The 56,330-nt window shown below is 61.9% G+C and carries 56 protein-coding genes and 1 tRNA gene (1 of these 57 cut by a window edge); 20 read left to right on the top strand and 37 right to left on the bottom strand.

Translation table 11 applies throughout. The features are described 5' to 3' along the window. Window positions 1-534: 534 nt before the first annotated feature. Window positions 535-611, bottom strand: a tRNA-His gene (locus GC127_RS02130). A gap of 41 nt (window positions 612-652) precedes the next feature. Continuing rightward, entirely contained in the window at window positions 653-1,138 is a 486-nt protein-coding gene (locus GC127_RS02125; protein WP_151976141.1) for a GNAT family N-acetyltransferase, read from the bottom strand. 77 nt (window positions 1,139-1,215) lie between these two features. Here GC127_RS02125 and GC127_RS02120 point away from each other — a divergent pair, with 77 nt between their 5' ends. Continuing rightward, a complete protein-coding gene (locus GC127_RS02120; RefSeq protein WP_008280662.1) occupies window positions 1,216-1,404 on the top strand; it encodes a DUF6324 family protein in 189 nt (62 codons plus the stop codon). Here GC127_RS02120 and GC127_RS02115 read toward each other — a convergent pair. From GC127_RS02115 to GC127_RS02090, 6 genes are all read right to left on the bottom strand, one after another. Continuing rightward, the gene (locus GC127_RS02115) at window positions 1,399-1,842 is read right to left on the bottom strand and encodes an MmcB family DNA repair protein (RefSeq protein ID WP_151976142.1); all 444 of its coding nucleotides are present in this window, start codon (window positions 1,840-1,842) and stop codon (window positions 1,399-1,401) included. The genes GC127_RS02120 and GC127_RS02115 overlap by 6 nt on opposite strands. A gap of 266 nt (window positions 1,843-2,108) precedes the next feature. Next, window positions 2,109-2,438: a hypothetical protein gene (locus tag GC127_RS02110; RefSeq protein ID WP_008280664.1), complete on the bottom strand. Its 330-nt coding sequence runs from the start codon at window positions 2,436-2,438 to the stop codon at window positions 2,109-2,111. 182 nt (window positions 2,439-2,620) lie between these two features. After that, window positions 2,621-3,103 (bottom strand): transcription antitermination factor NusB, encoded by a 483-nt coding sequence (gene nusB, locus GC127_RS02105; RefSeq protein ID WP_008280665.1) that lies wholly within the window; start codon window positions 3,101-3,103, stop codon window positions 2,621-2,623. Next, the gene (locus GC127_RS02100; RefSeq protein ID WP_151976143.1) at window positions 3,100-3,645 is read right to left on the bottom strand and encodes a 6,7-dimethyl-8-ribityllumazine synthase; all 546 of its coding nucleotides are present in this window, start codon (window positions 3,643-3,645) and stop codon (window positions 3,100-3,102) included. Before GC127_RS02100 ends, nusB begins: the two co-directional genes overlap by 4 nt. Window positions 3,646-3,650: 5 nt before the next feature. Further along, window positions 3,651-4,802, bottom strand: coding sequence for a 3,4-dihydroxy-2-butanone-4-phosphate synthase (gene ribB, locus GC127_RS02095; RefSeq protein ID WP_008280667.1), 1,152 nt, complete (start codon window positions 4,800-4,802; stop codon window positions 3,651-3,653). 68 nt (window positions 4,803-4,870) lie between these two features. After that, a complete protein-coding gene (locus tag GC127_RS02090) occupies window positions 4,871-5,761 on the bottom strand; it encodes a LysR family transcriptional regulator (RefSeq protein WP_151976144.1) in 891 nt (296 codons plus the stop codon). Between the two features lie 101 nt (window positions 5,762-5,862). On the opposite strand from GC127_RS02090, the gene GC127_RS02085 reads away from it, so the two are divergent. Beyond that, a complete protein-coding gene (locus GC127_RS02085; protein WP_151976145.1) occupies window positions 5,863-7,179 on the top strand; it encodes a serine hydroxymethyltransferase in 1,317 nt (438 codons plus the stop codon). Between the two features lie 132 nt (window positions 7,180-7,311). On the opposite strand, the gene GC127_RS02080 is transcribed toward GC127_RS02085, so the two are convergent. Next, window positions 7,312-8,592, bottom strand: a complete 1,281-nt coding sequence (locus GC127_RS02080) for a DUF3422 family protein (RefSeq protein ID WP_008280670.1) — start codon at window positions 8,590-8,592, stop codon at window positions 7,312-7,314. A gap of 250 nt (window positions 8,593-8,842) precedes the next feature. Here GC127_RS02080 and GC127_RS02075 point away from each other — a divergent pair, with 250 nt between their 5' ends. Next, complete coding sequence (locus GC127_RS02075) at window positions 8,843-9,094, top strand: type II toxin-antitoxin system Phd/YefM family antitoxin (protein WP_151976146.1); 252 nt, start codon at window positions 8,843-8,845, stop codon at window positions 9,092-9,094. Further along, window positions 9,091-9,360, top strand: coding sequence for a Txe/YoeB family addiction module toxin (locus tag GC127_RS02070; protein WP_008280672.1), 270 nt, complete (start codon window positions 9,091-9,093; stop codon window positions 9,358-9,360). Before GC127_RS02075 ends, GC127_RS02070 begins: the two co-directional genes overlap by 4 nt. A 53-nt stretch (window positions 9,361-9,413) precedes the next feature. On the opposite strand, the gene GC127_RS02065 is transcribed toward GC127_RS02070, so the two are convergent. From GC127_RS02065 to GC127_RS02055, 3 genes are all read right to left on the bottom strand, one after another. Then, window positions 9,414-10,847 carry an NAD(P)(+) transhydrogenase (Re/Si-specific) subunit beta gene (locus GC127_RS02065; protein ID WP_151976147.1) on the bottom strand — a complete coding sequence of 478 codons (1,434 nt, stop codon included), beginning with the start codon at window positions 10,845-10,847 and terminating at the stop codon, window positions 9,414-9,416. A gap of 13 nt (window positions 10,848-10,860) precedes the next feature. Then, window positions 10,861-12,435: a Re/Si-specific NAD(P)(+) transhydrogenase subunit alpha gene (locus GC127_RS02060; RefSeq protein WP_151976148.1), complete on the bottom strand. Its 1,575-nt coding sequence runs from the start codon at window positions 12,433-12,435 to the stop codon at window positions 10,861-10,863. Window positions 12,436-12,562: 127 nt separating this feature from the next. Continuing rightward, window positions 12,563-13,015 (bottom strand): isoprenylcysteine carboxylmethyltransferase family protein, encoded by a 453-nt coding sequence (locus GC127_RS02055; protein WP_199861157.1) that lies wholly within the window; start codon window positions 13,013-13,015, stop codon window positions 12,563-12,565. A 76-nt stretch (window positions 13,016-13,091) separates the two neighbouring features. Between GC127_RS02055 and GC127_RS02050 the strand changes: the two genes are divergently transcribed. The 3 genes from GC127_RS02050 (at window position 13,092) to GC127_RS02040 (ending at window position 23,082) form a co-directional block, all read left to right on the top strand. Further along, the gene (locus GC127_RS02050; protein ID WP_151976149.1) at window positions 13,092-13,844 is read left to right on the top strand and encodes an SDR family NAD(P)-dependent oxidoreductase; all 753 of its coding nucleotides are present in this window, start codon (window positions 13,092-13,094) and stop codon (window positions 13,842-13,844) included. Window positions 13,845-14,017: 173 nt separating this feature from the next. Next, window positions 14,018-16,264 carry a Hint domain-containing protein gene (locus GC127_RS23205; protein WP_151976150.1) on the top strand — a complete coding sequence of 749 codons (2,247 nt, stop codon included), beginning with the start codon at window positions 14,018-14,020 and terminating at the stop codon, window positions 16,262-16,264. Window positions 16,265-16,623: 359 nt separating this feature from the next. Next, entirely contained in the window at window positions 16,624-23,082 is a 6,459-nt protein-coding gene (locus GC127_RS02040; protein ID WP_151976151.1) for a Hint domain-containing protein, read from the top strand. 6 nt (window positions 23,083-23,088) lie between these two features. On the opposite strand, the gene GC127_RS02035 is transcribed toward GC127_RS02040, so the two are convergent. From GC127_RS02035 to GC127_RS02025, 3 genes are all read right to left on the bottom strand, one after another. After that, window positions 23,089-23,865, bottom strand: coding sequence for a gamma-glutamyl-gamma-aminobutyrate hydrolase family protein (locus GC127_RS02035; protein WP_151976152.1), 777 nt, complete (start codon window positions 23,863-23,865; stop codon window positions 23,089-23,091). A gap of 179 nt (window positions 23,866-24,044) precedes the next feature. Further along, window positions 24,045-24,239 carry a DUF2256 domain-containing protein gene (locus tag GC127_RS02030; RefSeq protein WP_151976153.1) on the bottom strand — a complete coding sequence of 65 codons (195 nt, stop codon included), beginning with the start codon at window positions 24,237-24,239 and terminating at the stop codon, window positions 24,045-24,047. A gap of 1 nt (window position 24,240) precedes the next feature. Then, window positions 24,241-25,773: an FAD-binding domain-containing protein gene (locus GC127_RS02025; protein WP_254699962.1), complete on the bottom strand. Its 1,533-nt coding sequence runs from the start codon at window positions 25,771-25,773 to the stop codon at window positions 24,241-24,243. A 52-nt stretch (window positions 25,774-25,825) separates the two neighbouring features. Here GC127_RS02025 and pepN point away from each other — a divergent pair, with 52 nt between their 5' ends. Beyond that, a complete protein-coding gene (gene pepN, locus GC127_RS02020; RefSeq protein ID WP_151976154.1) occupies window positions 25,826-28,378 on the top strand; it encodes an aminopeptidase N in 2,553 nt (850 codons plus the stop codon). 50 nt (window positions 28,379-28,428) lie between these two features. On the opposite strand, the gene GC127_RS02015 is transcribed toward pepN, so the two are convergent. Then, window positions 28,429-29,091 (bottom strand): transglycosylase SLT domain-containing protein, encoded by a 663-nt coding sequence (locus tag GC127_RS02015; protein WP_151976155.1) that lies wholly within the window; start codon window positions 29,089-29,091, stop codon window positions 28,429-28,431. A gap of 142 nt (window positions 29,092-29,233) precedes the next feature. Between GC127_RS02015 and GC127_RS02010 the strand changes: the two genes are divergently transcribed. Continuing rightward, window positions 29,234-30,517 (top strand): hypothetical protein, encoded by a 1,284-nt coding sequence (locus tag GC127_RS02010; protein WP_151976156.1) that lies wholly within the window; start codon window positions 29,234-29,236, stop codon window positions 30,515-30,517. A 6-nt stretch (window positions 30,518-30,523) separates the two neighbouring features. Here the strand turns inward: GC127_RS02010 and GC127_RS02005 are convergent, their stop codons facing one another. Continuing rightward, window positions 30,524-30,892: a hypothetical protein gene (locus tag GC127_RS02005; protein ID WP_151976157.1), complete on the bottom strand. Its 369-nt coding sequence runs from the start codon at window positions 30,890-30,892 to the stop codon at window positions 30,524-30,526. A 46-nt stretch (window positions 30,893-30,938) separates the two neighbouring features. Further along, a complete protein-coding gene (locus tag GC127_RS02000) occupies window positions 30,939-31,253 on the bottom strand; it encodes an arsenate reductase family protein (protein ID WP_151976158.1) in 315 nt (104 codons plus the stop codon). Window positions 31,254-31,460: 207 nt separating this feature from the next. Here GC127_RS02000 and GC127_RS01995 point away from each other — a divergent pair, with 207 nt between their 5' ends. Beyond that, complete coding sequence (locus GC127_RS01995) at window positions 31,461-31,667, top strand: cold-shock protein (RefSeq protein ID WP_008280689.1); 207 nt, start codon at window positions 31,461-31,463, stop codon at window positions 31,665-31,667. A 139-nt stretch (window positions 31,668-31,806) separates the two neighbouring features. On the opposite strand, the gene GC127_RS01990 is transcribed toward GC127_RS01995, so the two are convergent. The 10 genes from GC127_RS01990 to GC127_RS01945 form a co-directional block, all read right to left on the bottom strand. Beyond that, complete coding sequence (locus GC127_RS01990) at window positions 31,807-32,088, bottom strand: hypothetical protein (RefSeq protein WP_008280690.1); 282 nt, start codon at window positions 32,086-32,088, stop codon at window positions 31,807-31,809. 108 nt (window positions 32,089-32,196) lie between these two features. Continuing rightward, window positions 32,197-32,703: a hypothetical protein gene (locus GC127_RS01985; RefSeq protein WP_151976159.1), complete on the bottom strand. Its 507-nt coding sequence runs from the start codon at window positions 32,701-32,703 to the stop codon at window positions 32,197-32,199. A 70-nt stretch (window positions 32,704-32,773) separates the two neighbouring features. Continuing rightward, the gene (locus GC127_RS01980) at window positions 32,774-33,643 is read right to left on the bottom strand and encodes a sulfotransferase domain-containing protein (protein ID WP_151976160.1); all 870 of its coding nucleotides are present in this window, start codon (window positions 33,641-33,643) and stop codon (window positions 32,774-32,776) included. Then, on the bottom strand, window positions 33,640-34,470 hold the full coding sequence (locus GC127_RS01975) for a sulfotransferase domain-containing protein (protein ID WP_151976161.1): 831 nt from the start codon (window positions 34,468-34,470) through the stop codon (window positions 33,640-33,642). The genes GC127_RS01980 and GC127_RS01975 overlap by 4 nt, the downstream gene beginning before the upstream one ends. 96 nt (window positions 34,471-34,566) lie before the next feature. Further along, on the bottom strand, window positions 34,567-35,718 hold the full coding sequence (locus GC127_RS01970) for a porin (RefSeq protein WP_151976162.1): 1,152 nt from the start codon (window positions 35,716-35,718) through the stop codon (window positions 34,567-34,569). Between the two features lie 189 nt (window positions 35,719-35,907). Beyond that, the gene (locus GC127_RS01965; RefSeq protein ID WP_008280695.1) at window positions 35,908-36,294 is read right to left on the bottom strand and encodes a carboxymuconolactone decarboxylase family protein; all 387 of its coding nucleotides are present in this window, start codon (window positions 36,292-36,294) and stop codon (window positions 35,908-35,910) included. 1 nt (window position 36,295) lies between these two features. After that, a complete protein-coding gene (locus GC127_RS01960) occupies window positions 36,296-37,618 on the bottom strand; it encodes an FAD-binding oxidoreductase (RefSeq protein ID WP_151976163.1) in 1,323 nt (440 codons plus the stop codon). A 79-nt stretch (window positions 37,619-37,697) separates the two neighbouring features. Then, on the bottom strand, window positions 37,698-38,483 hold the full coding sequence (locus GC127_RS01955) for a dimethylarginine dimethylaminohydrolase family protein (RefSeq protein WP_151976164.1): 786 nt from the start codon (window positions 38,481-38,483) through the stop codon (window positions 37,698-37,700). A 24-nt stretch (window positions 38,484-38,507) separates the two neighbouring features. Further along, the gene (locus GC127_RS01950) at window positions 38,508-39,695 is read right to left on the bottom strand and encodes a pyridoxal phosphate-dependent aminotransferase (RefSeq protein WP_151976165.1); all 1,188 of its coding nucleotides are present in this window, start codon (window positions 39,693-39,695) and stop codon (window positions 38,508-38,510) included. Then, a complete protein-coding gene (locus tag GC127_RS01945) occupies window positions 39,692-40,333 on the bottom strand; it encodes a TetR/AcrR family transcriptional regulator (protein WP_254699963.1) in 642 nt (213 codons plus the stop codon). The genes GC127_RS01950 and GC127_RS01945 overlap by 4 nt, the downstream gene beginning before the upstream one ends. Window positions 40,334-40,426: 93 nt before the next feature. On the opposite strand from GC127_RS01945, the gene GC127_RS01940 reads away from it, so the two are divergent. From GC127_RS01940 to GC127_RS01920, 5 genes are all read left to right on the top strand, one after another. Continuing rightward, complete coding sequence (locus tag GC127_RS01940; protein ID WP_151976166.1) at window positions 40,427-41,224, top strand: ABC transporter ATP-binding protein; 798 nt, start codon at window positions 40,427-40,429, stop codon at window positions 41,222-41,224. A gap of 38 nt (window positions 41,225-41,262) precedes the next feature. Further along, on the top strand, window positions 41,263-42,024 hold the full coding sequence (locus GC127_RS01935) for a transporter substrate-binding domain-containing protein (protein ID WP_008280701.1): 762 nt from the start codon (window positions 41,263-41,265) through the stop codon (window positions 42,022-42,024). Window positions 42,025-42,029: 5 nt separating this feature from the next. Continuing rightward, window positions 42,030-42,782 (top strand): ABC transporter permease, encoded by a 753-nt coding sequence (locus GC127_RS01930; RefSeq protein ID WP_008280702.1) that lies wholly within the window; start codon window positions 42,030-42,032, stop codon window positions 42,780-42,782. Continuing rightward, window positions 42,779-43,564, top strand: coding sequence for an ABC transporter permease (locus GC127_RS01925; RefSeq protein WP_037297564.1), 786 nt, complete (start codon window positions 42,779-42,781; stop codon window positions 43,562-43,564). Before GC127_RS01930 ends, GC127_RS01925 begins: the two co-directional genes overlap by 4 nt. 121 nt (window positions 43,565-43,685) lie before the next feature. Then, window positions 43,686-44,549 (top strand): DUF2189 domain-containing protein, encoded by an 864-nt coding sequence (locus tag GC127_RS01920; protein WP_151976167.1) that lies wholly within the window; start codon window positions 43,686-43,688, stop codon window positions 44,547-44,549. Here the strand turns inward: GC127_RS01920 and GC127_RS01915 are convergent. Beyond that, window positions 44,546-45,133 carry a riboflavin synthase gene (locus GC127_RS01915; RefSeq protein WP_008280706.1) on the bottom strand — a complete coding sequence of 196 codons (588 nt, stop codon included), beginning with the start codon at window positions 45,131-45,133 and terminating at the stop codon, window positions 44,546-44,548. The genes GC127_RS01920 and GC127_RS01915 overlap by 4 nt on opposite strands. A 139-nt stretch (window positions 45,134-45,272) precedes the next feature. Here GC127_RS01915 and GC127_RS01910 point away from each other — a divergent pair, with 139 nt between their 5' ends. The 3 genes from GC127_RS01910 (at window position 45,273) to GC127_RS01900 (ending at window position 49,830) form a co-directional block, all read left to right on the top strand. Continuing rightward, window positions 45,273-46,565 (top strand): capsule biosynthesis protein, encoded by a 1,293-nt coding sequence (locus GC127_RS01910; RefSeq protein WP_151976168.1) that lies wholly within the window; start codon window positions 45,273-45,275, stop codon window positions 46,563-46,565. Window positions 46,566-46,711: 146 nt separating this feature from the next. Further along, entirely contained in the window at window positions 46,712-47,812 is a 1,101-nt protein-coding gene (locus tag GC127_RS01905; protein ID WP_008280708.1) for a polysaccharide biosynthesis/export family protein, read from the top strand. After that, window positions 47,809-49,830 (top strand): capsular polysaccharide biosynthesis protein, encoded by a 2,022-nt coding sequence (locus GC127_RS01900; RefSeq protein ID WP_151976169.1) that lies wholly within the window; start codon window positions 47,809-47,811, stop codon window positions 49,828-49,830. The genes GC127_RS01905 and GC127_RS01900 overlap by 4 nt, the downstream gene beginning before the upstream one ends. A 9-nt stretch (window positions 49,831-49,839) precedes the next feature. Here the strand turns inward: GC127_RS01900 and GC127_RS01895 are convergent, their stop codons facing one another. From GC127_RS01895 to GC127_RS01880, 4 genes are read right to left on the bottom strand one after another with little or no spacing between them, the layout of a single operon-like run. Continuing rightward, window positions 49,840-50,775, bottom strand: coding sequence for an OmpA family protein (locus tag GC127_RS01895; protein ID WP_151976170.1), 936 nt, complete (start codon window positions 50,773-50,775; stop codon window positions 49,840-49,842). A 6-nt stretch (window positions 50,776-50,781) separates the two neighbouring features. Next, complete coding sequence (locus tag GC127_RS01890) at window positions 50,782-51,354, bottom strand: peroxidase-related enzyme (protein WP_151976171.1); 573 nt, start codon at window positions 51,352-51,354, stop codon at window positions 50,782-50,784. Window positions 51,355-51,357: 3 nt separating this feature from the next. Then, window positions 51,358-52,077: an N-acetyltransferase gene (locus GC127_RS01885; protein WP_151976172.1), complete on the bottom strand. Its 720-nt coding sequence runs from the start codon at window positions 52,075-52,077 to the stop codon at window positions 51,358-51,360. Continuing rightward, the gene (locus GC127_RS01880) at window positions 52,074-52,796 is read right to left on the bottom strand and encodes a molybdopterin-binding protein (protein ID WP_151976173.1); all 723 of its coding nucleotides are present in this window, start codon (window positions 52,794-52,796) and stop codon (window positions 52,074-52,076) included. The genes GC127_RS01885 and GC127_RS01880 overlap by 4 nt, the downstream gene beginning before the upstream one ends. A gap of 45 nt (window positions 52,797-52,841) precedes the next feature. Here GC127_RS01880 and sfsA point away from each other — a divergent pair, with 45 nt between their 5' ends. Together sfsA and map are read left to right on the top strand one after the other, a co-directional pair. Then, window positions 52,842-53,573 (top strand): DNA/RNA nuclease SfsA, encoded by a 732-nt coding sequence (gene sfsA / locus GC127_RS01875; RefSeq protein WP_151976174.1) that lies wholly within the window; start codon window positions 52,842-52,844, stop codon window positions 53,571-53,573. Between the two features lie 40 nt (window positions 53,574-53,613). Further along, on the top strand, window positions 53,614-54,426 hold the full coding sequence (map, locus tag GC127_RS01870) for a type I methionyl aminopeptidase (protein WP_151976175.1): 813 nt from the start codon (window positions 53,614-53,616) through the stop codon (window positions 54,424-54,426). An 86-nt stretch (window positions 54,427-54,512) separates the two neighbouring features. On the opposite strand, the gene tsaA is transcribed toward map, so the two are convergent. The 4 genes from tsaA to atpD all read right to left on the bottom strand — a co-directional run. Beyond that, window positions 54,513-54,986, bottom strand: a complete 474-nt coding sequence (gene tsaA / locus GC127_RS01865) for a tRNA (N6-threonylcarbamoyladenosine(37)-N6)-methyltransferase TrmO (RefSeq protein ID WP_081506755.1) — start codon at window positions 54,984-54,986, stop codon at window positions 54,513-54,515. A gap of 16 nt (window positions 54,987-55,002) precedes the next feature. Beyond that, window positions 55,003-55,356 carry an H-type lectin domain-containing protein gene (locus GC127_RS01860; protein WP_008280718.1) on the bottom strand — a complete coding sequence of 118 codons (354 nt, stop codon included), beginning with the start codon at window positions 55,354-55,356 and terminating at the stop codon, window positions 55,003-55,005. A 116-nt stretch (window positions 55,357-55,472) separates the two neighbouring features. Next, on the bottom strand, window positions 55,473-55,898 hold the full coding sequence (locus GC127_RS01855; RefSeq protein WP_037297481.1) for a F0F1 ATP synthase subunit epsilon: 426 nt from the start codon (window positions 55,896-55,898) through the stop codon (window positions 55,473-55,475). A 66-nt stretch (window positions 55,899-55,964) separates the two neighbouring features. After that, window positions 55,965-56,330, bottom strand: partial view of a F0F1 ATP synthase subunit beta gene (atpD, locus tag GC127_RS01850; protein WP_008280720.1) — the final stretch only. The gene runs 1,059 nt beyond the window's last position; the window shows 366 of its 1,425 coding nt (coding positions 1,060-1,425); the start codon falls outside the window, past its right edge — the gene reads right to left on this strand; it ends in the stop codon at window positions 55,965-55,967.

Below are 56,330 nucleotides of genomic sequence, written 5' to 3'. Positions count from 1 at the left end.
CATCGCGAAAGTCCTTGTCCGAACCTGATGCTCTTACCCGACGAGCTAAGCACAGCGATTTTGCAAATGACGCAAGCATTTGCGCTTTAAACGGGGCCGAACATGCAATGACTTGTCCGCCGCGCCGAAAAATTAAGCAGCCCCAACAGGATTTGCCTGTTTTTCTGATAGATCGCAGCCTAAGGACATAAACGGCGCGGATACCCTGACGTCAGAGCCGCGTGGTGCAGAACTGAGTGTTCCAGAGGCGGCGGTGCTCGGGGTGCCCAGCCGGGCTTCGGGGCCACCTCTCACGTTTTCAACCAAATGCGGTGTCTTGAGATCATGGCTACACCCGCGGGCATTGGCGGCGTCAAAACGGCCCAGACCAAAGCCCGCGTGGGAATCACCTGAGGCGCAAACTCAAACGCTCAAGGCGCTCGCCACTACGAGTTCCAAGGGTTGATGTCGTGGCCATACCGTTGGTCTCGAGGGACATTCCCCAAAGTCCCAACATCTAGGCGGCATACCTGTACAAATTCATAGATTTTTTGATGGTACCGCCTCCCTGGCTTGAACAGGGGACCTCTGGATCCACAATCCAGCGCTCTAACCAACTGAGCTAAGGCGGCACTGGGGGGCGATTTAGCTTTACCGTCTTCGGAATGCAAGTCTAATGAAAGGCGATGTCCCAGGTTTGTTCCAGTAAATCACAGCCATAGGCCCGCACCGGACGCGTTTGGGCAATCTGCCACCCATTGCGCGCGTAAAGGGCACAGGCGGCGCGGTGGCTCTCATGGGTGGCCAGCGTCATGCCCGTATAGCCCTTGGCCCGCGCAAAATCCATGCAATGCCCCAGCATCCGCTGACCAAGCCCCCGACCCCGCGCCTCTGGCTCCAAGAGAAAGAGCCGCAGCTTGGCCACATCGTCACTCTGCGCCACGCAGAAGATCGAGCCAAGCCGCCGCCCCCCCGCCTCGGCAATCCAGCCGGCTTCCCGTGCAGGATCGTGCCGCGCCAGATAATCCGTGATGATCTTGGCCACCAGCGGCGCGAATGTGCCGTCAAACCCCGCCTCACGCGCATAAAGCGTCCCATGACGCTCTATCAGCCAAGGGGCATCCTCTGATTGGAACAGGCGCAGCGTGATCGTATCCATACCCCCAGCAAAGCGCCAAGACGCTTGTCAATCAAGGGGGAAAGGGATAGCACGCCCTTTGTTGCAAGGAGAGCGCCATGGGTATCAATTCAGAGAGCGACATCGAGGCCAACCTCCAGATCGGGCCGACCGATCAAGGCATGGTCCGCCTCTATATCGAGGCGCAGGGCATTGACCTTCCGATGGATTTCACGCCCGAAGAGGCCGAGGAAATCGCCCAGGAAATCATCGCCTCCGCTCAGGCCGCGCGCGCCAAGGGCTCATAAGCGCGGATCAAGCAGCGATTGCAGCCGCCGTGCCGCGTGCCGCGCGAATTTCCGCGTAAGCGCGGCGCGACGCGCGCCCGCAAGCCGGGTTTCGGGCCCCATGCGTATGATCTCGGCGCTATAGGCATCAGCCAGAATCAGGCCGGTGCCCTCTGGCAGCAAATCCACCGGAAATTCGGCATCCACCGCCCAGAAATAGCGGTCACACCATTGCAGATAGCCCTGCCATTTGGCATCCGCCATGAAATCGGCACGGCTTGATTTGCACTCGATCACCCAGATCTCGCCCTTGGGACCCAGCGCCATCACATCGACGCGCCGCCCCCGCTCGGGCACAAATTCTACCATCGAATCAAAATCATGGCTGCGCAGATGGCGGCACACGCCCCGCGCCAGAACCTGCCCCGGTTGCAGCATCTGATCGGTTCCAAAATCCATGACGGGATTATGAACAAACCACGAACGCGCGCAACCCCTTGTCGAAGGGCAAACAAAGGCTTACCTCTGGGGCGTGACGGGTGCTGTTCTTCTCGATAACGGTTGCATTCCAGTGGCCTTAAGCAATTCCGAGGGAATTGGCTCTGTCTGGACCCTGGTCCAGTTACCCGATGCCCACCTGTACATACAGGTCCTCGGGAATCATACCACCGAACGGTTGCTACGGGCCCGTCACACCCCTGATGCAGGTCGGAATTGCGCGGCGCTCAGCGCCGCGGTGCCGGGCGACGCCGGTCATCCACGCGCACCGGAATCGCCATATATTCCCGCGCCATGACACCCTGACGATGGCCACCGCGCGGCTCGTCGTCATCGTCATCCTTCATCCGCATGATTGCGATGGCGAATTGCACGCCAGCAAAGACGATCCCATTGGCGAACCACAGGACGACAACCGCCAAAAGCCCTTTGTCGGAATGTGTCACAAGATGCCACAAGTTCGCGATATTGAACCACAGCAACATGGCAACAAAGGCCCCCGCGATGCCAAAACCGATGGCGACCTGCGTGATATAAAGGCGGACAAGCTTGGGCATTTGACGACTCCTTTGCTTACAGGCTGAGTCTACGCCTTTGGCACGGGATTACAAGTCAGCGCCCCGCGACCCTTTCACCCTATGGCTTCATTTGGCCGAAAAACTTTTGTGGCGCGCCGGTATTGTGCCAATTCTGCGAGAACAAAAGCAACGGGCCGGCCTCAATGCGCGCAGCCCGAGGATCAAAACGCCTCGGGCCGTGCCTCGCGCGCCATATGATCCAGAACGGCATTGACGAATTTCGATTCCTTGCCGTCCGGATAGAACGCCTTGGCGACATCGACATATTCCATGATCACCACCTTTGGCGGTGTGTCGGATTGCACCAATTCCGCCCCTGCCGCGCGAAAGAGCGCGCGCAGCGTCGGATCAATCCGGGCGATCGGCCACTTCGCCACTAGGGCGCGGTCGGTCATCTGGTCAATCTTGGCCTGCCAGCTGACCGCATCGTCGAGCAGCTTGCGAAAGAGGTCAACATCGCCCTCGGCCATGTCCACGCCTTCATCCACCTCGGCACCAAAGCGGAAATCGAGAAATTCCTCGCTCACCGTGTCCGAGCTCTGGCCGGAGTGTTCCATCTGAAACAGCGCCTGCACCGCATAAAGCCGGGCGGCGGATTTCATCTGGCGCTTGCGGTTGCCAGAGAGAGCGGGATCGGTGGTCATGCGATGGGTTTGCCTTTTGTTGCGCCTGCGATCTGGATGTCATCGGTCGCGGGCTTGAATCCCACGCCCTTGCGCGGGCCGCCCCATTTACGGGCCAAAGCCACCAGATGCAAGGCCGCCGCTGCCGCCCCCGCGCCCTTGTTCATGGCCTTTGGATCGGCGCGCACCTCAGCTTGGGCACGGTTTTCCACCGTGAGGATCCCATTGCCGATGCACAGGCCCTGCAAGCCCAACAGCGTGATACCGCGCGAGCTGTCGTTGCACACTGTGTCGTAATGCGTGGTCTCGCCCCGGATCACACAGCCCAATGCGACATAGCCGTCAAAATTGGCCATACGCTCGGCAATGCCGATGGTGGTGGGGATTTCCAGCGCGCCGGGCACTTCGGCAATCTCGAAGGTGCCGCCTGTCGCCTCGATTTCCGCAGTGGCCCCGGCAATCAGATTGTCGGCAATGTCGCGATAAAACGGCGCCACGACGATCAGGATCTTGACCGGCTTGTCGAATTCCGCGCGCGGCAGGGTGTATTCGTGTTCCGCCATCTTTTTCACTCCTCCGTCAGGGGCCGGGTGCCGGTGATCGAAATGCCATAGGCATCCAGCCCCAGATACCGGGTTTTCGGACTATCCGTCAGCAGGATCAATTCCCGAATACCCATCGTCGACATGATTTGCGCGCCAAGGCCCGTGTGTTTGATCGTGCGCGGCGCATCCTCATCCTCCATCTCGCCTGCCAGCTTGGGACGGGGTTGGCGGAACAGGAACACCGCACCGCGCCCCTCGCGAGCGATGATCTCCATCGCGCGCGGCAGCTTGCCTGTGGGACCGTGGGCGCGTTTGCTCAGGCCGATGCCCAGCACATCCTCAAGCGCATTCAGCGCATGGGTACGCGCCAGCACGGGCCGCCCATCTGTGATATCGCCCTTGCTCAGCACCACATGCTCGGTTTGGGTGATCTGATCGGCAAAAATCCGCATGTCCCACGCGCCCCCATGGCTCGAGGTTACGGATTCCCGGCGCATTTCGATGATCAGATTGTCATGCTTGTGGCGATAGGCGATCAGGTCGGAAATGGTGCCGATTTTCAGATCATGCTTGGCGGCAAACTCGATCAGGTCGGGCAGCCGCGCCATAGAGCCGTCTTCCTTCATGATCTCGCAGATCACCCCCGACGGGTTCAGCCCTGCGAGCCGCGCGATATCCACCGCCGCCTCGGTATGACCGGCACGCACCAGCACGCCGCCGCGCCGCGCCCGCAAAGGAAAGACATGCCCCGGCGTCGCAATCGCCGCCATGGTGTTTTGCTCGTTGATCGCCGTGGCGATGGTCAGCGCCCGGTCGGCTGCGGAAATGCCGGTGCTTACCCCTTCGCGCGCCTCGATCGACACGGTAAAGGCGGTCTCGTGGCGCGAAGAATTGTTGACCGCCATCAGCGGCAATCCCAGCCGGTCAATCCGCTCGGCGGTCATCGGCAGACAGATCAGGCCACGCCCATGCATCGCCATGAAATTCACCGCCTCAGGCGTGGCAAATTCGGCGGCGATCACCAGATCGCCCTCGTTCTCGCGGTCCTCATGGTCCACGAGAATAAACATGCGGCCCGCGCGCGCCTCTGCGATGATCTCTTCGGTGGGCGCGATGGCATGGCGCAAATCGGCCTCGACGGGGCCGGGTTTCTCGAATGGAACGGTGTCGGACATGGGCGCGCCCTCCGGGGTGTTGCAACCCGGCCCGGATACCGCAGCCGCGCGGCAATGGCCAGAGGGGATCAACCCGTGACCTGCCCCCCAAGCAACGCCAACACCCGCGCCAGATCGGCGCGGGGCGGATCAAAGGCCGGATGTTCCAGCACCAGCGCCTTGCCGGTCGGCACAGCCAGATCAAAGGGCGCGACAAGGCTGCCGTCGTCCAAGGCGCTCTGCACAAGGCTTTGATGCCCCATCAACACCCCCGCCCCATGCCGCGCCTCCTCTAACGCGATGGCATAAAGCGAATAGCGCGGCCCGGTGGTGGGCAGGCTGATGCCCGGCAGCCTCGCCCGCGCCCAGAGCGCCCAATCCTCGGACCAGAGCGCATCATGCAACAGGGTTTGCCCCATCAGATCGGCAGGGCTGCGCAAACCTGCGGCCATCTCGGGCGCACAGACCGGCAGGATCATATCCTGCGCCAGCACCTGTTCGCCCCGCGCCCCCGTCGGGGGCCGGATAAAAAGGCTAAGATCAAAGAGATCCCGCGCCAGATTGGGCGGGTTCTCGATCGCCGAGACGGAAATATGCAACGACGGCAGCGCCGCACGCACCACAGGCAGGCGCGGCGAGAGCCAGAGTTGCGCCACCGATGGCAGCGCCGCGATATGTAACGCGCCATGGCGCGCGGCACTCCGCAGGCCAAACACCGCCGCCCCCATCGCATCAAAGGCCGTGGCAAACCCCGGCAGCGCCTCTGCCCCCAGCGCCGTCAGCCGCACCCCCTGCGAGCGACGCTCGAAGAGGTCCGCACCAATCCACGCCTCCAGCGCGCGGATATGCTGCGAAATCGCACCGGGGGTGACGCAAAGCTCTTCAGCGGCATTGGCAAAGCCGCCCAGACGCGCGGCCGCCTCGAACGCGCGCAACGCATTGAGCGGCGGCCCCTTGGGGCGCGGAGGAGATACAGACATTTTCTAGCCTTAGTTTTTCTACGCTGATATTTACATATTCTCATTTGCGCCGTCCAGACCGCCACGCCATCCTGCCGGAAACCGATCCAGAGGAGACCGCCATGACCCTTGCCCGCCGCCCTTGGGTGCCCCCGCTATGCGAAGACCTGATCCAGACGCTTGCCACCCGCACCGCCACCCAAGACGCAGGCACCATCGCCGCGCGCCTCGAGGCGTTGGCGCAGGACAATCGCCACATCCACAATGCTGAATGCTTCAACCTCAACCCCGCCACCAATGTGATGAACCCGCGCGCCGAGGCGCTTTTGGCCTCTGGCATCGGGTCGCGCCCGTCGCTGGGCTATCCGGGGGACAAATACGAAATGGGGCTCGAGGCGATCGAGGAAATCGAGGTTATCGCGGCAGAACTCGCCGCCGAGGTGTTCGGTGCCCGCTATGCCGAAATCCGCGTGCCGTCGGGGGCCATCGCCAATCTCTACGGTTTCATGGCCACCTGCAAACCCGGCGACACGATCATTGCGCCGCCTGCCAGCATCGGCGGTCATGTCACCCATCACAGGGCGGGCTGTGCCGGGCTCTACGGGCTGCGTATCCTTGAGGCCCCAGTTCACGCCGATGGCTATACGGTCGATGTCGACGGGCTGCGCGCCTTGGCCAAGGCCGAACACCCCCGGCTCATCACACTTGGCGCGAGCCTCAACCTACACGAGCACCCCGTGCGCGAGGTGCGCGCAATAGCCGATGACGTCGGCGCGCATCTGCTTTTTGACGCGGCGCATCAATGCGGCATCATCGCAGGTGGCGCATGGAAAAACCCGCTGCATGAGGGCGCGCATCTGATGACGATGAGCACCTATAAAAGCCTCGGGGGGCCTGCCGGGGGCCTCATCGTCACCAATGACACCGCTCTGGCGCAAGCGCTGGATGCCATCGCCTTTCCGGGCATGACTGCCAATTTTGACGCGGCGAAATCGGCGGCTCTGGCGGTGACGCTGCTGGATTGGCGCAGCCATGGCCACGCCTATGCCGCCCAGATGATCGCCGTGGCGCAGGCGCTTGCCACAGCCCTCGAGGCCGAGGGCCTGCCCGTCTTCAAGGCCGGGGGTATCGCCACGGCCTCGCACCAATTCGCCATCGCGGCGGCGGGGTTCGGCGGCGGTCAGGCGGCATCCAAGACGCTGCGCCGCGCGGGCTTTCTTGCCTGTGGCATCGGCCTGCCGATTGCGCCCGTGGCGGGCGACATGAACGGCCTGCGCATCGGCACGCCCGAATTGGTCCGCTGGGGTGTCACGCCAGAGCATGCGCCGCGCATGGCCGCACTGATCGCGCGGGCGCTGCGCGGCAATGACCCCGATGCGCTGCGCCCAGAGGTCTCAGACTGGCGCCAGAGCTTTGACCGGCTACATTACATCACCTGAACCGCGTTAGAGCGGGCTGCGTCTGATCGGGTTCACATCGCCCCGGCCCCCGAGCCGGGGCCTCGGGGCTGCCTCGGCGAGGTTCCGGATCAAGCCCGGAACGGGTGTGGTTGCGATGGGGCGCACCGCGCTCTAATGCAGCTTTTTGCGAATCCGCTGCACCATCCACCACACAAGGGCAATAACCGGCAGGGTGACGGCAGCGGTGACGCTGCCCTTGCTCATGCCAAGCGCCTCGGCCAGCGGATACAGAAGGTAAGAGGCCAGCGAGACCGCATAATAGCTGATCGCCACCACAGACAGGCCTTCAACGGTCTTTTGCAGCCGCAGTTGCAGATCGGCGCGCTTGTCCATGCTCTCCAAGAGCGCCTGATTCTGCGCGCTGCGCTCTACATCCACCCGCGTGCGCAGCAATTCGCCTGCCCGCATCGCCCTATCGGCCATGGCGTCCAGCCTGTCCTTGGTGGCGCGCACGGTGCGCATCGCCGGATCATAGCGGCGCATCATGAATTCCGCGAATGTCTGCCGCCCCTCAAAGCGTTCCTCGCGCAAGACCGCAATCCGTTGGTTCACGATCTGCTCATAGGCCGCCGTCGCGCCAAAGCGGAAGGACGAGCGCGCGACCAGCGCCTCCAACTCGGCTGAAACGCGCAACAGGCTTTGCAACGTTTCCTCCGCTGGCTGGCTGCCACCGGTCATATCGTTGATGAGGCGGCTCAACTGGCTATCGGTGTCGCCCATCTGGCGGCCCATCTCGCGCACGCGGGCAAAGCCCAGCATCGACATCGCCTTGTAGGTCTCGATCTCGCAAAGGCGCTGCACCACGCGGCCAATCCGGCGCGCGCCCGTCGTGGGGGCCACATGCAGCGAAAACCGCAAATGCCCCGCCGGATCAATCCGGAAATCCCCCGCCATCACGGCGGCATCATCCAGCACCCGCGCCACCGCCACGCTCTCGGACACGAACCACTGGTCGATCTCGTCGCGCGTCGCCTCGCGGCTCTTCCACGGGGTCACCCGGATCATCGCCGAGGTCACGCGCAGCCCCGGCGCATCCGACAGCCAATCGCTTGGAAAGACCTCGAAATCCGCCGGATCAAACGGCCGCGCACTGACCCCATCGGTAAAGACGGTATAGGTCACCATTTCGGTATGGCTTTCCCATTTCAGACTGTGCCGCCCGATCTGGCCGGAATAATGCGTGGCCCCCGGCTGCGGATGCTTGGCCCCATAGCGATCCAAAAGTGCCACCAGATGCGCCAGATCCGCCGCGCGGTCGCGCTTGGCCGCATCATGCGGTTGCTTGACGGCCAAATAAACGGCGGTGCAAGGGGCCTCAAGCGACGGGAATGGCCGCGCATGCAGCTCATTGGCCATCTCATAGCGCAGCGGGTGGTCCTGAATGGGGGGCATGCGCCGTTCTCCTGATCCTCAGCGCTGCATACCCCGTGCCGCGCCTGCAAAAAAGAGGTTTTTCGTTCAACCCCAATGATTTAGCGGAACACAAGTGTATACTGCCCGCGTTTCGCGCTTCCTCCTTCCCAAATTACTCAAATTCCGACAGTTGCCAAAGGGGAATGCGTCATGGCCCGCAGCCCACGACCGCTGCCTTGACTTGTACAGAATTATGTGCATATACGCATTGCAGACAAGGGGGCCAGATATGGACGTGTTCACCTATACCGATGCCCGCGCCTCGCTCAAGGAGGTGATGGACCGCGTCATTCACGACCGCACAGAGGTGGTCGTCACCCGCAAGAACCGCGAGGCAGTGGTGATGATCTCGCTCGACGAATACAACGCCATTCAGGAAACCCTCCACCTGCTCAAGAGCCCGGAAAACGCCCGCCGGCTGCACCGCTCGATTGCGCAACTGACCGCCGGGAATGGCATAGCGCGTGACATCGACGGGTGAGGTTGGTCTTTTCCGACGACGCTTGGGAAGATTTTCTCTGGTGGCAATCCACCGGGCGCGACAAGGGGCTGAACCGGGTTATTGATCTGATCAACGCCACCAAGCGCCTGCCGTTCAAGGGCATCGGCAAGCCTGAACCGCTCAAAGGCGATCTCACCGGCTGGTGGTCACGCCGGATCACCGACGAACATCGCTTTGTCTACCGCGTGAGCGGCAAGGGCGAGAGCCAACAGCTCGACATTGCGCAGCTCAGATATCACTACTGACAAATGCAAAAGGGCGCCCTGCAAGGCGCCCTTTTTCTTTTCCACCCAAACGATCAGTCGATCTTGGCCAAAAGGCTCGAAAGGCTTGCCTTGGCATCGCCATAGAACATCCGCGTGTTGTCCTTGTAGAAGAGCGGGTTCTCGATCCCCGAATAACCGGTGCCCTGCCCGCGCTTCGAGACGAACACCTGCTTGGCCTTCCAGCATTCCAGCACCGGCATCCCGGCGATGGGGCTGTTGGGATCGTCCTGCGCCGCCGGGTTCACGATGTCGTTCGAACCGATGACGATGGCCACATCCGTATCCGGGAAATCCTCGTTGATCTCGTCCATTTCCAGCACGATATCATAAGGCACCTTGGCCTCGGCCAAGAGCACATTCATATGCCCCGGCAGACGGCCTGCGACCGGGTGGATGGCAAAGCGCACGTTCTTGCCCTTGGCCCGCAGCTTCGAGGTCAGTTCGGAAACCGCCCCCTGCGCCTGTGCCACCGCCATGCCGTAACCCGGAATGATGATGATGCTGTCGGCCTCGTTAAGAGCCGCCGCGACACCATCGACGTCAATCGCGATCTGCTCGCCCTCAACCGCCATCTGCTCGCCTGCCGGGCCGCCAAAGCCGCCCAGAATGACAGAGATGAACGAGCGGTTCATCGCCTTACACATGATGTAGCTCAGGATCGCCCCCGAAGAACCGACAAGCGCACCGACCACGATCAAAAGGTCATTGCCAAGGCTGAAACCGATCGCCGCCGCCGCCCAGCCCGAGTAGCTGTTGAGCATCGAGACCACCACGGGCATGTCGGCCCCGCCGATCCCCATGATCAGATGATAGCCGATGAAGAACGCCAGAAGCGTCATCACCACCAGCGTCCAGATGCCAGCATCGTTGAAATACATGACCCCCAGAACCACCGACAGGAACGCAGCCCCCGCATTAAGAACATGCCCACCCGGCAGTTTCTTGGCCGCGGTATCGACCTTGCCCGCCAGTTTGCCAAAGGCGATGATCGAGCCGGTAAAGGTCACGGCCCCGATAAAGACGCCCAAGAACACCTCGACCCGCAGGATTGCCACCTCGACGCTGGTTTTCTTGGCCAGCACAGCGGCAAAGCCCTCAAGCCCCTTGCGCGCGGTCTCGTCCATCGCCAGCACGCGGCCCAGTTCGATATCGGCGTTAAAGCCAACAAAGACCGCTGCCAGACCCACAAGGCTGTGCATCGCCGCCACAAGCTGCGGCATCTCGGTCATTTGCACGCGTGTGGCCACCACATAGCCAATCGCACCACCCGCCGCGATCAGCACCAGCGACAAAAGCCAGAGACCGGCACCGGGGCCGATCAGCGTGGCGACAATCGCCAGCGCCATACCGGCCATGCCATACCACACCGCGCGCTTGGCGCTTTCCTGCCCCGAGAGCCCGCCCAGAGAGAGAATGAAGAGGATGGCCGCCACCACATAGGCGGCCGTCGTGAAACCGTAATCCATGATCCTCTACTCCTTATGACTTCTGGAACATGGCGAGCATGCGCCGGGTGACGAGGAAGCCACCGAAAATATTGATCCCGGCCATGAACACCGACAGCGCCGCCAGCAGAATGACAAGGAAAGACCCAGATCCGATCTGCATGAGCGCGCCCAGGATGATGATCGACGAGATCGCGTTGGTGATCGCCATCAGCGGCGTGTGCAGGCTATGCGACACGTTCCAGATCACCTGGAAGCCCACGAAAACGGCCAGCACAAAGACGATGAAATGCTGCATAAAGCTGGCCGGGGCCACCAGACCCACGGCGAGAAGCAGGGCCGCACCCCCCACCAAAAGCGTGACTTGGCTCTTGGTCTGCGCCTTGAACGCCGCCATCTCTGCCGCGCGCTTTTGCTCTGCGGTCAGCTCTTTTGGCTTTTCCTTGGGCTTGGCGGCAGCAATCGCCGCAACCTTTGGCGGCGGCGGCGGGAAGGTGACAGCGCCCGCATGGGCGACCGTGGCCCCCCGGATCACGTCATCCTCCATGTTGTGATTGACCTTGCCATCTTTCTCGGGGGTCAGGTCCGTCATCATGTGGCGGATGTTCGTGGCATAGAGCGTCGAGGATTGCGCCGCCATACGGCTGGGGAAATCGGTATAGCCGATGATGGTCACGCCATTCTCGGTGACGATCTTCTCATCCATCACCGTCATCTTGCAGTTGCCGCCCTTTTCAGCGGCAAGGTCCACGATCACAGAACCGGGCTTCATCGCCTTGACCATATCCTCGGTCCAAAGCTCGGGCGCTTCGCGGTTCGGAATGAGGGCGGTGGTGATGACGATATCCATCTCCGGGGCCAGTTCACGGAACTTGGCCAGCTGCGCCTCGCGGAATTCCGGGCTGGACACCGAGGCATATCCGCCGGTGGCGGCCCCGTCCTGCTGCTCTTCCTTGAAATCAAGATAGACAAACTGCGCGCCCATGGATTCGACCTGCTCGGCCACTTCGGGCCGCACGTCAAACGCATAGGTAATGGCCCCGAGGCTGGTCGAGGTGCCAATCGCCGCCAGACCGGCAACGCCAGCCCCGACGATCAACACCTTGGCCGGGGGCACCTTGCCCGCCGCCGTGATCTGCCCGGTAAAGAAGCGGCCAAAGTTGTTGCCTGCCTCGATCACCGCGCGGTAACCCGCGATATTGGCCATTGAGGACAGAGCGTCCATCTTCTGCGCGCGGCTGATACGCGGCACCATGTCCATGGCGATGACCGACGCGCCTTTTTCGGCGAGCAGTTTCATCTGCGCCTCATTCTGCGCCGGCCAGAAGAAGGAGATCAGAAGCTGGCCTTCGGTCAGGCGCTTGGCCTCCGTCTCGCTGGGCGGGCGCACCTTGGCTACGATATCGACGGCCTTGTAAAGCGCGGCGGCGGTCTTGATCACCTCGACTCCGGCCGCCTCATAGGCCGCGTCCGAGAACCCGGCCACGGTGCCAGCACCACTCTCGATGGCGCAGTCATACCCAAGCTTTTGCAGTTGCAGGGCCGAATCGGGCGTCATGGCAACCCGATTCTCACCCTCATGCACTTCCTTTGGCGTTCCGATCTTCAATGCTGTCTCCCCCTTTGGCAGATGACGTGTATTCTTGGCCCCGCAGCGCGGCGTGCCGGTTTCCTTGTCCCGAACGTCGTTATTTCACACTATTTCATGAGTGACGAGATCAAGATTGTCGCGGTTTCTACAACCAACGTCTGGTTTTTTCGCAATAACGGGCAAAATCCATGCGGAACTTGCGCCGCATCCGGTCCTCTTCCGGAATAATAAAGCGTTTTTCTATGACCCAGACGAATATGGGAATCAGTGGCAGCGCCAGAACCGCATCCCAACGCAGAATAAGCCCTCCGAGAATCAGCGTATCCCCCAGATAGATGGGATTGCGCGAGCGCCGAAAAATTCCCGACTGGATCAGGCGCTCTGGCGTTTCATGCGGCACGATGCTGGTTTTATGGCGGCGAAATTCCAGCGCGGCCATCACCACCAGCAAAATTCCCCCGCCCACCAGCAGCCCGCCCAAAAGACCGGCCCATGTTTCGCCAAGGCTCAGGCCCATGGTGTAATGGCTGGATTGCATCCATGCCACAGCCAGAAACCCGGCAAGCCAGACGGGCGGCATGTCAATCCATTTCAACATGGGTCTCACCCGCCCCTCTCACGGTTGTCTCTTGCTCAAAAGCAGTTACAGTAGCGCGCATGAGGGCGGAGGCAAGATGACAATCGCGGGCAAACATGCATTGGTGACGGGCGGCGGCAGCGGCATCGGCCTTGCTATTGCCCGCGCTCTGGCCGAGGCGGGCGCAGAGGTGACCATCTCCGGACGCCGCGCCGGGGTGCTCGAGGCGGTCAACGGCGCAGGTCTGCATCCCATCGTGATGGACGTCACCCAAGAGGCACAGGTCATCGCGGGCGTGGCAGAGGCGGTCGCCGCGCGCGGCCCGGTGCAGATCTGCATCGCCAATGCGGGCATCGCCGAGGGGCGCGCCCTGCACAAGACCGATGCGGATTTCTGGCGGCAGATCATGGCCACCAATCTTGACGGTGCGTTTTACACCCTGCGCGAATGCCTGACTGGCATGCGCCAGACCGATTGGGGACGGGTCATAGCCATGTCGTCGATTGCAGGCCTCAAAGGGCTTAAGGGCGCGGCGGCTTATACGGCCTCAAAACACGGGATGATCGGCCTCATTCGTGGCTTGAGCGAGGATTACCTGGGCACCGGCCTGACCTTCAACGCAATTTGTCCCGGGTATGTGGACACTGAAATTGTCCACCGCAACGCCACCGCTATTTCTCAGCGCGCCGGCGTGTCAGAAGAGGCGGCGCGCACCCTCATGGTCGAGGCCAACCGCCACAAACGCCTGATTGCGCCCGAGGAAGTGGCACAGGCAGCTCTGTGGCTTTGTGGTCCGGGCTCGTCCAGCATCAATGGCCAGACCATAGAGATTGCGGGCGGTCAGGTCTGATCCGGCCCCCGTTTCTTCTTGGCGAAAATACTCAAAAACGGCAGCAGCCCCGCCTAATCACTGCCATGATTGATCCGGCTTTAGACACAATCGTCTAAAATTCTCCCGAATGCGCGCCCAATGCCGCCGCACAGGCTGTGTACCCAGTTTGGAAACAACAGGGTGCCAGTATCATGCCAACGACCTTTAATTGGATCTTTTTAGGGACCGAGACGGATTTTCTTGATCCGACCGAAGGCAACAGCAATGCCGAGAACGCAGCCCTTTTCGAAAACCGCACCTACGGCAGCGCATTAGACCCGCTGTATCAACGCATTTCCAGCGTCACAACCATCAACAACGGTGGCGCAGTCGGTGCGCTCGACATGAACAACACCGTCACCAATGACGCCTTTACCACCGACATCGGGGCCGGAACCCAGACCTTTACATTCGATGGGTTGAGCGTTTTCAACGCCACCCTCACCTATGCCAATGGCACAACAGCCGTGGTGACGGCCGTTATTGCACAATCCACCACCGGCGAATTGTTTCTCGCACCCGAAATCAGCTTCAACGCCGATGTCACCGCCTTCGAGGCCGGGCCGATTGTTTCCATCACGCTCGACAGCGTCAACGCAAGCACCAATACCAACCTTGGCGCGGACCGCCTTGCGCAGGCCTGGGATAACGGCGTCGTGGATGGCACCGGCGGCAATGACCTTATCAATGGCAGCTATATCGAACCCATCGCCAACGGCTCTGACCGGGTGGACAATGGCGACGGCGTAAGCGGTCCGGGCTTTAACGACGATGTCATCAATGCAGGCGCGGGCAATGACACCGTGCTCGCGGGCCTTGGCAACGATTCCGTGCAGGGTGGCACCGGCGCCGATAGCCTGAGCGGCGAAAGCGGCAATGACACGCTGCTGGGCCAAGGCGGCAACGACACGCTGATCGGCGGCAATGGCGATGACAGTCTTGAGGGCGGCGCGGGCAATGATGTGCTCTACGGCGATGGCGGCACCGCCACACGCTGGAGCTATGATGTCTACACCCGCGATTTCACCTCAGCCAACGGGCAGGCTTTCACCATCGAAAGCGGCACCTTGGCAGGATCTGGGACCTCTGCGGGGTTTGATGTCACCGGGCACGGCCAACAGGCCACAGGCCAGGCCGATCCCAATGATTACGGCATCATCTATACCTCCAATCTCATCGCCTCTGCCGATGGGGTCTACCGCTTTGCCACCACGTCAGACGATGGTTCAACCATCCGTATCCTCGACAGCAACGGCGACCCGCTGACCTTTACCAACCAGATCGGCACCACCGGATCATTTCTCGACAACGATTTCCATCAGGCCGCGACAACCCGCTTTGGCGATGTCACGCTAGAGGCGGGCCAAAGCTATACCATCGAGGTGCGCTATTGGGAAAACCTTGGCGGCAACGTGCTGTCGGGCACGGTCACCCTGCCCGGCGGGGCGGTGCAGGATCTTGCAACCAGTGCGCTCATCGTCGGCAGCGACGCGATTGAGGGCAATGATTTTCTCGACGGCGGCGCAGGTGCCGACCTTCTGTTTGGCGAGGGCGGCAATGACACGCTGATCGCGGGCGAGAATGACACGCTGATCGGCGGCGACGGCGATGATCTCTTTGTCATCGAAACCCCGGCTGAGGCCGGCACCGGCACGATCACCATCGTCGGCGGCGAAGGGGCCGAGACAAACGGCGATACGCTCTTCCTGTCACCCGAGGCGCGCAAGGCAGACATCACCTTTACCAACACCGATGACGCGGCGGGCGGTCTCTCGGGCAGCTTTACCCTCAGCGATGGCACGGTGGTCAATTTCTCGGAAATCGAGAACATCATCTGCTTTACCCCCGGCATCCGCTTGTTGACCCCCCATGGCGAGCGCGCGGTTGAATCCTTGCGCGCGGGCGATCTGGTGATCACCCGCGATCATGGCCCCCAGGCAATCCGTTGGATCGGACGGCGCACCGTGCCGGGGACCGGTCGCTTTGCGCCCGTGCGCGTGGCAGCCCACGTGCTCGACGGGGGGCGCGCGCCGCTCTTGGTCTCGCCGCAACACCGCTTTCTCTTCACTGGCTACAAGGCCGAACTGCTGTTTGGCTGTGACGAGGTCTTGATCGCGGCACGGCATCTGGTCGATGGCCTGGCCGTCACCCAAGAGGATCAGGCAACCGTGACCTATATCCATGTCATGTTCGACCGCCATGAAGTGATCTATGCCGAAGGCGCGGCCACCGAGAGCTTTCATGCAGGCGACATCGGCATATCGGCCATTACGGATCAGGCGCGCGAAGAGATGTTCGCGATCTTCCCAGAGTTGCGCAGCAATCCCAATGCCTATGGCGACACCGCGCGCCCCTGCCTCAAACGGCACGAGGCACGTCTTTTGCAACCCTGCGGATAAGGCCCCTAAATTGTCGCGCTTGGGTGCCGTTAAAGTGTCTGAAAAGAGCCCAAGAAACACCAAGCCGCGACATTAACACTTTTCCAAAGGGTAGAGACTATGATCCTCGGGGATGTTGTTCTCAAAGTGTCAGTGCGTGGAGAGTGAGTATTTATGTTTAATTTCAATAGAATAACGCCTGCATCACCTCTCGCTTCTCGCGGGATGGTCTTGGCATGGACGCGGTCAGGGGCGGCGGGGGTGATTACGCCCGGAAAATCCACCGGCTGAGGTCAGGCGCATCGCACCTCTCCGATTGATCCTTTCAAAACGCTCTTAGCAGCCGCGTACCGCCTTCAAAGACAGCGAGACAGCAGACCATGGCCACGACCTTCGACCTCTTTGTGCTTGGCACGGCCCCACAAATCGACACGATCGAAGGCAACCTCACATCCGAGAACCATGGGGCCCTCGAGGGGCTCGTGTTCGGCAGCACCGCCAATCCGCTGGCGGGGACTGTTGCGACGCTCTCACCCGATATCGACCTGCTGCTCTTTCCCGATTACACCGGCGGGGCCACGTCCAACGCCTATGATTCCAACAACTTCCTGAGCAACGAAGAATTCGTCATCGGCGGCGTGCGATACACGCATGACGCCACGATGATCTACAACAACACGGTCATCACCTATACCGATGGCACAACGGCGACCGTCAACGCGATCGTCATGCAAGCCACCAACGGCACCCTTTACCTGATCCCGCCGCCCTCTGGCCCAACCGCTTATTCCGACGCGCTCGAAGCCAAACCGATCCTCTCGGTCACACTCGGCACCGCCGCCCCGTCCAATGGCACCGATGTCTATGCCATGACTGCGGATCGCTACGACCTCACGTTCTCTGATTACGTGGTCGAGGGCACGACCGGCAACGACCTGATCGACGCTGCCTATCTCGGCGACCCTGAAGGCGACCGGATCGACGACACGGACAATCTGGCCGGCACAAACGCTGATCTGGTCACGGCCGGTCTGGGCAATGACACCGTGCGCGCGGGCGCGGGCAACGATACCGTGTTTGGCAGTGACGGCAACGACCTGCTGGATGGTGGCACGGGCAACGATTCGCTCGATGGCGGCAATGGCAACGACACGCTGATCGGGGGGGCCGGGGCGGATACGTTTATCGGCGGCACCGGCCTCGACCTCTTGAGTTACGCCACCTCAGGGGCGGCGGTAAACGTCAACCTGCAAACCAATACCCTTACCGGCGGGGATGCGACCGGGGATGTCATCATCAGCGGTGTGGACGGCATCATCGGCTCAGCCTTTGACGACACGCTTGTGGGCTATGACGACATTTTCGACGGCGGCACCACCACCAACGTGATCGACGGCGGCGCGGGCAACGATTCCATCGACGGGCGCGACGGGGCCGACTCGCTGCTGGGCGGCAGCGGCGACGACACCATCCTCGGCGGCGGCGGAAACGATACGATCTATTACGGGTCCGGCAATGACTCGGTCGAGGGGGGCGCGGGCAACGATTTCATCGACGATGCCTTGGGCTTTGACTCGACCGCCGATGCCAGCACCGTTTCGGGCGGCGATGGCAACGATACGATCTTTGGCTCTTCGGCGGGCGATATTCTCAGCGGCGATGCGGGCAACGATTCCATCGGTGGCGAAAGCGGCAATGACCTGATCGACGGGGGCGCAGGCAGCGACACCATTCAAGGTGGCGCGGGCAACGACACGATCCTCACTTCGGGCGGAAACGACAGCCTGCAGGGGGGCGACGGGGCGGATGTGATCCGCGCCACGGCCACTGATCCCTCTGGCGTCTACAGCTTCAACGTCGATGGTGGATTTGGCGGCGTGGACAATGACACGCTCGATCTTTCGGCCCTGATCGCGGATGGCTGGACCATCAGCAGCATGACGCAAAACTCCGAGAATAACGGCAGTCCGGGGTTCAGCGGTCAGATCTTCCTTTCCCGCGGGGCCCAGTCGGCGACAATCAACTATACGGACATCGAAAACATCCTTCTGTCCGACTTTATTGTCGAAGGCACGGCAGGCGGCGACCTGATTGACCTTAACTATACCGGCGACCCCAATGGCGACCGGGTGGACAATACCGACGCCGCCGACGGATCCAATGACGACGAAATTGTCGCGGGCGCGGGCGATGACACGATCCTTGCCGGGTCAGGCAATGACACGGTGCTGGGTGAGGATGGGGCCGACCTCATCCTCGGGGCCGCAGGCGACGATTCGCTTTTGGGCGGTGCCAACAATGACACCATCGCAGGCGGCACCGGGGCCGATACGCTGGATGGCGGCACCGGCAGCAACACGCTGGATTACTCGGGCTCTGCCGGTTCCGTTACCGTCAATCTCGAAACCAACACCGCCTTCGGGTCGGATGCCGATGGCGATGTCATCAGCAATTTCCAGAATGTCATCGGCTCGAACTTCGGCGACACGATCACCCTGTCGAACACCTCCGGGACGATCCTCGCGGGCTCCGGCAATGACGGGCTGGCGGGCGGCTCAGGCGACGATACGATCTTTGGTCAGGACGGGGCCGATACCATTCTCGCAGGCGCGGGCAATGACGTGATCGTTGCGGGCGCAGGCGATGACGAGATTGTTCTTGATGACACGCTGCAAAATGACACGATTTTCGGCGGGGACACCGATGAGGTCCTTGGCGACCTGATCAACTTGTCCTCCATCTCCGACGGATTGCTGGTCTACTACTTCGGCGAAGGAGTCGGCTCCATCGCCGATGACGTCTCGATGACCGAATTCTCTGGAATCGAACGCTTACTATTGGGCACCGGCGACGATACGGTGGTCGGCTCGGACGGGGTCGAGCAGATCATCGGCAATTCCGGCAATGACCTGATCTTTGCTGGCGGCGGCAACGACACGATCTTTTCCGGCTTTGACAATGACTTTGTCGATGGCGGCGCGGGCGACGATTCGATTCTTGCCGCCTCGGGCGCGGATACGATCGTGGGCGGCGCGGGCAACGACCAGATCGACCTTGGGCCGGATGACGGCGACCGCGACCTGCTTGTTCTGGCCGATGGCTCTGGCAATGATGTGGTCTCCAGCTTCGCCGCCCCCACCGACAATGGCGATGGCACCTATACCAGCGGCGATCTGCTGGATGTGACGGGACTCACTTCGGATGGCACAACACCTGTTACCACCGCCGATGTGACCGTCACCGACACCAATGGCGATGGCACCGGCGATGCGATCCTCACCTTCCCCGGCGGTGAGAGCCTGACACTCGTCGGCGTGCCGATGTCCAGTGTCGACAACACCCCCGCCCTTGTGGCCATGGGCATCCCCGATGGGCGCGACTTCATCGTCGAGGGCACGGATGCGGGCGATCTCATCACCGTCGATTACACCGGCGACCCCGACGGCGACCGGGTGGACGCCAACGATGCCGCCGACGGCTCTCAGGATGATGAGATCATTGCAGGGGCGGGCAATGACACCATCGACGCCGGCGCGGGCAATGACGTGATCGTTGCGGGCGCAGGCGATGACGAGATTGTTCTTGATGACACGCTGCAAAATGACACGATTTTCGGCGGGGACACCGATGAGGTCCTTGGCGACCTGATCAACTTGTCCTCCATCTCCGACGGATTGCTGGTCTACTACTTCGGCGAAGGAGTCGGCTCCATCGCCGATGACGTCTCGATGACCGAATTCTCTGGAATCGAACGCTTACTATTGGGCACCGGCGACGATACGGTGGTCGGCTCGGACGGGGTCGAGCAGATCATCGGCAATTCCGGCAATGACCTGATCTTTGCTGGCGGCGGCAACGACACGATCTTTTCCGGCTTTGACAATGACTTTGTCGATGGCGGCGCGGGCGACGATTCGATTCTTGCCGCCTCGGGCGCGGATACGATCGTGGGCGGCGCGGGCAACGACCAGATCGACCTTGGGCCGGATGACGGCGACCGCGACCTGCTTGTTCTGGCCGATGGCTCTGGCAATGATGTGGTCTCCAGCTTCGCCGCCCCCACCGACAATGGCGATGGCACCTATACCAGCGGCGATCTGCTGGATGTGACGGGACTCACTTCGGATGGCACAACACCTGTTACCACCGCCGATGTGACCGTCACCGACACCAATGGCGATGGCACCGGCGATGCGATCCTCACCTTCCCCGGCGGTGAGAGCCTGACACTCGTCGGCGTGCCGATGTCCAGTGTCGACAACACCCCCGCCCTTGTGGCCATGGGCATCCCCGATGGGCGCGACTTCATCGTCGAGGGCACGGATGCGGGCGATCTCATCACCGTCGATTACACCGGCGACCCCGACGGCGACCGGGTGGACGCCAACGATGCCGCCGACGGCTCTCAGGATGATGAGATCATTGCAGGGGCGGGCAATGACACCATCGACGCCGGCGCGGGCAATGACGTGATCGTTGCGGGCGCAGGCGATGACGAGATTGTTCTTGATGACACGCTGCAAAATGACACGATTTTCGGCGGGGACACCGATGAGGTCCTCGGCGACCTGATCAACTTGTCCTCCATCTCCGACGGATTGCTGGTCTACTACTTCGGCGAAGGAGTCGGCTCCATCGCCGATGACGTCTCGATGACCGAATTCTCTGGAATCGAACGCTTACTAATGGGCACCGGAGACGATACGGTGGTCGGCTCGGACGGGGTCGAGCAGATCATCGGCAATTCCGGCAATGACCTGATCTTTGCTGGCGGCGGCAACGACACGATCTTTTCCGGCTTTGACAATGACTTTGTCGATGGCGGCGCGGGCGACGATTCGATTCTTGCCGCCTCGGGCGCGGATACGATCGTGGGCGGCGCGGGCAACGATCAGATCGACCTTGGGCCGGATGACGGCGACCGCGACCTGCTTGTTCTGGCCGATGGCTCTGGCAATGATGTGGTCTCCGGCTTCGAGACCCCCACCGACAACGGCGATGGCACCTATACCAGCGGCGATCTGCTGGATGTGACGGGGCTCACTTCGGATGGCACAACACCTGTTACCACCGCCGATGTGACCGTCACCGACACCAATGGCGATGGCACCGGCGATGCGATCCTCACCTTCCCCGGCGGTGAGAGCCTGACACTCGTCGGCGTGCCGATGTCCAGTGTCGACAACACCCCCGCCCTTGTGGCCATGGGCATCCCCGATGGGCGCAACTTCATCGTCGAGGGCACGGATGCGGGCGACCTCATCACCGTCGATTACACCGGCGACCCCGGCGGCGACCGGGTCGACGCCAACGATGCCGCCGACGGCTCTCAGGATGATCAGATCATTGCAGGGGCAGGCAATGACACCATCGACGCAGGCGCTGGCAATGATACCGTCTATGGCGGCATCGGGGACGACTCGATTGCCGGGGGCAGCGGCAACGATACCCTCTTGGGCGAGGACGGCAATGACACCATCAATGGTGGCTTTGGCCAAGACGTCGTCTACGGGGGTGCGGGCGACGACGTGCTGTCCGTTGCGATTACGGGGGTTGGTGATCCTCAACACCTCAATGATACGCTCTATGGCGAAGACGGGAACGATCAGCTATTTGGCAGCAACAATAGCCAATATCTCGACGGCGGAGATGGGAACGACACCATCTCGGGCGACTCGGGCATAAATGGAGGCTGGGAATCCGCCTCCGGCAGTTCCGAAACGGATACGTTGATTGGCGGCGCTGGAAACGACCTGATCTATTCGGGCTTCACCGGATCGGCCACGCTCGAAACCGGCGACAGCTTGGTTGGCGGCGACGGTAATGACACCCTGATCGGGGGGACCGCCAATGACACGATCGAGGGCGGCAATGACAGCGACAGCATCCTCGCGGGGGCTGGCAACGACCGCATATTTGGCGATGCAGGCAACGACAGCCTTGATGGCGGCGCCGATGCCGATACGCTTTTTGGTGGCACCGGCAATGACACGATCAATGTCAGCCAGGGCGACAGCGCCGAGGGCGGCGATGGCGACGATTTCTTCCGCCTGACCGACCTGGGCGAAGCCGCGACCGATACGATCACCCTCATCGGCGGTGAGGGCGACGAGACGCTCGGCGATACGCTCTGGCTGGGTGAATTCGCAAGCAAGGCCGACATCAGCTTTACCAACACCGATGATGCGGCGGGCGGCCTTGCGGGCACGTTCACCATGACCGACGGCACTGTGGTCAACTTCTCCGAGATCGAGAATATCATCTGCTTCACCCCCGGCGCGCGCATTCTCACCCAATGGGGCGAACGCCCGGTCGAGAGCCTGCGCTTGGGCGATATGGTTGTCACGCGCGATCACGGGCTGCAACCGATCCGCTGGGTCGGCAAACGCACCGTGGCGGGTCTGGGCGATTTCGCCCCGATTTCCATCGCCTCCAGCGTGATGGGCGGGCAAGAACCTCTGTTGGTCTCGCCACAACACCGGCTGCTCTTCACCGGCTATCAGGCCGAATTGCTCTTTGGCGAAAGCGAGGTCTTGGTCGCGGCCAAACATATGGTCAACGGTCGCGACGTAACCGTCAGCCCCCGTGACGCCGTGACCTATATCCACATCATGTTCGACCGGCACGAGATCATCTATGCCGACGGCATCGGCACCGAAAGCTTTTATGCTGGCGACATGGCGCTCGGCGCAATCGATGCGGCAGCGCGCGAGGAACTATTCACGATCTTCCCGGAATTGCGCAGCGCGCCGGGCCACCACCGCGACACCGCGCGCAGTTGCCTGCGCCGCCACGAGGCGCAACTCCTGTGTTCCTTGGGAGAAAAAGACGTGGCCTGACCGAGGTCAGGCCGATTTGAGCAGCGGGGCCGCCTGCCCCGATGCCCACGCCCGCACCGCATCGCCAAAGGCGGAAAACAGCGGGCGGCTGACCGGATCATGCGCGGCATTATATTCCGGATGCCATTGCACCGATAAGGTAAAGCCCGGAGCCCCGTCGATATAGAGCGCCTCTGGCGTGCCATCGGGTGCCCAACCGTCGATGACCACACCGCACCCCGCGCGCAAAATACCCTGCCCATGCAGCGTGTTGGTCATCACCTCTTCGGCCCCCATCAGCCGGTGAAACACCCCGCCCGAGGTAAAGCGCACCTTGTGGCGCAGGGCGAACTGTTCCTCCATCGTGCCCTCAGGGGGCATCCGATGATTGTCGCGCCCCGGCAAATCGCGAATTTCAGGATGGAGCGTGCCACCCATGGCAACATTCACCTCCTGAAAACCGCGACAAATGCCCAGGATTGGCTGCCCACGCTCGATACAGGCACGCGCCAGCGGCAGGGTGATCGCATCGCGCGCACGGTCAAACGCGCCATGCGCTTCGGTCGCGGCCTCACCATATTCCTCGGGGTGCACATTGGGCCGCCCCCCCGTGAGCAGAAAGCCATCGCAGGTTTCCAGCAACTCTGCGACCGACACATACCGCGCATCAGCCGGGATGATCAGGGGCATACAGCCCGCAACATCGGCCACCGCGGAAGAGTTGATCGTTCCGCCCGCATGGGTCGGGTAACGGTTTTCGATCTGGTATTGGTTGGCAATCACACCAACAACCGGGCGTTTCATTCTTGTCTTTCCAGATTGCGCCACTCGCTCACTCATTTGCATAAAATATACCGCAGAATGGAATAACAAAACACCAATTCCCGCACATGTTTTCGTGCGATGATGCGAATTTGCCCGAATTTATTGCAGGAACCTTTACCTTTTGGCGCCACTCTGACGCTGTGGGCGGGGGCACCTCGTTACTGGTCAAACGCATCCCGACCGGTCGGGTCTTTCCCGTCCACACCAGCCCTCTTGCGGCTGCGCCGACAGCGTTCGCTGCAATGGCGCACCTCGTCCCAGACACGCGCCCATTTGCGCCGCCATTCCATCGGTCGCCCGCAGGTGGCGCAGGTCTTGACCGGCAGGTCAGATTTGCGGGGTGCGCGCGGCATGTCAGAGATCCAAACTCAGTTGCGCCGTCGCCGCCTTGGGCTTGGCCCGCCTCGGGCGCTTGCGGCTGGCATGGCGGGTCACGATCCGCGCCGTCACGGCATCCCCACGATGCGCCCGCCGACAGGCCCAGACCGCCTCGCGCGCCACGCGCGCCGCCTCAACCGGATCGACAATCGGTGCAGGGTATCCACGCTCCAACAGCCTCTCCGCCTCAGGCCAGTCCCACGGGCGTTGCAAATACGCATCCGGCACCTGCGCCAATTCCGGCAGCCACCGTCGCGTGAATTCCCCGGTCGGGTCCTGATCCAGCCCCTGTTTCACCGGGTTGTAAATCCGGATCGTATTCATCCCCGTAGTGCCCGATTGCATCTGCACCTGCGGCCAATGAATCCCCGGCTCGTAATCGGTAAACGCCCGCGCCAAAACCGGCCCGGTGCTGCGCCAATCCAGCCAGAGGTGATAGGACGCCACCGCCATCAACATCGAGCGCATGCGGAAATTGAGCCAGCCGGTCGCCAAGAGCGACCGCATGCAGGCATCAACAAAGGGCAGGCCGGTTTCCCCCGTCGACCATGCCGCCAACCGCAGGGCATCGGCCTCACGCGGGCGCAGCCCTTCATAGGCCGGGTGCAGACAACGGCGCTCAATCTCGGGCTCATCCTCCAGCTTTTGCATGAAATGATCCCGCCACGCCAAACGCGCCTGAAACGACCGCATCGAGCGCGCCCAATCCGCGCCTCGCCCGCCGGGTGCCATGGCCCCCGTCTGCACCGCCTCGCGCAGCGACAGCGTGCCAAAGGCCAAATGTGGGCTGATCCGTGAACAGGCCCGTGCGCCGTGCAAAGGCGAGGACATGGCCCGCTGATAGCTCTCTCCGCGTGTGCTTAGAAAAGACTGAAGCGCCCGCATGCCTGCCCCACGCCCACCCTTTTGCCGAAGCGGACAGGCGTCCTTTAGCCCCAGCGTCGCAGGCGCAGGCAGATCATCACTGGCCACCGCCAGCCCCCGCACGCCCTGCACCGGCCCCAGCACCGGCGCGCGCATCACCCTGTCGCGCGCCCCCTGCCACGCATCCCGACTGCCAAGCCGCCGCACCACACCCGATTGGGGCATCTCCTCCCAACGCACCCCCTGCCCACGGGCCCATTCCGCCACGCGCCGGTCGCGCCCAAAGCTCCAGAGATGGCCGGTCTCTTCATGACTGACCAGATGCACGACAGCATGCGCCGCCCGCAAATCCTCCAGCACCGTCACCGCATCGCCCACCCGCACCACAAGCGTCAGGCCCAGCCCCGCCAGATCCTCGCGCAAGCTCTCCAGACACTCGCAGATAAACGCATATTGCCGCCCCGACGCATCCGGCTCTGCCCACAAGCCAGGCTCGACAATATAAAGCGGAAGGATCGGCCCCAGCCGCGCCGCATGGGTCAACGCCGGGTGATCCTGCACCCGCAAATCGCGCTTGAACCAGAGAATGACCGGGCGTTCCATGGCAAGGCAAATAGCAGCAGGCAGCCCGAAGGAAAGCCCCATTGCAGCCCCCCGCGCCAGCCCTTAGGGTCACGCCAAACCAGAGGAGAGCGCCATGAAAGATGCAGCCCCACAGCCCGTTTATCTCGAGGATTATACGCCCCCCGCCTATCTGGTGGATGCGGTGCATCTGACCTTTCGTCTTGCCCCCAACACCACGCGCGTCCTCAGCCGGATCGAGTTTCGCCCCAATCCAGACGCCACATCGCGCGATTTTTTCCTGCATGGCGAGGCGCTTACACTTATCAGCGCCCGCATCAACGGGGCCGAAATCACACCCGAGGTGACACCTCAGGGCCTCAGCGCCATCGTCCCCGACGCGCCGTTCACCTTCGAGGCCGAGGTCGAGATCAACCCAGAGGGCAACACCGCCCTTGAAGGGCTTTATATGTCGAACGGCATGTATTGCACCCAATGCGAGGCCGAGGGATTTCGCAAGATCACCTATTACCCCGACCGCCCCGATGTGATGAGCATCTTCACCGTGCGGATTGAGGGCGACACGCCGGTGATGCTTTCCAACGGCAACCCCACGGGCAGCGGCGCAGGCTGGGCCGAATGGCACGATCCATGGCCGAAACCGGCCTATCTCTTTGCGCTCGTCGCGGGCGATCTGGTGGCACATCCTGATAGTTTCACCACCCGTTCGGGCAGGCATGTCGATCTCAACATCTGGGTGCGGCCGGGGGATGAGGGCAAATGCGCCTTTGGCATGGAGGCGCTCAAGAAATCCATGGCCTGGGATGAAGAGGTTTACGGGCGTGAATATGACCTCGATCTTTTCAACATTGTCGCCGTCGACGATTTCAACATGGGCGCGATGGAGAACAAGGGCTTGAACATCTTCAACTCCTCTTGCGTCTTATCCACAGCAGAGACCGCCACAGATGCCAATTTCGAACGTATCGAGGCGATTGTCGCGCATGAGTATTTCCACAACTGGACCGGCAACCGCATCACCTGCCGCGACTGGTTTCAGCTCTGCCTCAAAGAGGGGCTGACGGTCTACCGCGACAGTCAGTTCACCGCAGACCTGCGGTCCGCCCCGGTCAAGCGTATCTCGGATGTGATCGCGCTCCGCGCCCGCCAGTTCCGCGAGGATAACGGCCCGCTGGCGCATCCGGTGCGCCCCGAGAGCTTTATTGAAATCAACAACTTCTACACCGCAACGGTCTATGAAAAAGGGGCCGAACTGATCGGCATGCTCAAGCGATTGGTGGGCGATGCCGCCTATAAAGAGGCGCTCGATCTCTATTTCACCCGCCATGACGGGCAGGCCTGCACCATCGAGGATTGGCTTCAGGTGTTCGAGGATGTGACGGGCCGCGACCTCTCTCAATTCAAACGCTGGTATTCCGACGCCGGAACACCCCGTCTGCGCGTCAGCGAAGAATTCAACAATGGCCGCTACACGCTTCATTTCGAACAGAAAACCCCGCCCACACCGGGACAAGAGGATAAACAGCCGCGTGTAATCCCGATTGCCGTGGGCCTGCTCAGCCCCAATGGCGACGAGGTGCAGCCGACGCAGGTGCTGGAAATGACAGAAGCGCGCCAGAGCTTTAGCTTCGATGGATTAGCAACGCGCCCCATCCCCTCGATCCTGCGCGATTTTTCGGCCCCCGTGATCCTAGAGCGCGAGAGCAGCAATGCCGAGCGCGCCTTTCTTCTGGCGCATGATACCGACCCCTTCAACAAATGGGAGGCTGGGCGTGCTCTGGCCCGCGCGGGCCTTTTGGCAATGATGACCGAGGGCGCAGCCCCCGATGCCGCCTATCTCGATGCGATTGCCCGTGTCGCCCGTGACGACACGCTTGATCCCGCGTTTCGCGCGCTGGCGCTCGGCCTGCCGTCCGAGGATGATCTGGCACAAGCGCTCTTTGATGCGGGGCACGTGCCCGATCCACAAGCAATCTGGGACGCGCTTGAGACCCTGCGCGACACCCGCGCCGAGGCGCTGGAGAGCATCGCACAGGATCTCTACAGCCGCTATCAGGTCACGGCCCCCTATCGCCCCGATCCCGATCAAACGGGCGCACGGGCGCTGGCCAACGCGGCCCTGGCCATGCTCAGCCGCTGCGACGGGGGCACGCGCGCGCAGGCGCAATATGACGCGGCGGATAACATGACCCAGCAATTGGCGGCTTGGTCCTGCCTCTTGCAGGCCGGCGCAGGCGCGGCCGCGACCGAGGCCTTTTATACCCAGTGGAAACACGACCGGCTTGTGATCGACAAATGGTTCACCCTGCAAATCGTGCAGACAGCGCCCGACCGCGCCGCAGAGGTGGCCGAAACATTGACCCGCCATCCCGATTTCACCCTGCGCAATCCCAACCGGTTCCGCGCCACGCTGGGCGCGCTCACCATGTCGCCTGCGGGCTTTCACCACGCGTCCGGGCGTGGCTACAGGCTGCTGGCGGATATGCTCATTCGGCTCGATCCCCTCAACCCGCAGACCACGGCGCGGATGTGCTCGGCCTTCGAGACATGGCGCCGCTACGATCCGGTGCGTCAGGGCATGATCGCGGCAGAATTGGACCGCATCCTTGCGACACCAAACCTCAGCCGCGACACGACAGAAATGGTGGGGCGAATTCGGGGGAGTTGAAGCAAGGATTGGCGCCGCGCACGTGCCATTCTACGCCGCGATCACCCCTGTCACTCAGCCACGCGCGCCACCCGTGTCGGCCGCGCCCGTGGCCGCACCGCAGAGAGGGGCTTGCAATAGCTCTGCGCGCGCGTCCAACGCTGCATATCTTCGCGTTTGGTCGCACTGTGCAACGGCCCCCAATCGGCGGCCACTCCGCGCCGCCCCTCTGACACCACACCGTCGCGCGGCACGGTGTGGGCCATGATCCGAATGGCACAGGACAGATTGTCCGGCCCATGGCGCAACGCCTCGCCACTGCCCGCCCGGCATTTATAGCCCCGCGCCGTAGCAGGCCCGATCTGCAACAGCCCATGCCACTGCCCACCACCACCCACAGCCTTGGGGTTATGGGTGCTTTCATGCTTGGCCAAGGCCGACAGGAACCCCACCCAGAACGCGCGCCGCCGCGCCTCGCCACCCGTGGCGTAGGAGGGGCACCAGCTTGCAATATCACGCGGCACACTCCGCACCAGCGGCGCGCCATGCGCCTTGAGCGCCGACAGCGCACTGCGCGTCCAAAGCTCGGCCTCAGTGCGATGTTCCCACCGCGTGCGCGGAATATTGCCATCTCGCGCCGGGGGACTCAGGGTCAAATCAGCGGTTTTCCCGTCCTGCGCTGCGGCGGGAAGAGAGAAAAACATAATGAAAACAACAATCAAAAAACCCCTCATTCGGCAATTCTGACGCAAGGATAGGTTTATGGCAACGCCCTAGATGGCGTCCGGGATATTCCCTGCCTTCACCCAAGCATCGCCCTTTTTTGGTCGAAATCCGACGGCACTTTGGAGGGGCACCTTGATTGCCGGAGCCCCCATGCCGTTTGAACCGCTTGCCAATCCAGAACCGACCGCGCCCACCCCGCACAAGCGTCAGTCAAAGGCGACCAGCCGTTGGCCGGATCTGTTGGGTCTCTTGCGGCGCAAGCCCGAGACAGACCTCGATAGCCTGTCCAAACGCATCCTGCTGCCCTCACTGCCGGTCACGGATGAGGAAATGGCCCGCGCCATGCATCAGGACCGGGGGCAAAAGCTCGCGCGCCAGGATCTGTGGCCAGAACTGGCGCAGGTGATGGAATACACGGATGCCGCGCGGCTGCGCACACCGGGGGGCGAGAATGCGACCACGCTTTTGGCGGTCGGTGCGCGCGCCGATGTGGTGGCAGCCGCCGAAGACGCACTTCATGACGGCGTAGACCCAGACCCCTCTGGCATCGACGCGCTCGAAGAAATGCAGGCCGAGAACCCCGATAGCTACCCTTGCGCGCTGATCGTGGCGCTCGCGCATATCGACATTGGCTGGGCTTGGCGCACCACCGCCACGGATCGCACGCGCCCGGCGCATGAGTTGCGCTTTCTCGAACATTTCAAACGCGCGGAAGACATGCTCGCGCCCTTCGACGGGGTCGATCTCGATGCGCCTTCGTTGTCAGCGGCACAATGCGCCCTTCTGGCCGCGCGGCGACAGCCCGGGATGCGCGTGGCCGACGATTACGAACGCTTGATAGACCTTGATCCCGACAGCCCCCGCCACATGCGCGCTCTTGGCGAGGCGCTCTTGCCTGCACGCTATGGCAATTACGAAATGCTCGATCTCGAGGCGCGCCGCACCGCCGCGCGAACCGGCGAGATATGGGGCGCAGGCGCCTATGCTTGGGTCTATTTCGATGCTCTCGCGCTCGACCCCTGCGCAATCGCGCATCTTGATGCCGATTTCTTCGTGGACGGCCTGCGTGACATCGTGGCCCGTCGCCGCGACCAGCATGTGATCAATCAGCTTTCGGCCTTTTGCGGTATCGTGATGGCCCCCAAAACTGGCAATCAGCGGCTGTCTGGCCCCGCAGAAGCATCGCGCCGCCGCATCCATGACTGTCTGGACTGGCTGTTGGAAAACCACTTGCAGGAATTGCATCCGCTCATCTGGTCGCAAACCCTGCTCAGCCCCGGTCTCACGCCCTCGCTGCCCTCGCGCCGGGCACTGGTCGCCAAGGGCCGTCAGACCGCGCTGCGCGTCATCGCCCAACGCTTTGCCGAGGATATATCAGACGGCAGTTCCATCGCCTTCTCCAGCTCTGGCATGTATCGTTTGCCGGCCTTGTGACAGGGTTCAGAAATGCGCCTTTGGCTCGTCTGGCTTGCCTGCGGCAATCGCCAGCACCCCGGCCAGCGCGGTAAAGCCCAGCGGGAACATGGTAAAGACGTTGAAGCCAAATGCGTAATGCATCAGCCCCGCCGATACGAGCAGCAACAGCCCACCCCAAAGCGCCCGCACCTTGGCCATCGCCCCCCCGGCAATCGCCAAGAGCGGGGCCAGAAAGCTCGCGCTGCGGATCAACGCGGGGTCGCTGACCTGCGTGAGCAACCCGTCTACTTCACCGATGCGATTGACCACTTCGGTATAGCCATAGCTGAAAAACCCGACCAGCACCGCAAGACAGCCACCAATCACCCCCAACACCATTGCCGCACTGCGCATTCACCCGCCTCCTGATCCTTGACCCGATATGGGGTCCTGCCCCGCTTTACCCAAGCAGCGCCGCCTGCGTATCCTTGCCCCATCCCAGATAAAGCGTTCCGCTCGCGTCAATCAGGGGCCGTTTCATCAGCGTTGGATGGGCCGCCAAAAGGTCTAACGGATCGCGCGCCCGCTCATCCTCTGCCAAGGCCCGCCATGTGGTTGATTGCCGATTCACTATTGCGTCGCCAAATCGCGCCCAAGCCGCCTGTGCCACTTCCCTAGGCAAACCATCGGCCCGGACATCGTGAAACGTCACATTGCCCAACGCTTTCAATGCCTTGCGGCAGGTGTCACAGGTTTTGATACCGTAGAGGATCATGGCGCACTCCTTTATTTTTGCGTGTTTATCGGGCAAAAACCCGCGCGTCACGGAGTTTCGCTTGATTTTTACAATGGCGGTGCAATCATGATCTTCGTCACGATGGGCATTCAGAATCCGCCTTTGCAACGCTTGGCCGGTCCCTGAGGGTCCGGCAAGACATGGCCCGGCATATTCCCGGGGAAGCGACGCAAAAGGAGAAGCGGCATGCCGACCGGCACCGTGAAATGGTTTAATACCACTAAAGGTTATGGATTCATCGCCCCGGACGGCGGCGGCAAAGATGTGTTCGTGCACATCTCTGCGGTCGAACGCTCAGGGCTCACAGGGCTCGCAGACAATCAAAAGGTCGGTTTCGAGCTTCAGGAAGGGCGCGACGGTCGACAAATGGCATCAGATCTGCGGCTGCTCTAAAACGTCAGCTTCGGGGGTACGCCCATTTGCGAAAATGAGCACCCGCTACCCCTAGGTCACGCCGGATCACATTCAAACATCAAACAGGGCGGCGCAGAGCACGCCCTGTTTCCAGAATGTTTTTCTCTCCGCACGGGCTTTAGTAACAGCCCTTCGCACCCACCGGACAGTTGAGATGCGAGGTGGCCGAGTAGCTGCGATGCTTCACCTTGGCGACCGGATGGCGCATGACCTGCTGATAGGTCTGGGTCTGATTGGGCTGGCCACAACAAATGACCCCGCTGATGGTCACCGGCTGCAACCCTGCCGGGCAGTAATTCGCGTGGCTTTCATAGGCATAGACTTTGGCACTTTGCGCCATGGCGGGGGCAGCCAGAACCGCAATGGCAAGGGCCGAAATCAGGGTAGATGCGCGCAGCATGAGAAACCTCTTGGGAAAACGGGAATACACGTGAGCGATGGTATGGGATAACCGCGCTCTGTCAATTTCTTTCCCGGTACTGCCTCGGCAAATCTACCGCTTTTCGCGCTATTCTGTGGCTTTGGGCGCGCCCGCACTCGGGCCCGTCTGCTGAAAAGTCACGACAAAATGCCCCAAATCCCCTTCAACATGCACCACCTGACGCGGCAGTCGGATCACCGGCTTGGTCTCGGCATAGCCTGCCTGCCAGACCTGACCAGTCAGAACGCACCCCGCCTCTTGACCCGCATAGTCCAACGCGGGCGGCACTTCGCGCATAAAGACCAAGCCCCGCGCCAGCGCCTGATCCCCAAGATAGACCGCGCCCGTGCCCATCACATCTCTCGCTTTGCCTTTGGTGAGCACCGATTGCTGATGGCTCTGCGCCCAAACGCCACAAAGCAGCACCCGGCCCTGCTGTTCACGCATATCCGCAGCCACGGTCAACCCGCCCCCGGAACTATAGCTTCCCCCCGAGAGCACCGGATCAGCGCCCAACCGCGCCACCATCTGCGGACCAGCTACCGTACACCCGGCAAGCGCCAGTGCCGCCAGCATCATTCCATTGCGTATCATCTCTGGCCCTCCGATTGCAGCCTCTCAACGCCCAGCATAGCGCCCCGGTCCCGGATTGCCAGCTTGGCCCTCAGACCTGCGCGGCAACAGCCCCCGTTTCCTTGAGCATCTCGGGATACCACCGCTCCAGCGTCGGCAAGAACGCCGCGCGCAGCTTGGCGACCTGCGCAGGCGTCAAATCCTCGCGCCAAACCCCGGCCTGCCCCTTGGCAAAGAACGCCGTCATGCCTTGGGGCCGTTCGGCGAAACCCAGTGTTTCTTCCTGCCGCTTCATCGCCTCGAAACTCGTGGCCTTGATCGCGCGCGCCAGCTTGGGGCCGTCCACCTTGACCTTGAGAAACTTTTCCAACAACCCGCGCATTGTGCGACCGGGATTGTGCAACAGGTCCTCATAGCGCACCACATGGATCGGCAGGCCGGGGGCACCGGTCCAGACCCGAATATGATCGTCCCAGCGCCCCAAGAGGTCCATGATCCCATTCGGCGTCCCAGTGATCGTATCAGGGTTGCACATCCGCTCGATCGCCAGATCAAGATCACAATTTTGATGCCGGGCAAAGGATGGCGCCAGATCAAATGGATTGCGCAGGATGTAAACTGCGGCTGCGGTCAATTCCGGCGGGATCACATCCTGATCGAAAATCCGCACCGTCTGACAATGCGTCTTGACGAAATGATGGTCCGGTTTCGAGGCCGCAATCAGGCGCAGCGCCCGGCCTCGCACCCGCATCCAGTCCTCCACCCCCTGCCCCCGAAACGGGCCGCCATTGGCCGCGTCAAAAAAATCCTGTCGCGTGTCGCCCGTGGTGAACTGCCGCAAGTTGTTGATATCCGGTGCCTTTCCCAAAGGCATGAAGTAATGCGCCAAAAGGCTGCGCATCCATGTATTGCCCGATTTGGGATAGCTCGCCAGCCAGATGATCCGCCGCAGATCGCTCATTCCAGATACCCGTATCGTTTCATCGTCTCGCCCATCTTCTCGCGGATCATCTCTGCCAGCGCAGGGTCAAGATCGGTTTTCCATTGATCCTTCTGCCCCTTGCCAAAGAACTTCTCGCTCTGCTCGGGCCGCTCGATGAACCCTTGTTCCTCTTCTTGGCGCGACAATTCGTCAAAGCTGGAAAACCGGATCGCGCGCTCCAGCCGCTCGGCGTCGACCGGCACGCCGACCAGCTCAAGAATCTTGGCGAAATGCGTCTCGGGATCGTCCAATAAATCCTCGTAGCGCACGATCAGCCGCTTCCAGGGCGCATAGGCCATCCAACTCTTGACATGCATATCCCAAGAACTGAGGTATTGCGCCACTGTGGTTGGGGTCGGCAGATTGCCATTGTCGGGATGGCAAATCTTCTGCGCCGCGTTTTCCTGCGTGATGCCGTAGTGGCGCGCATAAGACAGCACCATATCTAGCGGATTTCGGATGATATAAATGGCAGAGCGCGTATAGTCGTCCGGGATAAGTTTGATCCCGTCGGGGGCTACCCGCGCGTTATGCGTCTTGACGAAATTCACATCTGCATTGTTGCCGACAATGGCGCGTAGCACCGGATCACGCAGCTTCAGGCAGAGTGAAAGATTATGTGGATCAATCGCCTTACCTGCAACACGGCTGTACATCTTGACCATGGCATCGCCCATTGCGAACCGATGGGCCTGATTGATCGGCACCGGTGTTTGCGCGTTCATCAGGTAATTGGCAAGGAAAAGCCGCGTCCACGTATTGCCAGACTTCGGATAAGAGGCCAGCCAGATGATACTTCGCTTCATGCCCTGTCAGCCTCCACAACGTTGTTACTTGGACGCAAGACATAAAAAAGGCGGGGGGAAATGTCACCCCCCGCCCCTTGTCTTTTAACCGGTCGATTAGAACGACAGGTTCACCGAGGTGCCGATGACAGTGCCTTCGACAGTGGTGTTTGCGTTGCCGAAGGTCGCGCCAACGTCTGCGTTCACAGAACCTTCAACATAGGCTGCGTACACGGCCCAGGTCACGCCAGCGCCGAGCGAACGGCTGCCGACCAGCTGGTAGGCTTCGTATTCGGCTTTGTCGCCGGATGCGGCGCCAATACCGCTGTACTCACCCTGGTAGGTGTCGAAACCAACCGACCACGGACCAGCGATGTCATAGGTCACGCCGAGGCTCCAGCCTTCGGAGTCCCATGCACGCAGACCGCCGTTGTCGTTCTCGCCGTAGCCACCGCCGATGACGAAGCCGTTGAAGCCGACGTTCAGGCCGATGTTCCACACTTCGGGATCGCTGGTGCCAACAACGTTGGACTCTGCAGTGCCCCAACGAGCAGCGAAGTCAACGTCAACACCGTTGAACGACTGGCTGTAGGCCAGACCGATGTCGAACACGTCGGTGACGCCCGCATTGCGGTTCACACCGAAGTTGTTCACGGCATTACCAGCAGCGTTAGCTGCATAGGACACGCCGAGTGTCAGGCCGTTGAACGACGGGGTGTAGTAGGTGATGCGCTGCACGTCGTTGTTGCCGAGAACTTCAGCATAGGACGAGATGCCGGAGTCACGGAATGCGAAGGGCAGGTTGCCGCCGGAACCGATCGAAATCGGAACGAAGCCCGAGACCGACGGAGAGTTGATGCCGATACCGCCAGAAACTTGCGGTGCGCCAATGCTCATTTTGTAACCAGCCGAGTTTTCGGCGCCGAGGTCGATACGGCCCAGCGTGTCGCCGGAGATCGAGAGGAACGACTCGTCGATACCGTCTGCACCACCGCCAGCGTTCAGTGCTTCATACTGAACGTTGATACCGAAGGTCAGGCCGTTGTCCAGCGTCACCGACGGGGTGAAGTGGATTTCAGCGTTCGTGAATACGTCAACGCCGTCGAAATCTGCGCCGGCTTGGGCAGCAGTGTTCGAGTCGACAGTCACATAACCGACGTGCGAGTTATAGTACCCGCCCCAATCCAGATTCCATTCTTGGGCAGATGCCGGTGCGGCCATGGCGACGCCGAGTGCAATCGCGCTGGTGCTCAGAAGTTGCTTTTTCAAGGGTGTCCCTCCTCAGAAGCAGGTTAATCAGATCCGCCGCACCAGTCATTGGAAACGGCTTGCGCTATGAAATGCGCCATTCCCCCCCAAACTGTCAACGCGACCTCCCCGCTCCGACCGCATCGCGCCGTGAATGTGACGCAGAAACCACACCCTTTTCGCAGAGGCCTTTTAAACAAGGCGCATCGCTCAGCCCTGTTGGTCCTCCAGCACTTTTCTTGCCGCCCGAAAACATTCAAGCGCTTGCGGCACACCACAATAAATTCCGACAACATGGATAATGGCGCGGATTTCCTCGGGGGTGACCCCGTTGTTAATGGCCCCCCGGCAATGCAATTCCCACTCATGCATCTTACCCAGAGCGCCCAGCATGGCCAAATTCATCATGCTACGGGTCTTGGGGGGAATCACCTCGTCGCCCCAGCCAAAACCCCAGCACCAAGCGGTCATCGCCTCTTGAAACGGGCGGGTAAAGTCATCGGCGGCCTCCAGACTGCGCTCGACATACTCCGCGCCCAGCGTCGCCTTGCGCTGCTCCAGCCCTTTCAGAAAGAGGTCCTCGTCAAATGCGCTCATCTCATGCTCCTTTTCCCGCCTGCCAATCTTCGACACGGTCCACCACCTGCCGATACCACAGATTCGCAGCCCGCAGGAAATGCGGGCGCTCCCCCGGATGCAGCCAGCTTCGGCTAAGCGGCGTGGCACTATAGGCCGTTGCCCCCCGCGCATCGCCAATCGCCTGATACGCGGCCTTTGATCCCAGCCACGGTGCCATCACCGTGCCCGACCCAGAGAACCCCATCGCGTAATGCACGCCCTCATCATGGCCCACATGCGGCATATGCGAGAAACTATAGCCGGTAAAACCCTGCCACGAATGGCTCAGCTTGACGCCCGCCAGATCGGGCCAAATCCCCACCATAACCTCATAGAGCTGCGCCGCCGCTGCCTCTGGCCCCATTTCGGCCATCGACGCGCGCCCACCGAACAGCACCCGGCGACCATCCGGCGAGATGCGGAAATAGCTGTGCCGCGCCCGCGTCTCGACCATCATCCGCCGCCCCGGCGCGATATGGCCGATCAGGTTCGACGGTAATTCCTCGGTCGCGATGATATAAGACGGCAGCGGAAACACCCGCGCCATATGCCAGCGAAACGGTCGGCGGGTGTAGCCATTCGTGGTCAGCACAACCTTGCCCGCGCGGATCACCCCTTTGGCGGTCTGCACCCGGTAGCCCGCCCCTTCTGCCTCGCGCGCTGTCACCGCTGCATGGGGAACCACCGGCACCCCGCGCCTCCGCACGGCTTGCAACAGACCCTGATGAAACTTGGCCGGATGGATTGCGCCATGCTCCGGAAAGAGCAGCCCACCGTGATATTTGTCGGTCGTGATCTCCTGCCCCAGATCGGCACGCTCTATAAGGCGCACCTGCACTTGGGATTTTTCGCCAACAACCTTGGCCATACGACGCTGATTGGCAAAATGCGCGGGCGTATAGGCCAGTTGCACCCGCCCCGTGTTCTGGAAATCGCAGTCAATCCCCTCGCGCGCGATCAAGTCTTTGGCCCAGTCGAGCGCGGGCTTGGCCTCGGCAAAGAGTGCATTGGCAACTCCAGCCCCAAACTTCGCCTCCAACTCGCCCCAGCCCAGACGGGGATGTGCACCGAACATGCCGCCGTTGCGCGTCGAGGCCCCATGCCCCGGCTCTGCCGCGTCAACCACCACCACCCGCGCCCCGGCATCATGCGCCGCAATAGCCGCCGACAATCCGGCATAGCCCGCACCGACCACCAGCACATCACAGGTGTCGGGCAGGTCCTCGCCCGCCTCGGTCGCGCTCAGCGCCGACCACCAATACGGCGTGCCGAGATTGGCCTCTCGTGCCCATTCGATCCGCATTCCACTCTCCTGATCTCGCACCGTCATGGCGCAGCTGTGGACCTTACAAAATCCGCTTCATTTCGTAAGGAGTGTAAGATCAAAATCGCAGCGAAAGACAAGACATCCCGCCATCGAGCTTGGCACATTCGCTGTTGTCGATCTCGACCACCTCATAGCCATGCGCCGTCAGCATCTCGGCCGTGCGCGGAAACCCGGCGGCCATGATCACCAGAGTGTTGAACCGAATACAGTTACTCGCCGCTTCCTCGCCCTCAGGCACTTCGAGCACGTCATATCCGTCAAAACAGCCCGACACCGCCAGCCGGCGCGTGCTCAGGATCGTCTCGGGCCCGACCAAACCGCAATCGGTCTTGAAATGCAAAACCCCGGCTGGGGTCTCGACCAATCGCAAAACATATCCATATTCGCGCACAATATCAGAGAGTTGCGCCACCCCCTCGCGATTGGTCCGGGCCGACAATCCCACCAGAATCTCACGCCCCGTCACCAGAATATCGCCCCCCTCAATGGTGCCGGGCGCGGTAATCGTGGCGATCTTGTCGCCATAAAATCCCGCAATCGCCGGGCGCATCTCGGCCACCTCGCCCATCCGCGTGGGCGCACCGGGGCGCATGGCGATGGCCAATTCGGGCAGGCAAAGCATTGTATCTTCTACGAAAACTGCGTCGGGATAATCCTCCAGCGGGGGCAGTTCAACCACCTCGGCCCCGGTGCTGCGCAGGGTCGCCACATAGGCGGCATGCGCCTCCAGCATCCGCGCCAGGTCCGGCGTGCCAATATCTTCAGCCCGCAACCCACTCACAATGCTCCGGCCCGGTTTGCGGGTGATCGCCCGGCGGAATTCATAGCTGGAATTCATCATCTAACCCTCTGTTTATATTATATTTCAGGCGATCTTGACGCGCCGCGCATTGGCATGGGCCACGATCCGGTCAATCGCTTGGGCAAAGGGCGCATCCTCCACCGTCAGCGCCAACCGCACCCAAGTGTCCAGCGTCTTGCCGAAGGACGCACCGGGCATCACCGCCACGCCGGTTTTCTCTAATAGATCACAGGCATAGCTTTCGCCATCCAGCCCCGTCGCGGCAATATCCACCATCGCGAACATCCCCGCCTCGGGGCGATGCACCCGCAATGCCGTCTCGCGCTCCAACCGCGCGGCCAACAATTCCGCCCGCGCTGCAAACCTCTGCCGCATGCCTGCTGCCACATCCGATCCCTCGCGCACCGCCTGTTCGGTCATATCCGCGATAAACGGTTGATTTCCAAAGAGCATCGTTTCGGACAGGGCCAACAGATTGGCGGTAAACTCCAGCGATCCAACACACCAACCACTGCGAAATCCCGGGGCGGCGTGGCTCTTGGAAATTGACGACACCGCCACAACCCGTTCCGCCAAATCCGGATCGGACAGCGGCGAGACAAATTCTGACCCCTCAAACACCAGATCCTCATAGACCTCATCCGAAATGATCCAGAGGTCATGCTCGACCGCCAACCGCCCCGACGCCGCAATATCCTCACGGGTCAGAATCGCCCCTGTGGGATTATGCGGCGTGGTCAATAAAATCGCGCGTGTTCTAGGGGTTATGCGCGCAGCCACATCTGCCGCCGCCATCCGAAAGCCATTCTCAGGCCGCAGCGGCACCGGCACCATCGCAGCCCCCGTGGCGCGAATGACGCCCTCATAGGTGGCATACATCGGATCGCCCACCAGCACCTCGGCCCCCTCTTCGGCCACCGCCATCATCACTGCGTAGAGCGCGGTTTGCGTCCCCGGAAAGCACATCACCTGATCGGGATGAAAGGCGCGGCCCCTGTTTTTGCTGTATTTTTCCGCCAAGGCCGCCCGCAACCCCGGCTCACCGCGCCCGTCCGAATAGCCGGTGCGCCCCGCCTTCATCGCGGCATAAGCAGCGTCCTTCAGACGTTCAGGCGTTGGCACATCCGGCTCGCCAATCGTCAGGCGGATCACGTCGCGGCCCGCGCGCGCCATGTCCTTGGCCCGCGCATGCACTTCCCACTTGGCCCCGCCAAGACCGGCAAGCCGTTCATTTATCGAGGAAAATCTCATGTCTTCGCCGCCTCTTCCAAATCCAGTTGCAAAATCGCCCCCACCGCCGTCAGGGCTATTCCGATCAGTTCATCAGGCTCAAACGCCTCGGGCAGCGCGCCCCCTTCCAGCCAGAGCCCGTCAATCACCGCGTTGCAGGCAATCGCCAAGCGCCGCGACTGCCCTGCGTCCGGCACACGCCCCGCTTCCTCCAGCGCCGCCACGATCAACCGCTCCAGCCGGTCGCGAAAATCGTGATAGGTGCGCGCATGCACCGCGCGCATCCGCGCATCCTGCCGCACATGATTGAGAAACCCGGCCCAAAGCCCGACCGACGCCGCATCCACCACCGGCGGCGTAACCGAGGCCACCACCAGCGCCGCCAGCCGCGCGCCTGCCGTGCAGCACTCTGCAACCCCAGCAAAGGTCTGCTCGGTCAGCCCCGCCATATGCGCAAGATACGCCTCCTGCACCAACTCATCCTTGGTGGAAAAGTAATGCCGGATAAGGCCTTGGGTCACATCCGCGCGTTCTGCGATGGCCCGTACCGTGGCCCCACGCACGCCCTGTTCCGCGATCAGATCAAGTGTCGCCATGACCAGCGCCTGACGACGGCTGTCGGCCCCCTCGCGCCTGAATTTACGGCGTTCTCCAGTCATGGGCACCTCCATCCTCAGCGCGGTCAATTATACGCTTGCATAATTACGACTCTTCCGCCTTACTACAAGCCGAAAAGTGCCAATGCCGGAGACATGCCCGTGACAGCAGAGCCCCGACAATCCCCCGCGCCCGCCCCAGAAGGGACCGCGATCATTGTCGACGACCTGCACAAATCCTTTGGCGCGCTCGAAGTGCTAAAAGGCGTGTCACTGACCGCGCAAAAGGGCGATGTGGTGGCGATCATAGGTGGGTCGGGATCGGGCAAATCGACCATGCTGCGCTGTATCAACTTTCTGGAAACCCCCACCTCGGGCCGGATTGTCGTCAATGGCGAGGAAATCGCCATGCGCGCGGATGGTAGCCCCGCCGACCGCCGCCAGATCGAGCGTCTTCGCACCCGGCTTGGCATGGTGTTTCAGGCTTTCAATCTCTGGACGCATCGCACCCTCCTTGAAAACGTCATCGAAGTGCCGGTGCATGTACTAAAAACCCCGAAAAAACAGGCGATTGAACGCGCGCGCGCGCTGCTTGACCGGGTGGGGCTTGGCGACAAGGCCGATACCTTTCCCGCCTTCCTGTCCGGTGGCCAGCAGCAGCGCGCGGCCATCGCGCGCGCGCTTGCGGTCGATCCCGCCGTGATGCTGTTCGATGAACCCACCAGTGCGCTTGACCCCGAATTGGTGGGCGAAGTGCTCAGCGTGATCCGCGATCTCGCCGCCGAAGGGCGCACCATGCTGATCGTCACGCATGAAATGAAATTCGCCCGCGAGGTGGCCAGCCATGTGGTCTATCTCTACCAAGGCCGGATCGAGGAAGAAGGCCCCCCCGAGCGCGTCTTTGGCGCGCCGCAATCGGCCCGCCTCAAGCAATTCCTGCAAACCGTCGGATAAGACGGGGCAGATCAAACCAACCAACAAGGGAGACTGACATGACACTCAAAACCATCCTCGCCGCCGCGACGCTCGCGGCCCTCGGCACCGGGCTTGCCGCGCAAGAGGTCAAGATCGGCATCGCCGCCGAACCCTATCCGCCCTTCGCCTCGCTCGACAGCTCGGGCACATGGGTCGGCTGGGAGGTCGATGTGATCGACGCCGTCTGCAAAGCCGCAGACCTCACCTGCGTGATCACCCCCGTGGCATGGGATGGGATCATCCCCTCGCTGACCGGCGGGCAAATCGACGCCATCATGGCCTCCATGTCGATCACCGAAGAGCGGATGAAAACCATCGACTTTTCCGACCCTTACTACAACACACCGACCGTGGTCGTGGCCGACAAATCGCTCGATCTAGAGGCCACCCCCGAAGGTCTGAAAGGCAAGATCCTCGGCGTGCAGGCCTCGACGATCCATCAGGCCTACGCGCAGGAATACTTCAAGGACGCCGCTGAAATCCGCATCTATCAGACACAGGACGAGGCCAATCAAGATCTGGTCGCAGGCCGGATCGACGCCACGCAGGCCGACAGCATCGCCATGGCGGATTTCGTCGCCACAGACGCCGGTGCCTGCTGCGAGATCAAGGGCAATGTCGCCGATGATCCCGCCATTCTGGGCCTGGGCGTGGGGGCCGGCGTGCGCAAAGGCGAGGACGCCCTGCGCGAGGCGCTCAACAAGGGCATCGCCGCCATTCTGGCCGATGGCACCCATGCGGAGATCACCGCGCGCTACTTCAATGCCAGCATCTACTAAGCACGTTGGAGGCGCTGCTTGACACATTGGGGCTGGCGGAAACCGCCAGCCTCCTCGCGCTTGAACCTCCGGGATGGGGGGCCAACCTCTTGCGCGGGCTGGCCAATTCGCTTCAAATCGCACTTGGCGCTTTTGGCTTTGGCCTTGTGATCGGGCTGGCCGGTGCCTATGGCAAGCTCTACGGCGGACCTCTCTTGCGTGATCTTCTGGCGATCTACACAACGGTCATTCGTGCCGTGCCGGAACTGGTACTGATCCTGATCCTTTATTACGTCGGCTCTGACCTTATAAATCAGGCCGCCATCGCCATGGGCTATGGCCGGATTGAGATCAGCGGCGTCGTCGCGGGCATCTGGGTCTTGGGCGTGGTGCAAGGGGCCTATGCCACCGAGGTGTTGCGCGGCGCCATTCAGGCGATCCCACCGGGGCAACTAGAGGCCGCGCGCGCCTTTGGCATGCCGCCGCTGATGACGCTACGCCGCGTGACCATCCCCGCGATGATGAGCTTTGCCACACCGGGGCTGGCCAATCTCTGGCTCATCGCCACCAAGGACACGGCCCTCCTGGCCATCGTGGGCTTTAGCGAATTGACCCTCGAAACCCGGCAGGCAGCGGGCAGCACACGGGCCTATTTCACCTTTTTCCTCGCGGCAGGCGCGCTCTACCTGCTTGTCACTCTCTTTTCCGGTGCGATCTTTGCCCGGATCGAAAAATGGGCGCGGCGCGGTCAACCCTCCTTGCGCGAGGGTGGGCGATGAGCGATCTGCGCGCCCTTCTGATCCCGCGCCGCCTGTTCCTCATGGCGCTCTTCGCCGGGTTCGTGATCTGGTGCGCGCTCTCGCTACGATGGGACTGGCTGCCGCAATACCTGCCTCTGGCGCTAGAGGGGCTGTGGCGCACGATCTGGATCTTGGTGGTGACGGTGGTGCTGGGCTTTGCGCTTGCCGTGCCGCTTGGTCTGGCACAGGCGGCGGGGCCTTGGTATCTGGCAGCACCCGCGCGCCTCTTCTGCACCATCATTCGCGGCACGCCCCTTCTCCTGCAAATCTGGCTGCTCTATTACGGGCTAGGCTCTCTCTTCCCGCAATACCCGTGGATCAGAGGGTCCGAGCTTTGGCCCTATCTGCGGCAGGCATGGCCCTATGCCGTTCTGGCACTCACCCTATCCTACGCAGGCTATGAGGGCGAGGTCATGCGCGGCGGCTTTGCCAGTGTGCAAAAAGGCCAGCTAGAGGCCGCGCGCGCCTTTGGCATGCCGCGCTTCACGATCTTTCGCCGCATTTGGCTGCCGCAGGCCATCCGCAATGTGCTGCCCACCTTGGGGGGCGAAACCATCCTGCAACTCAAGGCAACGCCGCTGGTGGCAACCATCACCGTGATCGAGATTTATTCGGTCTCCAGCCGCGTGCGCGCCGATACCTTTATCGTCTACGAGCCGCTTTTGCTGCTTGCCCTTGTCTATATGATCATTGCGGGCCTCATCGCGCTGATGTTCCGCTGGATCGAAAATCGCGTGCCCTCGCGTCCCCGCCACGGCTGATATCGTCTCATCCCCCATCGGGATGTGACGACAGGCGTAATCCATGCTATCTTGGTCTCACGGCAACGCCACGGCGCGACGCCCAAACTTCGGCATCCGCGCCCCGATAAGGGAGGCCAGAATGACCAAGACCATCGGCAATCCACTCACATGGCTGGCGGGCACCACCGCAAGCGCGGGGCGCGGTGCCTCAGACGCCACAGGTGCCCTGCGCAGCGAGGTTACCACCCCACCCGACGTGCGCACCCTCAGTCACGATGACCTGCGCGACGCCCTGCGCAAAGGGCTGGCCGATTTCGTGGCCCTGCGCAGTGACGTGTTCTTTCTCATCGCCATCTATCCGCTGATCGGCATCACACTGGCGCTTAGCGCCTTTCATTCAGCCAATCTGCACCTGCTTTTTCCGCTGGCAGCCGGGTTCACCCTGCTCGGCCCGGTGATCGGCACCGGGCTTTATGAAATGAGCCGACAGCGTGAAACCGGTCAGGCCACCGGCTGGGGCACAGCGCTGCGCGCCCTGCGCGCGCATGTTCTGGGGCCTGTTCTGGTGCTGGGGGTCTACCTGATGGGGATTTTCATCGTCTGGATGTTCGCCGCGAAATATATCTACGACCTCACCCTCGGGCCACTGCCCCCGACCAGCCTCATGGGCTTTGCACAGGATGTGCTGACCACCGCTGCGGGCTGGCAGATGATCGTCTTGGGCATGGCCGCAGGCTTTGTCTTTGCCGCCGCCGTGCTGGTGCTCAGCCTGATTTCATTCCCGATGCTGATCGATAGGCGCGTGGGCCTGCCCGTGGCGGTCATGACCTCTGTCGCGGTGGCCCGGCGCAATCCTCGCATCGTCGCCACATGGGGGCTGATCGTGGCCGGCAGCATGACCCTTGGGATGCTGCCCGCCTTCTTGGGTCTGGTGATCGTGCTGCCGGTCTTGGGGCACGCAACGTGGCATCTCTACCGCGCCGCCGTGCCCAATGATGGCTAGCCCGCCTCGGCCAGCCGCGCCACGTACCGCGCCAGCGTATCAATCTCGAGGTTGACCATATCCCCCATGGCCACATCGCCCCAGGTGGTCACGGATTTGGTATGCGGGATGAAGTTGATCCCGAAATCGCAGCCCTCAACCTCATTGACGGTCAGCGAGGTGCCGTTGAGGGCAACCGACCCTTTGGGTGCAATGAAGCGCGCCAAGGCTTGCGGCGCGCGCAGCGTGACACGGGTGCTGTCGCCCTCATCGCGCAAACCCACCACTTCGGCCAACCCGTCGATATGGCCCGACACGATATGCCCGCCCAATTCGTCGCCCACCCGCAGCGCCCGCTCCAGATTGACCCGCCGCCCCTCAGCCCAACCCGACAGGTTGGTTTTTGATAGGGTTTCGGCGGAAATATCCACATCGAACCAACCGGCCCCTAGCGCCACGACCGTCAGGCACACGCCGTCGCAGGCAATAGACGCGCCGATGTCGATCCGGCCGGTATCATAGCCGGTGCCGATCCGCGCGCGCAGGTCGCCCCGATGCTCGACCGCCTCGATGCGCCCCACATCGGTAATGATGCCCGTGAACATTGACCGCCCTCCTTTTGCTCTGCCGTGACCCCTACCGCCCCCACCGCCGCCAGACAAGAGACCGCAGCGATAGGGGCTTATTTTCGCCCGATTTTTGCAGTAAAAAGCGTGACCGAGCGCAAAGGCAAGAGACACCGCCATGACGGGCCTGACCGGCAAGAACCGCGCGTTTCTGTTTCTTCAGGGACCGCACGGGCCTTTCTTCTACAAACTCGGGCAGATGCTGCGCCGGGCAGGGGCGGATGTCTGGCGCGTGGGTTTCAATGCCGGGGATCAGGCGTTCTGGCGCGAGCGCGCAAGTTTTCTGCCCTTTCTCGGTCAGGCCGAGGATTGGCCCGCGACCTTGGCCACCATTCTCGACGACAAACGTATCACCGATCTTGTGCTCTATGGCGATACCCGGCCCATTCACGCCCAAGCCGTCGCCATGGCCCGCGGGCGCGGCCTCACGATCCATGTCTTCGAAGAAGGCTATATGCGCCCCTATTGGGTGACCTATGAGCGCGGCGGCACCAACGGCAATTCCCGCCTGATGGAAATGAGCGTGCCCGAGATGCGGCAGGCGCTGGAAAACTCGGACATGGACACCGCCCTGCCCCCTGCCAGTTGGGGTGACATGCGCCAGCATGTGTTCTACGGCGCGCTCTATCACGGATTTGTTCTCTTTCTGAACCGCCGCTATCGCCATTTCCGCCCGCACCGTGCGCTGACCGTGGGACAGGAATTCAAACTCTACCTCAAACGTCTGGTCCTGATGCCAATTCAGGCAATCGAGCGACGCCTGACCACATGGCGGGTGCGCACCGGTGGCTTCCCCTATCACATCGCCCTTCTGCAACTGGAACATGACGCCTCTTTTCAGGCGCATTCGCCGTTTTCCACAATGACCGAGTTTCTGGAAACCGTGATTGACGGCTTTGCACGTGGCGCGCCACCGCATCACCATCTGGTGATCAAGGCACATCCGCTAGAGGATGGCCGCGCCCCCATTCGCAGCGAATTGCGCCGCCTAGTGCGGGCCTATGACCTGCGCGGGCGGGTGCATTACCTGCGTGGCGGCAAGCTGGCAAAACTCTTGGACGAGGCGCGCTCTGCCGTGACCGTCAACTCCACAGCAGCACAACAGGTGCTCTGGCGGGGCATTCCACTGCGCACCTTTGGTCAGGCGGTCTATGCCAAACCTCAATTCGTCTCGACCAAACCCTTGGCCGATTTCTTTGCCGGAGCAGAGCGCCCAGACCGTCGCGCCTATGCCGATTACCGGCGATTTCTGCTGGAAACCAGCCAGATTGCGGGTGGCTTCTATTCCTCCTCGGGGCGTCGACAGTTGCTGCGTCAGGCGGTCGACATGATGCTTGCCCCCGAAGACCCCTATGATGCGCTGCGCTCTGGCACCGCGGCCCCTCGGCAACAGTTGCGCGTCATCACATAGGCGCAAGCAATTGAAACGCTGGATTTTCACAAGTTTGTTCGCTAGCGTAATCAAAAAAGACCCGAGGCAGAACAAAAACAGGTCGAGGAGACCGAGCAGTGACATCCCGACACACCCGATGGGCGCGCCCTATCGCGCTATTGCTTATGGCATCTCTTGTGGCCGGATGCGGCTTGCCGCGCGTGGGCCCAACCAAACGTGAAATCTACGCCGGATCGGTCCAGAAACAGGGCGACTCCTTTGTCGTGACGGTGAATGACAGGGTGACCCGCGCGACCGCCGTGCAACCGGCGCTTGGCTTTACCGAACAATTCCAAAACGCTGGCCTGCTTGGGTCTGACCTCATCAGCCCCGGTGACACGCTGGGCCTCACGATCTGGGAAAACGTCGATGACGGGCTTTTGGCGGGCGAAGCAACCAACCAGACAACCCTTGGCGAAGTGCAGGTAGACGGCTCTGGCTTCATCTTTGTCCCCTACGCAGGCCGGATCAAGGCCGCAGGCAACACACCCGAAGGTGTCCGCCGGGTCATCACCGAGAAACTCGAACAGCAAACCCCCGATCCGCAGGTCGAGGTGCGCCGTTTGGCTGGCAATGGCTCGACAGTGGCAATCAGCGGCGCTGTCAGCGGTCAGGGCGTCTATCCGATCGAGGCCCCCACGCGCACCCTCTCGGCCATGATCGCCTCGGCAGGTGGCATCGCGATCCCGCCAGAAGTGGCACAGATCACCGTGATCCGGGGCGATCAACGCTCCAAGGTTTGGTTTCAGGACCTGTTCAAATACCCGCAATTCGATATCGCCCTGCGCGGCGGTGACCGCATCTTGGTCGAGGCCGATACCCGCGCCTATACCGCCCTTGGGGCAACCGGTGCGCAATCGCGCGTGACGTTCGAAACCCAAACTCTCAGCGCGCTTGAGGCCATTGCACAGGTGGGTGGCCTTTCGACCGCTGCGGCCGATCCCACCGGCGTCTTTGTGCTGCGCAACGAACCGATGGAAATCGCCAATCAGGTTCTAGGCCGCAACGATCTTCAGGGCGCGCAACGTCTGGTCTATGTGCTTGACCTGACCAAGCCCAACGGCTTGTTTCTGGCGCGCGACTTTTCGATCCGTGACGACGACACAATCTATGTGACCGAGGCACCGTTCACGCAATGGTCCAAGGTCATCGGCGCCTTCACCGGCACGCTTGGCGCGGTTGGATCGGTATCAACGGCGTCCTCAACGCTCTCGGGCGACTTTTGAGCCAGCCCTCTGACGGGCAACCCGCTGGCGAGGCTCGGGCCTCCCGGCGGGTTTTCTATTTCAACGGCGGGTTTCTCTGGCAACGCCGCCTGCGCCGCATCCTGACATTGGCGGGCTATGACCTCAGCCTTGGGCAACCCGGCACCGAGGATTTGATTGCCGTCTGGGGTCGCAGCCCCTATGCCGCGCGCGGCGAGGGGATGGCGGCCCGCACTGGTGCCGGTCTGCTGCGGATCGAGGATGCCTTTCTACGCTCACTCCAGCCGGGGCGCAGCGGCGCGCCGCCGCTTGGTCTGGTGATCGACCGACGCGGCATCTATTTCGACAGCCGCCACCCTTCGGATCTCGAGCATCTGCTGGCCACGCACCCGCTCGACGATACGGCTTTGCTGAACCGCGCCCGCAGCGGCATGGCGCGCCTGCAAGAGGCGCATCTAAGCAAATACAGTGCCTTCGACCCGCAAACGCCCTGCCCCGATCCGGGCTATGTGCTGGTGATCGACCAGACCCGCGGCGATGCCTCGGTCACGCATGGCGGGGCCGATGCCAACACCTTCCGCGAGATGCTCTATTGGGCACAAGAGGATCACCCCGGCGCGCGGATCGTGATCAAGACCCATCCCGAAACCGCCGCAGGCCACCGCCCCGGCTATTTCACCGCCAAGGACGAGAGCGCGCGCATCCGCCTTTTGTCCGATCCGGTCAGCCCATGGGCGCTGATGGAAGGGGCCATCGCGGTCTATTGCGTCACCTCGCAAATGGGGTTCGAGGCCATTCTGGCCGGACACCGCCCAAATGTCTTTGGCCAGCCGTTCTATGCGGGCTGGGGCCTTAGCGAGGATCGCCATCCCCTGCCCCTGACCCGCCGGGGCCGCAACCTCACGCGCGCGCAGCTCTTTGCCGGCGCGATGCTGCTCTATCCCACATGGTATGACCCCTACCGCGACCGGCTCTGCGATCTGGATCAGGCAATTTCGACACAAGAGGCCGAAACACGGGCTTGGCGCGAGGATCACGCCGGATGGCAGGCCCATGGCATGCGCCTGTGGAAACGCGCGCCGCTCCAAGGCTTCTTTGGCACGCATCGGCGGGTGGTCTTTGGCGGCACGCCCCAGCCCGACCGCCGCGTCATGGTCTGGGCCTCACAGGCCGACACAGCCCCAGAAGGGGCCGTGCGCATCGAGGACGGATTCTTGCGCTCGCGCGGGCTCGGTGCCGATCTTATCCCCCCCCTGTCGCTCGTCTGTGACGATCTGGGCATCTACTATGATCCCACGCGCGAAAGCCGGTTAGAACGCCTGATCGCCACCCGCACCCGCCTGCGCCCCGATCAAGAACGCCGCGCCGAGGCACTGATCGCAGCACTGACCCGCCATGACCTCAGCAAATACAACCTTGGCCAATCGGTGCCCGACCTGCCCGAGGGGCGGCGTATCCTCGTGCCCGGTCAGGTCGAAGATGATGCCTCGATCCGCCTTGGGGCTGGGGCGATCACCAGCAATCTCGCCCTCTTGCACGCCGCACGCGCCGCCAACCCGGATGCCGTGATCCTGTACAAACCCCATCCCGATGTCGAAGCAGGGCTGCGCCCCGGCGCCGTGCCACCGGATGCCGCCCGCGACCTCGCCGATCTCATCCTCGATCACACCGATCCCGCCCGCGTGCTCAGCATGGTTAACGAGGTCTGGACCATGACCTCGCTCTTGGGGTTCGAGGCGCTCTTGCGCGGGGTGCGCGTTACCACAACCGGCGCGCCCTTTTATGCCGGATGGGGCCTGACCCGTGATCTGGGCGACATCCCGGCGCGACGCAGCGCACGGCCTTCGCTGCCCGGTCTTGTGCATGCGGCACTCATTGATTACCCGCGCTACCGCGATCCCGTGACCGGGCGACCATGCCCGGTCGAGGTGGTTGTCGAACGGCTGGCGCATGGCCCCCTACCCCGGCCCGGCCCGGCCAACCGCTTGCTCGCCAAGCTGCAAGGCGCGCTCGCCTCACATGCGGCTTGGTGGCGCTGAGCAGCGCGCTTACTGCGGCTCCGCGTCCAATAGTACAACCTCAACCCGGCGATTGCGTTCACGCCCCTCTGGGCTGGTGTTTGAGGCAATCGGGGACAGATAGCCGATCCCATGCGCTTCAACCTGCGCCGGGGACACGCCATGTTGCTCGACCAAAAGGTTCAAAACCGCCTCGGCGCGGGCGCGCGAAAGGGCGCTGTTCTGCTCCAGCCCCCCAATGCTATCGCTATGCCCGACTAGGGCCACCCGTGTCTCTGGCGACGCCGTCAAAAACTCCGCCAAGGTCACAAGACTGCGATAGGGACCAGCCCCAAGTGCATTGTCCCCCAGGCCAAAATCCAATCCCTCCAGCACAGCATGCCCCTGCGTTTGCAACGCCTGCACCAGATCAACGCGCGGCAGCGCTTCGCGCTCCTCCGCCGGAATGGGCTGCACGGTGTAGCCTTCGGCCAGCGTTGTCACCTCCAGAACTTGCACATAGCCTGTGCGCCCACTCTGACTGACGATAAGTGCGGCATGCTCCTGCGTCGCGCCCATGCCCCGTCGCAGCAACAGATAGCGATAGTCGAAGAGATCAAGAAACATGTCCGGCGCGGGCAGTGTTGGCAGGGCAAAGCGGAAATCAAAGCCGCCACAGTCCAGAGCCTCGCACGCAAACACCGCCTCCCAGCCCGCGCCCTCCAACTGATCGCGCAATGGCGTCAGAAGTTGCAGCGTCGTGACCCCCTGCACCGGCATCCGCCAAGCCCGGCTGACAATACGCCCCTCAAGCCGCAAGTTTGGCACATCCGTCCCCGAATGCGGCCCCGTCGGCAGGCGCACCGTATCCGCCTCTCGGATCACCTCGAGCGTCTGGCTGGCCCCCGCAGGCAGGGTCAGATCAACCGCAACCGCCGGGCCGCCCGCCAGAAAACTCCATAGCAAAAAAGGGATAACGCGCCGCATCAGACCTTAGCGCGCCTGCGCGTGATACTCGGGATTGGGCTGCATGCCCGTCGCCGAGGCCACGCGATTGGTCATGTTGAAGAACCCCGCAACATTGGCGATATCCCAGATATCGCGCGCGCTCAAACCCTGATCGCGCAGCGCCTGACGATCGGCTTCAGTAATCTCAGACGAGGCGCGCGTGACCTTTTCGGCAAAGCCCAACATCGCACTCTGCCGCGCACCCAGCTTTGCCGCGCGCCAGTTCATCACCATCGCCTCACCAAGCGCCGGATCACCAGAGAGTTGCCGCACCGCCGCGCCATGCGCCACCTGACAATACCAGCATCGGTTGATCGAACTGACCACGACCGCGATCATCTCGCGCTCCAGCTTGCTCAACCCGCTCTCGGCCAGCATCAGGTTGTTGTAGAGCGTGGTAAAGGCATTCAGCTTGTCGATGTCAAAGGCATAGGCCCGCAGCACATTGGGGATCATCCCCAGTTTCTCGGCGCAGATGTCGAAATACTTCTGTGTCGCCTCTGGCAACGGGTCAAGCATCGGCAAATCAAGCGCTGTGGGCTCGGATGGCTTGGTCATGTCTCACTCCTTTTGCCGGTAATGGTAGTCGCCAACATGGGCAAACCCCATCGCCGTATATAGCCCATTGGCCCCCTGATTGCTCTTGGTGCAGATCACCGACAGATACTGCGCACCCTCTGCCTGCGCCCAAAGCGCCGCCTGTAGCATCATCAACCGCCCCATCCCGGCGCGGCGGTGGCGGGCGTGAACCTCCAGCGCATGCACCATGGCCACGCCCGCGTGAATCGCGGCAAAGCCGGTGGCGGCGGGCTGATCCTTATGCCTGCCAAAAAGCCCGGTCTTGGGGCCGGTAACACGCTCCATCACCGCAATACGCGCCGGGCCAATACCCCCATCAGCCCAGATTTCGCGCATGATTTCAAGAGGCTCCCAAACCGCAAAGGTGCTGACACGCGGCGGCTTTTCGCCTGTCAACGCCGCAACCGGCACAACATAGAGGTTAACCGGGTCAACCACCTCATATCCCTCAGAGGCCAAAAGCGCATCCAGCGCGCCATCCCCCTCGCGCACCTGAAAGAGCGGGCTTTGCCCGAGCGCGCGCATTGCCATCTCGGCGGCGACCAGTTCCGCGCCCGTGATCGGCCCCGTAACGGTGGCGGCAGACACGCGCTTGCCACCACCCTTGCCCTCGCGCAGGGTCACAGGACCAAGCTGTTCGCAGCGCGCAGGCGGCCACGTGGCCTCGGTCACCGCATAAAGCGTCTGCACATCAGGGCTCATGCCGGAAACATCTCCGCCAATTCAGACATCGCAGCCTCAAGCCGTGCACCATCCTGCCCACGCATCACGATCTGCGCCCCGTAACACCCATCGCGGATAAACGGGTAAGAGCCGATGCTGAGGTCAGGATACCTCTCCGCCAGATCGGAAAGAGGCCCTGCAATATCGCCCTCGCCGCGCCGGATTTCCAGCGCCTGCGACAGGATCGGCGCACCGCCCGTCAGCTTGGGCAGCACAGAGGCCAGCATCGCCTGAAAGATCGACGGCACCCCGGCCATCACATGCACATTCTCGATGGTAAACCCCGGCGCGGCGCTGATCGGGTTATCAATGAGTGTGGCCCCGTCCGGAATACGCGCCATGCGCAAACGCGCCGCGTTCAATTCCTGCCCCCGCGCGTCGTAATGCGCGGCCAGAATGGCGCGCGCGTCGTCGCGCACCGAAATCGGCCGATCAAAGGCCGCGGCCACATTCTCGGCGGTGATATCGTCATGGGTGGGACCAATACCGCCCGAGGTGAACACATGGTCATACCCCGCGCTCAGCGCCTGCACCGCCGCAACAATAGCGCCGGGATCGTCGCTGACCACGCGCACTTCCTTAAGGTCGATGCCGACCTTCGTCACCTCACCCGCCAGATAATGCATGTTGGCATCGCGCGTGCGCCCCGACAGGATTTCGTCTCCGATGACAAGCATGGCAGCGGTCGGGTTGGGCATGGCAGACTCCTTGATCCGGGGACAAACCCGGTATAGGCGCAGGTCATGCGCTTTCAAACCCCTCTTGTGCAGGCTGTGCTGCTGCGCCGCTACAAACGCTTTCTCGCCGATATCCGCCTGATGGATGGGCGCGAGGTTACGGCGCATTGCGCCAACCCCGGCAGCATGATGGGGCTGGCCGATCCGGGGGCAACCATCTGGGTCGAACCCAATGACGATCCGCGCAAGAAACTCAAATTCGGCTGGCGGTTGCTGGAGCGTTCGTGCGGGGATTTCGTCTGTGTCGATACGGGTCTTGCCAACCGGATCGTCAGGACCGCGATTGAGGCGCGGACAATCCCGGAACTGGCCGGCTATGACCGGGTGCGCCCCGAACAAGCCTACGGCACTGCCAGCCGGGTGGATTTCCTGCTTTCGGGCGCAGGCCTGCCCGATGCCTATGTCGAGGTAAAATCCGTCACCCTGTCACGCACGCCCGGTTTGGCCGAATTCCCCGATAGCGTCACCGCACGCGGCGCGCGGCACTTGGGGGATCTGGCCGAAATGGCCCGTGCCGGGCATCGCGCCGTGCTCTTTTATCTGGTGCAACGCAGCGATGCACAGGCCGTGACCGTGGCCCAAGACATCGACCCCACCTATGCTAACGCCCTGCAGCGCGCCCGCGCGGCAGGGGTCACAGTGCTGTCATATCGTGCCAATATCACCCCGCAAGAGATCACAATTGGTCATGGCCTGCCCCTTGCAAACGACCCCCCTCTGGTCCTTTCGCGCAAATAGCCCTAGATAAACGGAAAATGCACACCATACGAGGCCGGACGTGAACGAAACACATCGAGGACGATTGACGCGCGAGGGCATCCGCATCCACGAGACTGCGGATTTTGCTGGTATGCACCGGGCGGGGGCACTTGCCGCGCAAATCCTCGACGAAATCGCAGAGCATGTCTTTGTCGGACAAACCACCACCGCCATCGACAAGCTGATCGAGGACAAGGTTAACGCCTCTGGCGCGAAATCCGCCACCATCGGGTATAAGGGCTATCAGCACGCCAGCTGCATCAGCGTCAATCACGTGGTCTGCCATGGCATTCCCGGCGACAAGGTGCTCAAGGATGGTGACATTCTGAACGTCGATGTGACGGTGATCGTGGATGGTTGGTTTGGCGACACGAGCCGGATGTATGTAGCAGGCAAACTCAGCCGCAAATCCGAACGGCTGATCCAGGTCACACATGACGCCCTGATGAAGGGCATCGAGGCCGTGCGCCCCGGTGCCACCTTTGGCGATATCGGCCACGCGATCCAATCTTACGTCGAGGCGCATCGCATGTCGGTGGTGCGTGATTTCTGCGGGCACGGCTTGGGCCGCGTGTTCCATTCGCCGCCCAATGTGCTGCATTACGGGCGGGCAGGCAGCGGGCCGCGTCTGGAAGAAGGCATGTTCTTCACCATCGAGCCGATGGTCAATCTCGGGCGCCCCGAAACCAAAGTGCTGGCCGATGACTGGACCGCCGTCACCCGCGACAAATCTCTGTCGGCGCAATTCGAGCATTCCATCGGTGTGACTGCCACCGGCGCCGAGATTTTCACCCTCTCGCCTGCGGGAAAATTCCATCCGACATGGGCGTAAAACCCCTGCGGGTTTGATCGTGATCGAAACGAATTTCAAAGAGCGTCGATAGGCTGCTCTCACCAAAATAGCGCTAAATCAAACGGCTATAGCGGCTTTGCCGGGGCCTGTGGGGTAAACTCACAACGATCAGGCTTGATGTCCACCAAAGGCGTGCCATCCAGACAATCCAGCCCCCGAACGATCAACACCGCCCCCTCTACCCCGATCAGGCGCACCTGCGACGTGCCAATGGGATTGGGCCGCTGCGGCGAGCGCAGGGCAAAGGTGCCAAAATAGCGCGTACCATCCCCTTTCGGGTTCTGCCGCACCAGATCCCGCCGGGACCGGTCCAACCAATACAGAATTTCAAGATGCTTATAGGCCGCGATTCCCTCCAGCGCCGCGACCCAAGGTGCAAACACCTCAATCCGACACTCTGGTCCCTCTAGCTGCCCCTGCCGCGGGCACTCTTCGCGCCGGGTCCATGGGGTGTTGATCCGCCCAATGAAATGCAGCGCGGCATCCTGCCCCTCTGGCAGCACCGTGGTCTCCTCGCCCGGACGCAATCGCATGTCCATCCCAACGCTCTCCGCCTCAGTAAACGTCTTGCCAGTCATCCTCGTGGAACACCTCACCAAGCGCCATCCAACGTACCCGCACCCGGGCCACCCGCGTATCCGCCCAAGTGCGGAACACGATCTCAAACCCATTTGGCGTGATCTTTTCCGCCGTCACATCGGCACGGGCATTGGTGGCGCTGTCCATATCCCAAAGCGACAGGGCCACATGCACCGCAGGTTCGGACTTGAACGGGCTGGCAAAGGTGATCAACTTGCGCCGCTCACGCGCGCCTGATCCGGTCCACATTTCGCCCCCATCAGCAAAATCTGAAAAGAGGACATCATCCCCCTGTTCGATCCCAATAGCTTGATTGATCAAGAATTTCATACGATGCCTTCCGAAACTCTGGCGAGCCTACACCGATTTTCCGGCAAAATTGAGAGCAAAAAAAAAGAAAAAAGGGCCGCAGAACGGCCCCTTTGATAGCAGAATCCGCCGCAACCTCAGTTGGAAGACAACCCGATATGGTCGCCTACAGCCACCATATCCGCCAAGAGCTTGGCCATCTCGTCGACAGGGCCGGGCTCATTGACGAATTTTTCCTGCGCATGCGCCAACTTGTCGGTCGCCGCATCCACCATCGCCTTGAACGCTTCGCGCGTCATATCCTCACGCGCAACGGCCTGCTCCGCAAGAACCGACACGCTCTTGCCGCTGATCTCGGCAAAACCGCCGGTCACAACATATTCCTTCTCGCCCGACGGCCCCGACACCCGCAGGATACCGGGCCGCAGCGTGGTGATGAGCGGGGCGTGATCGGCCATGGCGGTCAGATCGCCCTCAGCCCCCGGAATGCTCACCTCATGGGCAGCAACCGAGGCCAAAAGCCGCTCGGGGCTCACCAGATCGAATTGCACTGTTTCAGCCATCTCGGCCTCCCTCATGGTGTCAGGCCCGCGCGGGGATCACCCGCGCAGGACCGTGACAGGCGTTGATCAGGCCGCGTCAGCAGCCATACGTTCGGCTTTGGCGAGCACGTCGTCGATGCCGCCCACCATGTAGAAGGCACCTTCGGGCAGGTGATCATACTCGCCCGCGACCACGGCCTTGAACGATTTGATCGTCTCTTCCAGCGGCACCTGAACCCCGTCAGAGCCAGTGAACACCTTGGCCACGTCGAACGGCTGGCTGAGGAAACGCTGGATTTTCCGGGCACGCGCCACGGTCAGTTTGTCCTCTTCGCTCAGTTCGTCCATGCCCAGAATGGCGATGATGTCCTGAAGCGATTTGTAACGCTGCAAAATCCCCTGCACGTCACGCGCAACCTGATAATGCTCTTCGCCCACGATCTGCGGGTCCAT

The sequence above is a fragment of the Roseovarius sp. EC-HK134 genome, assembly GCF_902498815.1.
In the GTDB taxonomy this organism is placed as follows: domain Bacteria; phylum Pseudomonadota; class Alphaproteobacteria; order Rhodobacterales; family Rhodobacteraceae; genus Roseovarius; species Roseovarius mucosus_A.
This window is presented reverse-complemented; position numbering and strand designations above follow the sequence as displayed.

Coding starts and splice junctions, on each gene's coding strand:
- GC127_RS02125 (WP_151976141.1), bottom strand. CDS start 1,138: ATGGATACGATCACGCTGCGCCTGTTCCAATCAGAGGATGCCCCTTGG.
- GC127_RS02120 (WP_008280662.1), top strand. CDS start 1,216: ATGGGTATCAATTCAGAGAGCGACATCGAGGCCAACCTCCAGATCGGG.
- GC127_RS02115 (WP_151976142.1), bottom strand. CDS start 1,842: ATGGATTTTGGAACCGATCAGATGCTGCAACCGGGGCAGGTTCTGGCG.
- GC127_RS02110 (WP_008280664.1), bottom strand. CDS start 2,438: ATGCCCAAGCTTGTCCGCCTTTATATCACGCAGGTCGCCATCGGTTTT.
- nusB (WP_008280665.1), bottom strand. CDS start 3,103: ATGACCACCGATCCCGCTCTCTCTGGCAACCGCAAGCGCCAGATGAAA.
- GC127_RS02100 (WP_151976143.1), bottom strand. CDS start 3,645: ATGGCGGAACACGAATACACCCTGCCGCGCGCGGAATTCGACAAGCCG.
- ribB (WP_008280667.1), bottom strand. CDS start 4,802: ATGTCCGACACCGTTCCATTCGAGAAACCCGGCCCCGTCGAGGCCGAT.
- GC127_RS02090 (WP_151976144.1), bottom strand. CDS start 5,761: ATGTCTGTATCTCCTCCGCGCCCCAAGGGGCCGCCGCTCAATGCGTTG.
- GC127_RS02085 (WP_151976145.1), top strand. CDS start 5,863: ATGACCCTTGCCCGCCGCCCTTGGGTGCCCCCGCTATGCGAAGACCTG.
- GC127_RS02080 (WP_008280670.1), bottom strand. CDS start 8,592: ATGCCCCCCATTCAGGACCACCCGCTGCGCTATGAGATGGCCAATGAG.
- GC127_RS02075 (WP_151976146.1), top strand. CDS start 8,843: ATGGACGTGTTCACCTATACCGATGCCCGCGCCTCGCTCAAGGAGGTG.
- GC127_RS02065 (WP_151976147.1), bottom strand. CDS start 10,847: ATGGATTACGGTTTCACGACGGCCGCCTATGTGGTGGCGGCCATCCTC.
- GC127_RS02055 (WP_199861157.1), bottom strand. CDS start 13,015: ATGTTGAAATGGATTGACATGCCGCCCGTCTGGCTTGCCGGGTTTCTG.
- GC127_RS02050 (WP_151976149.1), top strand. CDS start 13,092: ATGACAATCGCGGGCAAACATGCATTGGTGACGGGCGGCGGCAGCGGC.
- GC127_RS23205 (WP_151976150.1), top strand. CDS start 14,018: ATGCCAACGACCTTTAATTGGATCTTTTTAGGGACCGAGACGGATTTT.
- GC127_RS02040 (WP_151976151.1), top strand. CDS start 16,624: ATGGCCACGACCTTCGACCTCTTTGTGCTTGGCACGGCCCCACAAATC.
- GC127_RS02035 (WP_151976152.1), bottom strand. CDS start 23,865: ATGAAACGCCCGGTTGTTGGTGTGATTGCCAACCAATACCAGATCGAA.
- GC127_RS02030 (WP_151976153.1), bottom strand. CDS start 24,239: ATGCCGCGCGCACCCCGCAAATCTGACCTGCCGGTCAAGACCTGCGCC.
- GC127_RS02025 (WP_254699962.1), bottom strand. CDS start 25,773: ATGGGGCTTTCCTTCGGGCTGCCTGCTGCTATTTGCCTTGCCATGGAA.
- pepN (WP_151976154.1), top strand. CDS start 25,826: ATGAAAGATGCAGCCCCACAGCCCGTTTATCTCGAGGATTATACGCCC.
- GC127_RS02015 (WP_151976155.1), bottom strand. CDS start 29,091: ATGAGGGGTTTTTTGATTGTTGTTTTCATTATGTTTTTCTCTCTTCCC.
- GC127_RS02010 (WP_151976156.1), top strand. CDS start 29,234: ATGCCGTTTGAACCGCTTGCCAATCCAGAACCGACCGCGCCCACCCCG.
- GC127_RS02005 (WP_151976157.1), bottom strand. CDS start 30,892: ATGCGCAGTGCGGCAATGGTGTTGGGGGTGATTGGTGGCTGTCTTGCG.
- GC127_RS02000 (WP_151976158.1), bottom strand. CDS start 31,253: ATGATCCTCTACGGTATCAAAACCTGTGACACCTGCCGCAAGGCATTG.
- GC127_RS01995 (WP_008280689.1), top strand. CDS start 31,461: ATGCCGACCGGCACCGTGAAATGGTTTAATACCACTAAAGGTTATGGA.
- GC127_RS01990 (WP_008280690.1), bottom strand. CDS start 32,088: ATGCTGCGCGCATCTACCCTGATTTCGGCCCTTGCCATTGCGGTTCTG.
- GC127_RS01985 (WP_151976159.1), bottom strand. CDS start 32,703: ATGATACGCAATGGAATGATGCTGGCGGCACTGGCGCTTGCCGGGTGT.
- GC127_RS01980 (WP_151976160.1), bottom strand. CDS start 33,643: ATGAGCGATCTGCGGCGGATCATCTGGCTGGCGAGCTATCCCAAATCG.
- GC127_RS01975 (WP_151976161.1), bottom strand. CDS start 34,470: ATGAAGCGAAGTATCATCTGGCTGGCCTCTTATCCGAAGTCTGGCAAT.
- GC127_RS01965 (WP_008280695.1), bottom strand. CDS start 36,294: ATGAGCGCATTTGACGAGGACCTCTTTCTGAAAGGGCTGGAGCAGCGC.
- GC127_RS01960 (WP_151976163.1), bottom strand. CDS start 37,618: ATGCGGATCGAATGGGCACGAGAGGCCAATCTCGGCACGCCGTATTGG.
- GC127_RS01955 (WP_151976164.1), bottom strand. CDS start 38,483: ATGATGAATTCCAGCTATGAATTCCGCCGGGCGATCACCCGCAAACCG.
- GC127_RS01950 (WP_151976165.1), bottom strand. CDS start 39,695: ATGAGATTTTCCTCGATAAATGAACGGCTTGCCGGTCTTGGCGGGGCC.
- GC127_RS01945 (WP_254699963.1), bottom strand. CDS start 40,333: ATGACTGGAGAACGCCGTAAATTCAGGCGCGAGGGGGCCGACAGCCGT.
- GC127_RS01940 (WP_151976166.1), top strand. CDS start 40,427: ATGCCCGTGACAGCAGAGCCCCGACAATCCCCCGCGCCCGCCCCAGAA.
- GC127_RS01935 (WP_008280701.1), top strand. CDS start 41,263: ATGACACTCAAAACCATCCTCGCCGCCGCGACGCTCGCGGCCCTCGGC.
- GC127_RS01925 (WP_037297564.1), top strand. CDS start 42,779: ATGAGCGATCTGCGCGCCCTTCTGATCCCGCGCCGCCTGTTCCTCATG.
- GC127_RS01920 (WP_151976167.1), top strand. CDS start 43,686: ATGACCAAGACCATCGGCAATCCACTCACATGGCTGGCGGGCACCACC.
- GC127_RS01915 (WP_008280706.1), bottom strand. CDS start 45,133: ATGTTCACGGGCATCATTACCGATGTGGGGCGCATCGAGGCGGTCGAG.
- GC127_RS01910 (WP_151976168.1), top strand. CDS start 45,273: ATGACGGGCCTGACCGGCAAGAACCGCGCGTTTCTGTTTCTTCAGGGA.
- GC127_RS01905 (WP_008280708.1), top strand. CDS start 46,712: ATGGCATCTCTTGTGGCCGGATGCGGCTTGCCGCGCGTGGGCCCAACC.
- GC127_RS01895 (WP_151976170.1), bottom strand. CDS start 50,775: ATGCGGCGCGTTATCCCTTTTTTGCTATGGAGTTTTCTGGCGGGCGGC.
- GC127_RS01890 (WP_151976171.1), bottom strand. CDS start 51,354: ATGACCAAGCCATCCGAGCCCACAGCGCTTGATTTGCCGATGCTTGAC.
- GC127_RS01885 (WP_151976172.1), bottom strand. CDS start 52,077: ATGAGCCCTGATGTGCAGACGCTTTATGCGGTGACCGAGGCCACGTGG.
- GC127_RS01880 (WP_151976173.1), bottom strand. CDS start 52,796: ATGCCCAACCCGACCGCTGCCATGCTTGTCATCGGAGACGAAATCCTG.
- sfsA (WP_151976174.1), top strand. CDS start 52,842: ATGCGCTTTCAAACCCCTCTTGTGCAGGCTGTGCTGCTGCGCCGCTAC.
- tsaA (WP_081506755.1), bottom strand. CDS start 54,986: ATGGACATGCGATTGCGTCCGGGCGAGGAGACCACGGTGCTGCCAGAG.
- GC127_RS01860 (WP_008280718.1), bottom strand. CDS start 55,356: ATGAAATTCTTGATCAATCAAGCTATTGGGATCGAACAGGGGGATGAT.
- GC127_RS01855 (WP_037297481.1), bottom strand. CDS start 55,898: ATGGCTGAAACAGTGCAATTCGATCTGGTGAGCCCCGAGCGGCTTTTG.